The organism is Sporosarcina sp. P34 (assembly GCF_002743375.1).
Lineage (GTDB): Bacteria > Bacillota > Bacilli > Bacillales_A > Planococcaceae > Sporosarcina.
In genome coordinates this window covers 1-57,671 of record NZ_PDZC01000005.1, presented here as the reverse complement: position 1 = coordinate 57,671, position 57,671 = coordinate 1, and the positions used below count along the sequence as shown (strand labels likewise).

Below are 57,671 nucleotides of genomic sequence, written 5' to 3'. Positions count from 1 at the left end.
GAACTTCCATAGACGTAGGGATCAAATAATCCATATAAGAACCTGTCAACACTTGACCGTTTTTATCATGGACAACTTCTTCGTATAAAGCTGAGCCGATTCCTTGTGCAATCCCCCCTTGAACCTGGCCTTCAACAATCATTGGATTAATGACTGTACCACAATCATGGACAACACTATAATCTTGGATATCCACAAACCCGGTTTCCTTATCTACTTCCACTTGGGCTACATGGATTGAGGAAGCAAAGGTCACGGTCGGAGGCACAAAGTAATGAAGCACTTGCAATCCTGGTTCCATCCCTTCAGGCAATTTAGAACTTTTGCTTGGTCTTGCAGCATTTGCTATGTCAACAAACGTCAATTTCATTTCGGGATTATCATGCGCATAAATGGTACCATTTTCAATATTGAGCATTTCAACTTCGTTATCCAGTAACATGCCAGCGATTTCAAGTACTTTCCTTTGCAATTTTTGCGAAGCCTCATGAATTGCGGATCCCGCATTGACAGCACTTCTACTCGCGTATGTTCCTGCGCCTATCGGTAAAACACCCGTGTCCCCCACGACCACTGTCACTTGGTCTGGCGTTACGCCCAGATCATCTGCACAAATTTGTGAAAATACGGTTTCATGTCCTTGTCCTTGGGGAGAAGAGCCCAAATGTGCTGTCACATGTCCTGTAAGGTCAATTTTAACGAGCGCACTCTCAAACGGTCCAGATCCCGTACCTTCAATGAAAGAAGAAATCCCGATCCCGACATATTTACCCGCTTCCTTTAGTTGCTGTTGTTTCTTTCGGAATCCTTTGTAGTTTGTGGCTTCCAAAACTTTGTCCAATGCATCCGGGTAGTTACCGCTATCATAGATGAGCTGGGCACCATCTTTCACTAAGATGCCTTGGTCATAAGGCATTTCCTCTGCTTGGATCATATTCTTTTTCATAACGTCCACTGGATCCATCGCTAAATTTCGCGCGATCATATCGATAACCCGATCCATGACAAACGTAGCTTCGGGTCTTCCAGCGCCGCGAAACGGAACATTCGGTGTTTTATTCGTCAGGATGACACGACATTTGGATTGATAACTCGGAATTTTATACATACCCCGCAAATGATAGGCTGTATTATAGGCACATGTTAGGGCAAAATAGTTCACAGCCCCACTATCCACGATAAAATCATCTTTTATGCCAGTAATTGTCCCATCCTTTTTATAAGAGACTTCAACGTCATGGATTTGATCCCGTGATTGTCGGGCAGCCGCCAAATGTTCAATGCGATCCTCAATCCATCTTACCGGTCGTCCTAGCATTCTGGACAAGTAAGGAATTAGTATTTCTTCGGGATGTACGCCACCTTTCGGACCGAATCCGCCACCGACTTCAGGCGCCGTCACATGGATGCTCTCCTCCGGTATTTCCAGAAGGGAAGCTATCGTGGAACGGACTTCATAGGGCAGTTGTGTGGAAGACCATACACGAAATTTCCCCGTAACTGCATCGTAATTGGCTAGCACACCTCTGGTCTCCATTGGATTGGAGGAAAGGCGTGGCGTTCTTAACCTTTTCTTCAAGACATAGTCCGCTTCTTCAATTGCTTTGTCCACATCGCCTACTTGAACAAGGAAGTGGGATTGGATGTTACTTTCCATATGCTCCTGTATAATTGGCGCATCTCCCTTTTCCGCTTCAAATGGATTTACCAGTGCCTCTAGTGGTTCGTATTCGACTTTTAGTAAAGCTAAGGCGTCTTCTGCAATGTATCGGTTCTTGGCTACAACGACTGCAACGGGTTGTCCGGCATACGTCACTTTTCTCTTCGCGAGAACGTCTTCAAAATTGTAATTGATGACAGGATCAATTTCTTCGATAAGGTTGGGGGGAAGTATGCAATGGGAGTCAAATTGCTTAAGCGGTTTAATTTCCCCTTCAATATCATTGCTCGTGATAACCGCATAGACGCCCTCCAAAGATTTTGCTGCGTCTGTCTCTATGCCTTTTATGCGGGCATGGCCGTAAGTGCTTCTTAAAAATGCAGCTTCCAGCATATTTTCCATACGTAAATCTGCAACGAATTTGCCTGTACCTGTTAGTAGTCGTAAATCTTCTTTCCGCTTCACACTTTGTCCTACAAACTTTGACATTACTCTCATCCTCCCTTAACTTATTTGAACCGTTTCATTCTGCTTATGATCGGTATGACACACCGGCTCCGTCAATGATTTGGAAGTGCGTTGGCTTTGTACAGTTCGTTGGACTGATTTCACTATGTTCGCATAGCCTGTACATCTGCATAAATTGCCTGATATTGCTTCACGGATTTCTTCTTCTGTCGGATCTTCATTTTCTTTTAGAAAGGAAGTTACAGTCATTAAAAAACCAGGTGTGCAAAAACCACATTGCAATCCGTGACAGTCTTTGAAAGATTGCTGGAGCGTGTTTAGAGTACCATTGTCGTTTTGGAGTGATTCGACCGTTTCGATTTCGTATCCATCCGCTTGAACTGCGAGCATCAAACAAGACCGTACAGATTCTCCATTCAACAGAATTGTGCAGGCACCACATACACCATGTTCACAGCCGACATTCGTACCTGTCAGTTTCAACTCATCCCGGATAAAGTCAGTTAACAACATTCGTGACGCTACCTTTCTTTGGACATCTACACCATTTATCGTCAAAGCAACGATTCTTTTATTCATGCCGTCCAGCTCCTTTCTTCACGCGTTCACCTGCTGTTTTCAAAGCCCTTTGAACAAGAACGCCTACAAGTTCCCTGCGGTACTCGGCTGTTCCATGCAAGTCCGATTCCGGATCTACATTGCCTTCTGTCATTCTCCTAACTTCCGTAAGCAATTCATCCGTCAGTTTTTTACCCATGATGTGATCCTCCACTTCCTCAAGAACAGTCGGAGTCGGATTCACACCGCCAACTGCTATTTGTGCTTTTATAACCGTTTCAGTTTCATCCGTCTCAAGAATGACCGCGGCTTCCGCAAGCGCAAAATCTCCGTGTGTCCTAGCGACTTCAACAAAGGAAAAAGCACTCTTTTTACTCATAATTGGAAATCTGATTTCCTTTATCACTTGATCAGGTTGCATAGAGGTTAACATATACGTCAGGAAAAACTCCTCGGGGCTTAAAACATCTTCACCTTCCAAACTAGCAACAACAATTTCACCGCGGAGTGCAGCTAGGACACATGGTAACTCTGCTGAAGGATCACCATGGGCAATACTACCTCCTATTGTCCCCCTATTCCGGATCTGTGTCGTTCCAACCCACCGAATTGCTTCCCCCAATATAGGGCATAATTCTTTTACGAGTGGTGACGATTCTATATCCTTATGCTTCACCAACGCACCGACAGAAAGATGATCTCCTTCTTCACGAATATAGTTCAACCCTTCTAATCTGCCTATGTCGATTAGATATTTTGGCGTTGAAAGTCTCATATTTAGTACAGGAATCAAACTTTGCCCACCCGACAATATTTTTGCATCATCACCATAATCCGACAACAATTGCAACGTTTCTTCAACACTTTCAGGCCGAATATAATTAAAAACAGCTGGTTTCATATGTCGCCCTCCTCAATTTAAAAATGCAAGATTACAAACTGCCATTACAAGTACAGGTGATGGTAAACGATTCCTTTTTTCAAAAAGTGCTTCCTGGCATCCCTCTCACACCAAGCCCTCCGTCACTCTCTATGATGGTTCCTGTTATCGCCTTAGCGTTATCAGATGCCAATAGGACATAGGCGCCGTTGTGATCACTTGCTTCCTGTGCAATTTGCAGTGGATTTCTACTTGCAATATTTTTCTTTCTCGTTTCCTTATCTATCTGTTTTACGCTATCTTGCAGGCATGGGATCGCAGTGATTTCCGTGACCGTTCCACCAGGTGACACGCCATTTACTCTAATCTCAGGAGCCAACTCATAAGCCAACTCTCGGATAAGCCCTACAATCGCATGCTTACTTGCCGTGTAAATAGGGCCTCCGCCATTCGGATAAAACCCGGAATTGGAAACAGTGAAGATGATATTCCCTTTCGTTTTCTTCAGCTCTTCAGCAGCAGCTTTTGCCGCCAATAAGCCCCCTTTTACATTTATATCGAAAATAGTTGAAAACGCTTCGTCCAGATGCTCTTCTGGCAGTCGCTCCAATGTGACAAAGCCATCGAATACGCCTGCATTGGAAACTAATATATCCAGTTTTCCAAACTTCTCCACCGTTTTTCGGACAACTTCTTGATGGCTTGAATATTTTGTTACGTCGCCTTTCACTGTTAAAATATTGTCTTTAAATTCTTCTTGTAACGCATTCAGCTTCTCTTCTGACCTTCCCAAAATACAAACTTTAGCACCTTGATGTATATACTCTCTTGCGACTGCTTCCCCAATGCCGTTCGTTCCACCTGTCACAATTGCAACTTTTCCATCCAATGATTCCATCACTTTTACACTTCCCCACTATAAAGTTAATCCTTTTTATAACAACTGTAGCTACCCTAATTTTAACGGGTAGCTACATATTGAATGACTATTAAACAAAAATCGCCAAGTTTCTTGTTCCTAAAGACGTCTGATCTGCTAAGAACCAGCGTGATACTAACTTCCAATCACCATTTTCTTTGCGGAGTACGTCTTTACGCTCTCCCGAGATTAAGTCAGCAGTCGTATCTGTACTTCTACTTCTATACAACAGCAAATTACTATGGACAGCCACTTCATTTTCCGACACTTCTTTGATCTTCACATTCGAAACATTCCTTCTTGTACGTGATGGTGGCAATTCAGCCCACGCCATATCTGTTTTCATACGATCGATTCGAAGTTTCAAAGTTGTCGAATCATCGTCGAATAGTAAGGTAGCTTCTGAGTAATCAGGTTTTGACTTTTCCATTTGATTGATTCTTAAAGGCATTGTATAACTGATTTCCTCAGACAACAGTTCATACCAACCATCAAAATTCAATTGATCCAAAAGCTCTGATTCTTTATAAAGCCATTGCTCAATTTCATGTTGCAATATAATATTCTCATGCATCCCATTCACCTCTTATTCAGCCGTTATTTGATCAAGCCAGTTTCTGAAAAATGCTCTGGAGTTCGCTTCATTAAATTTATCTTTATAAACAATACCAGGTCCAACGAAGTCTTCTACTGGCTTTTGATGCATACCCATCGTGTAGTTAAAGACAATGTTCTCCTGTAAATGATATGGACTTTTACTGTTTTGTGTGATATCTGTAAAATTTTCTGTATCGTCTTGTTCGAAAATTCCAGAAGCTCCGAACGTTAGTGTAAAAGCTTGTTCTGATAATCTCTTCCATTCTTCTGTTGCATTTTTTTCAACAAGCATCCATGATGATATCTCCATGGAGTCTGGTCCCGTCGGCTTCCAGATACGAAGGGATGTATGAGAGATTTTCTGGCCTTTTAAATCCATCGAAGAAATGAGAATCATAATATTCGGAGAGACACAAACAATCATATTCTTCATCTGCTTCAAAATGTCGTATTGATCTTCATTGAGTCGTTCTTTATATTCATCAATTAAGCTTTCAGGAAAGGCAAAACCGTCAGGGTTCGGCATGCCTAAATTCAATCCATGCCCGTTCCCCGTATAAATCTGGTAACCATATTTTGAATAGTCCCCTGTCGGAACAAGGCCTAATTTTGCAATCGATCCGTGAGAAACCAATGTATGGTAAGAGTCAGAAATTGTATTGTCTGATCCCAGTTTCCAAGTTCCATCTACATTCCATTTTTGTGGAAGACCTACAACCTCCATTTCTGCACGGTTAAATGCCAGGTCGAGATACCATTTAATATCTCCTAAAAAATCTTCGAGGGAAACAGCTTCGGAATTAAGCGTTGCAAAAATCAAGTCTGCATAGACATCATGACGAATTTCCTTCAAGCCCATTTTACTTTTATCCATCGTTTCACCGTAAACGACTTTCTGGAACGGAATCCCGATCAAGTCACCAGTGTTTTTAAAGTTGAACCCATGGTAAGGACACGTAAAGTTTTTTTGATTTCCGTTATCCATCCGGCAAAGTTTCATACCGCGATGTGTACAAACATTTAGCAACACATGAATTTCACCATCTGCACCATGTGTGACGATGACGCTCTGTCCGCCCATTTCCCGTGTCACAAAATCTCCTATGTTCGGTATTTCCGACTTATGGGCGACAAATAGCCAGTCCTTTAAGAAAATTTTCTCCATCTCAAGCTCATAAACTTTTGGGTGTGAGAAAATATAAGATGGAATCAAGCCTTCTTCTGGCTTAACTGTATCTTTTAAGTATTGAATCAATTCACTTCTTGTCATTTCGTCTAGCCGCGGAACTTGTTTAGTGCTCGTAGTAGTCATACAAACGACCTCCTTATTTTTATAAGCCGATCTTTATAGTAGATTGCAACTTTTTCAATGTACCTAGCACACTTAAAGCGGCTAACATACTCGTGTTAGGGTTCGTACGCATCGGCTCGTTTTCAATTTGAAACGTCATAGACCCAAAAGTACCTTCCGCTTGAATTTGATGATGATTTTTCGTCACTGTCGAATCGGCAATAATTTCAACTTTCGTATTTTCCACTCCGATCCCAGCGAGTGATAATACAATCGAAACATTGATATTTTTAGGGAATTTTTCAATCGCTTCTGCAGCTGATCCTTGGAAAATCACTTTTTCCCCTACGATGTCCTCTCCAAATGAATGCGCCGGTTTCCTCGTTGTTAATGAAACCCTTTTCAATTCTCCTAATCCATTTGCATTTTGGATTGCGTCTATTCCTCCTATTGCACCGGATGGTAAATAAATTGAATGTTTGTGTTTTTTTCCCAAAAATTTAACTTCTTCTAAAAATGCCTCATCAGCTAGTGCTCCGATACTAATGATGATCACTTCTTTTTTCTCAAGCACCTTTGGAACGTGCTGATGAGCCGTTGCTACGTTGGCTGCTTCCACTACGATGTCTATATCGGATTCGAGGAATTGATCGATATCATTGAACAACTGGACTCCATAATCAGCAGCTAGCTGTTCATATTTTTTTAAGTTGCGGACAAATAAGCTCTTCACTTTCAATCCGTCCAACTGCATTTGCTGTATTTCTTTTATGATGAATGTCGCAATGGAACCGGCTCCGATAATACCTATGTTCATTCAGACAACTCCTTATTCGGCAAATCCATATGAATCAGTGAAATGTTCAAAGCCGCCAAATTCTGTCACGCTCGATAGACCACTTTCTTTGATTCCTGGAAAATCGAGGCGTAAATCTTTGAAAATCGTATGATTGTTAAAGAATATGGCGCCAGCTTCGATACGATCAGCCAACCGTTTTGCTGCTTCGATGTCAGTTGTCCAAATGGATGCCCTTAATCCATATTCCGAATCATTCGCATATTTGATTACTTGCTCGGTATCATTGAACGACATCACCGGAATGACAGGACCAAATTGCTCCGCTCTCATGATCTCACTCTCCTGATGCACATTTGTAACGATGGCCGGAAGCATGAAATATCCGTCTTCCCATGTATCCTCGTTTAGTTTTCTACCAAAATAATGCACTTTGGCACCTTCTTTTTCTGCACGGTCAATCAAATCTTTCACGAAACGAAATTGTGATTCATTATTCAATGGGCCCATTTTGACATCCGGTTGGATCCCGTTTCCGACAATTGTTTTGTTAAATTCTTCGCTTAGTTTATCCAACAACTCTTCGTATCGAGTTTCGTGGACATAAATGCGCTTAATGGCAGAACATACTTGCCCAGCACCTTTCAAAACTCCATTTCTTAACTTCAGGATTGTTTCCTTGTTCAAATCGGCATCGGCCAATATAATGGCAGGATCATTACCGCCCAGTTCCATATTCAATTTCTTCAAAGTAGACGAAGACTTTTCCATCAATACTTTTCCTGTATTTGTGCCACCTACAAACGCAATTGTCCGGACCCGTTCGTCCTTCGCGATTCGATCTCCAATAAGACCACCCGAACCTGTCACAACGTTCAATACCCCTGGCGGTAGACAGTCAGCAAGCTCTTTCATGAAGACCATAATTGTCAATGGACAATCTGTCGCAGGTTTGAAAACGACTGTGTTTCCTGTCAAAATAGCCGGTATGACCCGCTTGAACGTTAAGATCATCGGGGAATTCCATGGGGTGATGATTGCCGTCACACCTCTTGGACGTCTCCGAATTTCGACCTGTTGGGCCTGTCCGGACAAATCTCTTGGCTCATACCAGTTTTTCAGGTTTTCCGGCAACTCATTTAAAATCTGTACACATCTTTGAATATCTAACTTGCCTTCTTGCAGAGTTTTACCATTTTCTCTGACAAATAAAGTCGTATATTCATCGACACGGTCTTTCACACGCTCCCATACTTGGTGAACACGCTCAATTCGTTCATCCAATGATGTTTGCGACCATGTTGGATACGCATCTGCAGCTGCCGTAATCGCCCGGTCTACATCTTCTTCGGATGCCAGCCCGATAAAACCGACGACTTCACTTGTGACGGCAGGATTGATGACGTCTTTGTGCCTATTTAACGTTTTCCATTCACCGTTCACTAATATCTTTCCTGAAATTTGCAAAGTTGCTTCCGTTTTATAGACCAATTTGTCTCCCTCATTTCCATTGAACGATCTTATTTTATTCTTTTCGGTTGAAATGACGAAGCGACACCCGGGGGCCCCCCGAATGGTTTAGCCATCGGTCCTACTGCTTCCATATCGACGACAATCAAAGTCATCTTATCTGACCCTGTAGCATTCTCCAATGCTTGGTCAAATGCATCGGCAGAACCTACTCTCGTTGACCCTATCCCCATCGAATGTGCCAGCTGTACAAAATCCGGACTGACCAAATCGACACCGACTTGTCGGCCATATGCTGCGTCTTGAATATTTCGAAGTACACCGTAACCGCTATCGTCAAACACAAGTATGATCATCGAAAGGTTCTCTTGGACTGCTGTTGCAAGTTCACCAATATTGACCATGAAGCCGCCATCACCTGCTAATACGACAACCCGTTTATCAGGGTTTGCTTTTTGTGCGCCGATTCCTGTCGGTAAGGCTTGGCCAATTCCGCCTCCCGAGGCATGAATCGAATGGCGTGGTTTATAAATCTCGAACAGTCGGCTTCCCCAAACATTCGCTGGAACGGTAACGTCCCTTACAAAAATTGTTTCTTCGTCCAGTCTGTTTCTCATACTGTCCAAAATGTTTTCATAAGGTCCTAATGTTTTGCGTAACTTGGCTCTGAGCGTTTCACGCAATTCTTGCACATTTTCACTATATTCACCGCTCGGCATTGTGTAACCGCTTGCTTCTAGTTGAGTGGCAAGACTCTCTACGACCGTTTTAATATCTCCGACTAACCCATACTTCGCTTCATAATTTCGGCTGACCGCCAAATAATCAGCATCAATTGTAATATGGTTTTCCGGTACTTCAACTGACCAGCCGGCAGTTTCATTACTCCGGAAACGTACACCAATACTAATGAGTACATCAGCATCCGCCAAAAATTGCTTTGTTTCTGGAGAAGCCCCAAAATGTCCAATACATTGCGGATGATCTTCCGGAATGATTCCTTTAGCTGATTGGCTCGTAATGACAGGCGCGCCCGTCATTTCCGCCAACTGTCTGATTTGTTCGGAAGCACCTGACAAAATCGCTCCGTTTCCGACCCATAATACTGGTCGCTTCGCTTCTTTCATCGCCTGCACAACCGCTTCAGGTACAATGAATTTTTCTTGTATTGAAGAACTATTTACCAATTCATCGTAAATCGGAGTATCTGGAATAATGGCTGATTGATAATCAATTGGTATTTCAACACTTATTGGACCTGATGGTACTTGAAATGCTTCCTTGATCGCTTTTCGGATAAACCCAGTTGCCTGCTCCGGAACCTTTAGTTGGTAAGCTTTTTTACAAGCTCCCTCCATCATTTGAAGCTGATTTTTACATTCGTGGATATAACCTCTACCTGTCCCAATCTGTTCAGAAGAAACTTCACCGGTTATATGTAATAGGGGGACACCGGCACTCCAGGCTTCCACCAAAGCACCTGCTGCATTTCCTGCGCCTGTGCCTGTACTTGTAATTGCCACGCCTAGCTTGCCAGTCGATCTTGCATGTCCGTCAGCCATATTCACTGCGCCACTCTCTCCACGTGCACAAACTAATTCAATACTTCCTTCACGTAAAATCGCGTCGTAAATCGGCATATTATGAATACTCACAATCCCGTAAGCGGTTTCAACACCCGCATTGACTAATTCCTTTACTATTGCATCCGCTACCGTAAACTGCTTTTGTGTACTTTCCACTCCAAGTCCCCCTTGTCCTATAAAACTTTACTTAACCCACCCGATACTTCTATATTTGCACCTGTGACATAGCTGGCACGTTCCGACGCTAAAAATAAAATGACATTTCCGACTTCTTCAGGTAAACCGACCCGAGCCAGTGGGATTTTTCTATTTTCCGCCAACTCTTTATAATACACTTCCGGATCCACATCTGGTGCTCGTTCCAATCTTCGGCGTTCCCATTGGTCCGTTTTGATCAACCCAAGGCTAATTGTATTGATGAGTATATTATCTCTCGCCAACTCATGCGACAAACTTTTCGTCATATTCAACAATCCCGCTCTCGTTGCGGCAGTTGCAACCATGTGTGGTTCCGGCTCTTTGGAAAGTGTCGCATTCATATTGATAATTCGACCTTCCCCTTGTGCTTTCATGAATGGAACAACTGCTTGGACCGCGTAAATGACTGCAAAATATTTCAGATTGATTTGTTCTTGCCATTGTTCATCCGTAATGTCGAAGAAGTGTGACATAATACTCCGCCCTGCATTATTGACAAGTACGTCAATTCGTTTGAAATGTTCGCCCGTCGCATTAATGAATGCTTCTACGTCTTCACGCTTGGAAACATCACATGTTAGGCCGAATAGATTTTCCCGATTTGAATCGTTTGTCAACTTTTCGACTGCTTGGTTTAAGCGATCTTGGCTCCGTCCGCAAATAGCGACTTTCGCCCCCTCTTCCAGTAGCATCTTCGTTGTTTCAAAACCGATACCCGCCGTGCCGCCCATGACGACAACAACTTTGTCTTTTAAATTTAAATCCATACTACTCAGCCACCCCTTTTTTCCATCACTTCGTATTTACTAAAGCCCAACCGGGATCCGGCTCTCCCGCCATCTTCACTCTAGTTTCTGGCGAAGGCGGTCCTGCAATTCCCCATCTATCCGATAAATGCGGTACTCGCTTCCAAACTTGCGCGCGCCATGTTTTTTTATCTTCAATCACATCTACATAGCATGTGTACTCCATGACAAACCCGCCTGGATCTTGGAAATAACAGAAGATGTTATTGCCTGGTCCGTGTCTTCCCGGTCCCCAAATCTCTTTGTATCCTTTCTTCCGGACATTGCCGATTCCACGCATCACTTCATCCACACCTTCCACTTCATAGGCGATATGGTTGAGCGATGCATGTTCAGCCCGGTTAAACGAAATTTCATGATGATTTTTATCGCACCGCAGGAACACCATCTGATCCTCACTCCAATCTGAAACCATAAAGCCGAGCACTTCAGTGAAGAAATCCGTTGACCGTTGGATATCAGTTGTGTTTAAGACGATATGGTTCAAGTAAAGCGGGTTCGAATCGACTTTTCTTTGCCATGGTTCTGTATGGATGTCTACCCATGTTGAAAGTTCATAGCAACGGTTTTCATAGTCTACGAAACGAAGGCCATAACCGCCCCCCACTTCATCTAGATAGCCCGGCTGTTGGATGATCTTCACGCCTTTCTCTTTCAGAAAGACCGCCGCTTTGTCTACTGCTATTTTGTCCACCATTCCAAATGCAATGTGATGGAGACCTCTTCTTTCTCCTCGTTGCAGATGAAGGATATGATGTTCAGGACTTGAACCGCGGAAATAGACATGATTGTCATCTTGTGAGACAACATCCAATCCCCATACATCCCTATAAAATTCGATTTGTTCTTCCAGGTTAGGTGTTATTAAACTTATGTGGCGTAAATGTGTTATTTCAAGCATTGAGTTTCCCACCTCTCCAATCTTTCTTTACTAAATGACATAGAATAGTATTTTTTTACTCAAGCGGTTTTTTTACAATACCCTTCGTTTTGCATAGGAAACATTGTTTCTAATACTAATATTCACATTATCTTACTTGTGCATTTTTGTCAATACAGTTTTCAGACTTATCAAATATTAACTTAAAATCAGTAACTAGGCACAGCTACAATTTGCTGAAAGACGCAAATGATGTCTATGCCTAGTAGAGTGCGACTTCTTTTGTAATACAGATTAGATAGTCAGAACCATAAATGAGGATATTTCTCTAGCTACTTGACAAACTGCCGGGATAATCTTTTCTTCCATCAGCTCTTCGTCGGCCGCATGTTGTGTAATCGCTATGTTTATGGCAGCAATCACTTTATTGTCTTTCCCAAAGATCGGGCAAGCGACAGACCAAACTCCTGTTTCAAACTCCCCTTTATGGAAGACGTAGCCTTTTTCTTTAATGGATTGTAATTCATCACGCAATTTTTTGACTTCCACTATCGGTGCATCCGGTATCTGCAATACTTGCAGCTTTGACAACAACTCTTCTTTATTTTCTTCGGGTAAATGTGCCAATAGACATTTCCCCATCGCTGTAGCATGGACAGGCAGATGTGATCCGACGTTAATTGTAATCGTAGCGACACTTCTAGCCGGATACCTGGCGATATACACTATGTCATTCCCGTCCAATATCCCCATATGTGAAGACATGCCCGTTTCATCTCTTAACTTCTCCAAATAAGGCGCCGCTAGTTCTGGTAGTTCGAGACTGTTCAAATAAGTGTAGCCTAGTTCAAGTACTTTCGGTCTAAGTCCATAGCGCTTCGTATGACTATCTTGATAAATATAACCACACTCTTCCAATGTATACAAGATGCGATAAGGCGTTGTTCGGCTGACACCTAAATTACTTGCAATTTCCGCCAAGGACAAAGTCTGATTTTCTACACTGAACATCTTTAAAACTTCCAATCCACGTAAAATGGAATTTGAAAGATATTTTTCATTATCACTTTTTTGCTTTTCCAATTTCTTTTTTGTGATCTCCACTATCTATTCCTCTTCTCTTAAAAAATCTAATACATATTTATTGAATACTTCCGGTTTTTCCATGTAACTGAGATGGCCCGCATCCGCTATTGTCTTCAAACGTCCGTCTTTCAGCCTTTCGACAATAATTTTCGACTCGCTGACAGGCGTCACCTGGTCCTCTTCTCCACAAATTACCAGTGTCGAAACCATAACTTTTGAATACTCATCCATTTGATTCAGGTGATATAAACTGTTGGCAACTGATTTATAACCCGCCGGTCGGACTTCAGCCATAATGTTTTGCGCATATTCCAAAATTGCAGAATCTACGTTTGCAGCGAGCAGTGCAGACGTTCTTTGTCTTGCTAATTCTTCCGGTGGAGTATTTTCCACGAGATCATGCCGAGCTTTTCTTTTCTTTATATTTTCTTCTTCATTGAGCCCAGCCGCTCCTCGGGTCGGTGCAGCAATCATCAATTTGGTAACCATTTCAGGAAACCTTATCGCAAAATCGATCGCAATCGCCGCCCCCATCGAATGCCCTAACAAATAGACTTCCTCTAATAGAAGATCATCAAGAAATTTCTTTAAACGATCCGCAAACTGGGAAAAATGTTGTAATTCTGGAACAGGGTCCGCACTTTGACCGTAACCGGGAGCATCCCAAGCAATTACCGTATAATCTTTCTTCAGCCCTTCCAATTGATGAATCCATGACTTCGAGTTATTTCCTAAGCCATGCAATAAGACCAGCGGTGGTCCACTTCCTTCTCTGAGATAATGAATAGGCAGATCCACCAACTCCACTTTCGACATAAAACCCCTCCTCAAGCATTTTTATCGTCTTTTCTATGTTTTATCAATAAAACAAAGTTTTCGATATTAAGATTGATTGTACGTACTTATTCTTCATAAAGTCAAGCGACTCCCAAGTCCAAACTGACTATTACCAAGATACGTTATATTCAAACAACTTCTTAAAATAAACAAAAAAGGAAATAAGAAGCGACCTCTTATTCCCCCTGTCTATAATTAAAATTGAGAATCTACATCGTCATTACATTATAAGAAGGGAGACTTCTATCTTAGGATATTATTTTTCAGCTACACGTAGAAACGGTTCGTCTGCTACTTGTATCGAGTCTGTTGGACATCCCTCACAAGCATCCATAAGATCATCTACTAAATCTTCTCCTATTGGCGTAACACCTGTATTATCGTCGAGAATACTATAGGATAGGCCATCATCATCATAATCAAATATATCGGGGGCAGTAGCTCCACACGCACTGCAAGCGATACAAGTCTCTTGTTCTACTAATGTATACTTCTTCATATTGGGATTCCCCTTTCATCTTCTATTATCAATTGCGCCTCCGCACAATTAGATTTATGTCTTTCAATCTTGTGCAAAAAACTAGATGAACTCGTTTACAAGTTCCCTAAAAAGTTCAGGTTGTAAATCGAGATTCATATGGGCCAAGGGTTGCTCAGCATACCCTTTTACTAACTCTTGATAAGAAGGCTTCTCTTCTTGATAAACAATTCCAGTTACTAGGCTATTATGTTTCATTAAAGTGTTCATGGCCATTTCGCGGTTTGAAGCATCGTATCCATCTATATCACTTAATTTAGACAAATTCTCTTTGAACCAGTCATACGTATTTACTTTATTGTAAGTAACACATGGACTATAGACGTTAATAATAGAAAAACCTTTATGTTGTATTCCTGCTTCTATTGTCGCAGTCAATTCTTTAATATCCGCTGAAAAACATTGCGCCACAAAACTAGCTCCACTTGTAATCGCCATCTCCATTGGAGATAATGCTTTTTCAATTGATCCTTCCGGTGTTGACGATGTGATAAACCCATCCTCTGAACGCGGTGATGTCTGACCTTTTGTCAAGCCGTAAATTTGATTATCCATAACAATATAGGTTATATCCATATTGCGCCGCATCGCATGAATTGTATGTCCAATCCCGATCGCAAAACCATCGCCATCTCCCCCAGCCGCAACGACAGTAAGATCACGATTCCCCATCTTTACTCCTTGAGCAATCGGTAGCGCCCTCCCGTGAATTCCATGTAGACCGTAGGATCTAATATAGCCTGAAATACGACCAGAACAGCCAATTCCAGAGATAACCGCCAGATCTTCTGGAGAAAGATTCAGATTAGCTGCACCACGCTGGATCGCTGCTTGTACAGAGAAATCTCCACAGCCTGGACACCAATTTGGTTTCACACCATTTCTAAAATCTTTAATTGTTGATGTAGACATGTTCTAACAACTCCTTGCCCGCGTCGTAAATATGGTGTGGTTGGAATGGATCACCATCATATTTCAATATGCTTTGAATTTTATTGACATGACCAACATTCATTTTTATAATATTGGCAAGTTGCCCCGTCGCATTGCTTTCTGCAACAAGTACATAATCTGCCCCGTCTATATAAGGCTTAATAGCTGCCGCCGGGAATGGGTGAATGAGTCGAATTTGCAAGTGATTTACGTTCAATCCATCTTCTCTCAGACGGTGAACAGCTTCTTCAATAGCACCACGCGTTGCATTAAATCCAATTAGTAAAAGATCTGTTTTTGTTGTTGGAACATTCACTGTGATTGGATTTGGGAATCGTTCTGTCAAGTTGGATAATTTACGCATTCTCTTATCCATTTGTTGTTTACGATTACTTGCAGTTTCATTTGGTCTACCTGCTTCGTCATGCTCGACACCAGTTACATGATGAATGCCACCTTTCACCCCTGGGATCACACGTGGAGAGACACCATCTCCTGTTACTTCGTAGCGTTTAAAATAATCCTTTTCATCCGTTTGTTCAATGTCACTAGTAATTAACTTACCTCGTCGAATGTGTACTTTATCAAAATCAAAAGTTTCTACGGTTTGTTTTGCTAACGAAAGTTGTAAATCGGTTAATAAAATAACAGGGCACTGGTATTCATCTGCAATATTAAATGCTTCTATCGTATCGTAAAAAGCTTCATCAGCTGTACTTGGCGCAATGACAACCTTCGGGATTTCTCCATGATTCCCATAGATTATCGCCATTAAATCCGACTGTTCTTGCTTTGTTGGTAATCCTGTAGATGGCCCACCACGCTGTGTATCAACAACCACAAGAGGGGTTTCCGTCATGCCGGAAAGGCCAATCGCTTCCATCATTAAGGATAATCCAGGACCAGATGATGCAGTGAAAGAACGAGCACCCGCATAGTTAGAACCGATTGCCATCGTCACAGCAGCAATTTCATCTTCTGTTTGAATGACTGTTCCACCCACTCTTGGTAACTTTTTAATTAAATACTCCATAATGTCTGAGGCTGGTGTAATTGGGTAAGCAGGCATAAAACGAACCCCTGCTGTCAAAGCCCCAAGCGCAATCGCATCATTACCAATCAGAAACATCCGTTTATGAGTATTTTCAGCCTTTGCAAGATATAAAGTTGAGGCTTTTTCTCCAAGGCTTTTTTGCATATACATATACCCTTCTTGGATAGCCTTCATATTTTTCTGAACCATATCTCCGCCTTTTCTATTAAATATCTCTTCGATAACAACAGAGAAATCCTCAACCTCCAAATTCATAACGGCACAAGTAGCACCGATCGCTACCATATTTTTCATCAAAGAAGTGCCGAGGTCGGAAGCGATATCAGTAAATGGAACAGGATATATTTCAGCCTTCGAGTCTTCCGGCTTCACTGGTTTAAATTTCGTATCAGCAATGATAACACCTTTTTCATGTAATTCATGATAGTTTAGATCAATCGTTTCTTGATCGAATGCAAGAAGTATGTCTAAATTATCGGCAACTGCCTGGACTTTTTCAGTACTAACGCGAATTTTATTGTTCGTATGACCACCTTTAATTCTAGATGAAAAGTGGCGATATCCATATAAATAAAAACCGAGCCGGTTCAGAGTTTTGGAGAAAATCTCACCCGTACTTTCAATTCCTTCCCCTTGCTGTCCTCCCACTTTCCACGAAAGATCTGTTTTCATGAAATCTGCCCCTTTTAGCACGGTTACTGTTAAAATCATATAAGTTAACATTCAACCGCTGATTTTTGTCGATAAAATTACGATAGATAGCAATTCGGACAGTAAGCCGATAGTTATAGCCAAAATAACTTCAACATATATATTATCGTAAAACTTTATGCAAAGATTGCCGTACTATGTTTCGGTTGTAAACGTACATTCGGGTCAATGTACTGCTTTGCATTACTAACTGCGACCGGTGCCTCACCGAATCCGGTGGCAATCAGTTTTACTTTCCCTTCATACGTTGCAATGTCACCCACAGCATAAATGCCAGGAATGTTCGTTTCCATTTTATTGTTAACGATTATGCAATTTTTCTCAATCTCCAATCCCCAATCTTTAATTGGACCGAGCGCGGAAACGAATCCATAGTTGACGATAAAGTCATCGACATCAATCACTTCACAGTTTTCAGTTTTAGGCTCTTCGATGACGATTTGTTTAATACCACCTTCATCTCCGATCAGTTCAGACGGAACATAAGGGGTTTTGATTTCCACACTGGATTTTTTCAAATTTTCCACGCTATGTTCGTGAGCGCGGAATTTATCGCGTCGATGGATGATGGTAACTTTTTTCGCAATCGGTTCGAGCATCAATGCCCAGTCGACCGCCGAGTCTCCCCCGCCACATACTGCCACTTCTTTATCCGTAAACCTATTTAAGTTGTCAATGAAATAATGAAGGTTTTTCCCTTCGAATTGCTCCGCGCCTTCAATCCCTAAGCGACGAGCTGCAAATGCTCCGTTCCCTGCCGTAATAATGATCGTCTTTGAAAAATGAATTTCTTGATTCGTTTGGAGTTTAAAAATCCCGTCTTCTTGACTTTCCACCGTTTGTACAGCTTGCTCCAAGCAGATTGTCGTTGGGAACATATTCACTTGTTCCTTTAAATTATCGATCAATTCTTGGGCACGGACTTTCGGCAATCCAGCAATATCGTAAATATACTTTTCCGGATAGAGTACTGACAACTGGCCACCTAACTGAGGTAAACTTTCTATAATCTTCACACTAGCTTCCCGCATTCCTCCATAGAATGCAGTAAACAACCCAGCAGGGCCACCTCCAATTATTGTAATGTCGTATACTTTCTCATCGATTTTCATTTTAAATTCCTCACTTTCCTTCGATTGATGTCGATGCACCTCTACCGTTAAGTAAAATATGAAACTATGTAATCAATTACGCCGAGGCGTAATTGCATCCAGATTAAGAACGCAAGTCATCTAGAGTTTGGATGACCTGCTAAACTGGATAATTAAAGCGCTATCATTTTGTCACTTTTAGAGATGAAAGTCTTCTATGGTAGACGCCTCTACATTCTGTGCAAAAATATTTTTTGATTGAAGATCAGTTGATCCATCGATAAATTAGCGGTCTGCCTGCGCAACAATCGCTTCTCTTTCTTTCGCACGCTCAATGCGAATCTTTTCAAGTTCGCTGCCTTCTGGATAAGTCGGTAGTTGTGGTTTTGCCGCACCTAGCATAACAAGCATCATCGCATCTTCTTTTCCATCGTTGCGGATACCACGCTGAATGCCGGGTGGTACGCTGACACAGTCGCGCTTATTCATTTTTATCTCATACTCTTTTCCTTCATACTCCAAAAGGACCGTCATTTCACCTTCCAAAATGAAGAACACTTCTTCTACGTCTGAGTGTAAGTGCAATGGACCAATTGAACCAGCTGGTAAAACCATCGTGCTTAATGTGAAGTTGTTTGCTTCAATTACATTTGAATCTTTGTTTGCTGTTGCACCACGTCCAATATAGCGCATTTGTGCACGGCGATATCTCGGATCTAATTCTTCTTGGAACTTTAAAACGTTCCAGTCCAACTTTCTATCTCCCAATCTCGCAATATATTTCTTTTCAAAATCCTCTACTGTTGTGAACTCCATGTTTTCTTCCTCCCTATTTTAGACCTCTTGACGAAAACGCTTATTCAAAGAAGTCTTCTGTTTTATATAGAAAACAATGTTTCTATATGGTCATATCATACTTCTAAATAAATTCATTGTCAACACAAAATTTCAAATCTTCTAATAATTAACTTGGTGATTAATGAGATGCTATGAAAAGATCGAACATTATCCGAAGATTGTGTGACGGCATTTGTGGCTGGTGAATCCGTTTGAAACCGCAGTTATTCACTTGGATGGAGGATGTACATCTCGTGCTGCTCGATCCGATAAATCAGATGTGGTGAAAGGACTCGACCAAGGTGCGGATGATTATATTACGAAACCATTTGACGAACGCGAACTCACAGCAAGAGTACGTGTGGCATTACGACGTACAGAGGAAGAAAATCAACCAAAGACTATTCAAGAAGGCCCATTTCCTCTTGACTTGGAATCCTATTCCATCCTATATGACACGCATGAAGTACGTCTAACGTTAAAGAAATTCTATATCATAGAAGCGATGATGAACCGGCCAAATCGAACGTTCACACGGGAAGACTTGCTTCAAGTAGCTTGGGAATACGACACGTTTACAGAAGTCCGGACAGTCGATTCTCATATTCGAAATCTACGGGATAAGTTGAGGAAATCCAATTTTCCTATCGAAGAGATTTTGTTGACGGTTTGGGGGATCGGCTATAAGTGGAGATAACGAGAGCTTTTCAATTTATAGTTATCGATCATAACTTTTATGCTGCATATCGCGCAATAAAGATAGAAAAGGCTACTTCCACGAATGGAGAGTAGCCTTTTGTTATTGATCTGTGCCGAGGATAGACCGAGGTGTTTTTCTTAATTACGTAAAATAACATACACTAGATACACGACGTATGTTACAGCTAGCATCAAACCTTCACGCTTACCAATTTTGAAGCCTGTTCTAGCAAATAGCAACAATACTAAGGTCAATACAAGCATAATGACAACGTCACTAAATACTTTATCATTCACCGCGATCGGCGTAATGACAGAGGAAGCCCCGAGAACGAATAGTATATTGAAGATATTGCTTCCGACGATGTTCCCCAAAGCGATTTCACTTTCTTTTTTCAAAGCCGCTGAAATCGACGTAACCAATTCAGGTAGAGATGTACCGATAGCGATGATGGTAAGGCCGACCAATGCTTCACTCATACCAAGAGAATAAGCGATCTTCGTAGCATGATCGACGACCAAATCTCCTCCGAAAATAATCGCTGCGAGCCCGACCAAGGTAATTAGTATATTCTTTCCCCATTTCACATTCTCAGTAGCTTGTGTAAATGTGGAATTTTGACGACTTCGAAGGCCGAGTTCAATCACATAGTACATAAAGATCGAGAGGAATAGCAGGAAAATGATTCCATCGCCGCGCGTAAGGATATTGCTACTGAAGCCTTGCAGTGCCATATCACTCATCAACACCAACATGACAATACCTGCCAGTAAAGTGAACGGAATTTCTTTCCGAATGGTTTCGCTCTGTACTTTCAATGGAAATAGGAATGCTGCTATTCCGACCACGATGGTGATGTTGAAAATATTACTTCCCACTACGTTCCCCACTGCGACGTCTGCATTTCCACCCATCGCCGCAATAATACTGACCGTCGCTTCTGGTGAGCTAGTTCCGAGCGCTACAATGGTTAGCCCGATCAAAATAGGGGGAATTTGCAGTAGCCTTGCAATATTTGAAGAGCCATCTACGAAATAATCGGCTCCTTTTATTAATAATATAAATCCAATGATTAATAAAATATAGGACATTTAGTGATTACCTCCTCCAAGGGAATGAAATTTCTAGTCGATAAAATATTTTGTCCAATTACTGCACATATGATGCGACTGGTTACATTCACAATGACCCATAACACGTTAGGAATTTGATTTTATATACCCATAGGTTTCATTGTTCTCAATCGCTAATATTTTATACGACGTTAGCTCCACTACAACGATCTTTCCTTCTTTGTTTATTCACTTTTGATTATCTCACGTCATCACTGCTAATGCATCCTTCAAGTCATACAAAGATATTCATTTCTCATTAGCATCTACTTTTTTGAGTGTTATGGAAATCAAAAGTATACTCACTCTTTAAAAACAGCTAATTGTATGGTAGACTATTCCTGTTCACACAATTAAATACTATAACTAGGGGTGTCCAACGTTATTGGACTGAGATGGAATGATAGTACACGCATTCCGGACTCTTTGGACCTGATCTGGCTCGTACCAGCGTAGGGAAGTTTTCATTTTATCAGCGACGCGTATTTTTGCGTTTTGAAGACCAGGTCCTATCTACGGAACTGGTCTTTTTTGTTGCCGATTCCCTTTACTTGAATCGAGTCATGGTCAAACCTCAAAAGGAGACGATGACAAAATGCAAGAGAAGAAAGAAGAAATTCAAATTCAGGAATGTTTTCCCGCAAGTCGAAAGATTTATGTACGTGGTAGTCGTCCAGACATACTCGTACCGATGCGCGAAATTGAGCTATCACCGACTGTAACTGACCAAGGTGAAATTCCGAATGAACCTTTTCGTGTTTACGATACAAGCGGTAAATACACGGAAGCTGGTTATACAGTTGATATTAAAAAAGGACTTCCGAATATCAAGAAGAACTGGATAGTAGAACGAAATGACGTGGAAGAATATGAAGGCAGACAAGTGAAGCCGCGGGATAACGGGTATCGTTCCATGGAACAAATGCAAAACGACACAGAATTTCCATTGTTGAAACGCAAACCATTACGAGCAAAAAGTGGCATGAATGTTACACAAATGCATTATGCGCGCAAAGGAATCATTACACCTGAGATGGAGTTCATTGCGATTCGTGAAAATGTAACGCCTGAACTTGTACGGTACGAAGTTGCGCGAGGCCGAGCGATTATCCCGTCGAATATTAACCACCCAGAAGCGGAACCGATGATTATCGGCAGTAAATTCCATGTCAAAATTAATGCGAATATCGGTAATTCTGCTGTCTCCTCATCCATTGCTGAAGAAGTGGAAAAGATGACCTGGGCTACACGTTGGGGTGCAGATAATATCATGGATTTATCCACTGGAAAGAACATTCACACAACGCGTGAATGGATTATCCGCAACTCGCCTGTCCCAGTGGGAACGGTTCCGTTATATCAAGCGTTGGAAAAAGTTAACGGCAAAGTGGAGGATCTCTCATGGGAAGTATTCCGTGACACGTTGATTGAACAGGCAGAGCAAGGTGTCAGTTATTTTACCATTCATGCGGGTGTTCTACTTCGTTATATTCCCATGACGATTAATCGTGTGACGGGCATTGTCTCACGAGGTGGCTCTATTATGGCCCAGTGGTGTATGTTGCATCATACAGAAAGTTTCCTGTACACACACTTTGAAGATATATGTGAAATTATGAAACAATACGATATTGCTTTTTCATTAGGAGATGGATTACGTCCAGGCTCTATCGCGGATGCCAATGACGAGGCCCAATTCGCTGAACTTGAAACACTTGGAGAACTAACGAAAATTGCTTGGTCCCATGATGTACAAGTCATGGTAGAAGGTCCTGGACATGTGCCAATGCATTTAATCAAGGAAAACATGGATAAGCAAATGGAGATTTGTCAAGAAGCTCCTTTCTATACACTTGGTCCTTTGACGACAGATATTGCGCCTGCCTATGACCACATCACTTCTGCTATTGGTGCGGCTATGATCGGTTGGTTCGGAACCGCGATGTTATGTTATGTAACGCCTAAAGAGCATCTCGGTCTCCCGAATAAAGAGGATGTGCGTGAAGGCGTCATCACGTATAAAATTGCAGCACATGCAGCTGATTTGGCAAAAGGTCATCCCGAAGCATACAAACGGGACGATGCATTATCAAAAGCCCGTTTTGAATTCCGTTGGAGAGATCAATTTAATTTAAGTTTAGATCCCGAACGCGCGATGGAATATCATGATGAAACATTGCCGGCCGAAGGAGCAAAGATCGCCCACTTCTGTTCGATGTGTGGGCCGAAGTTTTGCAGTATGCGAATTTCACACGACATTAGAAAATATGCGGATGAAAACAGTTTAGAAGAGAAGCTTGCAATGGAAAATGGCATGAAAGAGAAAGCTAAAGAATTCAAAAAATCCGGTGCTGAAATCTATCTTTAATAAGGAGTGAATGGAGTAATGACAACTGAACAGTTAATTCAGCAGATTACTGTAAAACATCGAAACCTACATCAATTAGAAGAACAATTGGCACTCTTGCAAGCACAGTGTATACACGAATATACCGAAACCTTCACTTATAGGAAATGCTCGAAATGCTTGAAAGTAGAAAGTGTTCATTATTAATAGACGTTCTGCCATTCAAAAAGAGCCATTGTGCTCTTTTTGTTTTCTAGAAAAATCGTTCGTACCATAAAAACAACAAAACCCACCTCGCCACTTTATAATGTGGATCGAGGTGGGTCATTTTTTTTGACGAGACTTAAATTGCTTTCTTTAGAAATTCAAAGTCTGGAACGCTGATTATATAATTGAAGGTATGCGGATTATTGAACTTATAAATAATTAATCGAATTCTTCATAATCATTCGGATGTTGCCCTTCTACTCTCCCCGCTTCGCCTTTATCCAAAGAGTCAATAAGTCTAATATCTTCTTTAGTCAATTCAAAATCGAATACATCAAGATTTGCTTTTTGATGGTCATAAGAAGATGATTTCACGACTGTTAAGACTTCATTCTGTAAGTTCCAGCGAATAATAATTTGCGCAGGTTCTTTATTGTACTTTTTGGCGATCGAAACAATCGTTTCATTTTCTAACACGTCGTTTAATTCGCGCCCTAAAGGACTCCATGCCTCCGTTACAATGCCGCGGCTTTTATTGTATTCCACTAGTTCGTTATTAGTAAAATACGGATGGCGTTCAATTTGATTGGTAGCCGGCGTTACACCAGTTGTGTCAATGATACGCTCCAGATGTTCTGGTAAGAAATTAGATACACCTATTGTCTTAATCAGTCCGAACTTCTGCGCATCGACTAACGCTTGCCACGCTTCTACGTATCGATCTTGTTTTGGAAGTGGCCAATGAATCAAGTACTTATCAAAGTAGTCGATTCCGATACGATACAGTGACTCTTGAATCATCAGAATCGCTCGTTCGTAATCATGTGAAGCACCAGGAAGTTTGGAACTGATCATCAATTCTTCTCTAGGTACAGATGAACGCCGAATAGCTTCCCCTACCATTCCTTCATTATTATAATTCGTTGATGTGTCAATCAGTCTGTATCCCGCTTCGATCGCTGTTAACGTACTGACCACACCTTGCGCACCTTTTACCTTCACGGTTCCGAAACCAATTGAAGGAAGGCTCGTTCCATCATTCAATCGCATCGATTGTACATTCATTTGATCCATTTTTATCTTACTCCTTTTTAAAAATACACTCTTATAGTGGTAGAAACATGATTTCATCGGACATGTCTACTAGCCTTCTCATCCATGTAATTTCCCTTGCTAAAAGTTAACTAAACATTCTTTTCTGTTTGGAATGTAAAAAGCACCCGTGTCTGCAATGAACATGAATGGTTGAACATCCACATTCGTTACTGGCTCAAGTGCACTTTTTATTTTTCCTTAAACAACCGATATAGCATAAAACAGAATAACAAACAAAATATACTTTCGTTTGTTCATGAAATATATAGAGAATGAAAGTAACGTCACTAGAGTTTTAATACCTTCCTCACGCTTCTCTATCTTCTATCTATAGCTCATAACTTAAGTACAAAGCTATGTATTCATTCGTTCAAGGGAAAGCGATCCCTCACAACATACTTATTTATTCAATTTTATCATCCATACGAGCAAATCTTGCAGAACCGTTGTGTGGAGAGTGTAGTAAATATATTGACCTTTTTTCTCTGAACTGACAAGACCCGCGTTACGCAGGATGTTTAAATGGTTGGAAATGCTCGGCTTACTCATCTCGAATTCTTCATGTATTTCACTAGCAGTTAAAGAACCTTTTTCACTGAGTAGCGTTAGTATTTGTCTTCTTGTTTCATCATTTAGGGCTTTAAAAACTTCATTCAAATCGGGCCTCTCCTTTCACTTAAAGTATTTAGTCTTTTGTCTAATTAGATATTTATCTAATTATATACTATTTGAAGTGATTAAAAAAGCACCTGTTTTGAAAACAACTATGAATGGTTAAACACTCATGTTTGTTTTCACAAAGGCACTTCTTATTGAAATATTCACTTCACGTTTAACGTTTGATGGTCTCATGTGCACTATTAATTTGTCATGGTATTTCACCGGAATTCATACGATCCTGTCTCACTAAGTGTTCAGCAATGTTTGCCCCAATAAAGAAAGCTGGCGCCGACGTATTGCCATCCGAAACAAACGGTGCAATGGAATCATCCGCAACGATCAAATCTTTTACACCGTATACTTCACCGGCAGCATTCACCACACCATTTTCTTCATTTGGTGCCATTCGTAGCGTGCCTTGTATATGATGTGTTGGACCTACGTTTTCCTGAATGAACTTTTCCAGTTTGTTTTCGTCATGAATGGTTTCCAGTGATGGTGTAACGAGTTGATAGTGCGAATCTATTTTTGATAGTTCTGTTGCAATATTTTTAATGTAAACTCTGTAAATGTTTTTTATAGTTTCTAGGTCGGAGCGTTTATTCAAAAAGTCCGCATCGGCAAGTACAATCTTTAATGGATCCCCATTTTGGATTTTGACAGATCCTTGGCTCTTTGGTTCCAATAAAATAATGACGATGCTTAACATTCCACCAGTACCGATTTGACCAATTAGCTGCACCCCACGACGGTTGGGGTCTGCACCGGGTGTTGGATCTGGTAAGAAGGCTCCACCCGTGTACAGCGCAAAGGGATCAGCGTCCGGAAGTGCTTTGTCATTAGAATTTGTTGTAAAGGTGGTCGTGTTAACTGGATGGGTAGTCATGTTCTTTCCAACATTCGCGTTATGATGAACGACGGGAATACCGGCTTTATTCAGTGTATCGGACGGACCGATTCCAGAAAGCATTAATAGTTGAGGACTATTTATTCCTGCCGATACAATGACTTTTTTACGAGCATATGCGTAATAACAGTTTCCTTCCTTAAGAAATTCAACACCTATTGCCCGCCTTTCATTATCAAAAATCACACGCTGAACCGTTGAATTAACAGATACTAATAATCTTCTTCCATTTACTCCTTCACCGTTTTCATTCACTGCATCCGATGAAAGAAACGCTGTATCCGCGCTTTCTCGTTGACCATAGGGGGTCTGGTAAAGCTGCCACCTCGTAAAAGGGCCAAGTGGTGTGTTGGGATCGTTATAATCTAAAATTCTTGCGAAACCAGTGGCTCTTTCCATCGCTGTAACTAATTTTTCAGCCATGGCGGTTGGATTAGCAGGAGCCTGCCTGATATCCAACTGCCCGTTATATCCTCTCGCATTCGGATTTTGGGTTTGGCCATTGTAATTTTCTAATTTTGCAAATTGATAGGTCTGCTGTTCAGGTGACCAAAGTGGACCTAGAAGGTTTTCCCACTGTTTCATATTCGCCTGTGATGGCCTTACATATTGGTTATTGTTAATGGAGGATCCGCCACCCAATGTTCGCCCTCCCGTCCAATCAAATGACCTGCCTTTCACGTTTTTCTGTGGGACACTCTTTCCTTGCCAGAAGTATTGCGGGAAAAAGTCATCAGTGAGAATAAATGGCGGCGCAAACAACGAATCTCTAATCGGCTGCTCTTGACTGTTATTATCTCCCGCCTCTAAAACTAGCACGGAATTTTGTTTAGTATCCGTTAGTTTTCTGGCAATAGTAGCACCCGCCGGACCCGTTCCAACTACGATATAGTCAAACGTTGATTGATTATTGGCGTCTCTATTCATTTCAATCCCCCTAATTGATTTTCATGCAGTATATCTTATGGCATGGAAAGTTGTATTATGAAGTTCATAGAGACTAACGTATGGATCGCAGTGGAAGTCCTAAATATAGTTTGGTTCGTTGGTATAGTTGATTTGAGCGAGCTGATAAAATCTTGTCATTAAAAAAAGCACCGCGATATGCGATGCTTTGAATGCTTTGCTAATATGTTAATCAAGTTAATATTACTAAACAACTTTAAAACGTACCGGAACTTCATTGTACTTATTTCAGCTCACTCAACAGCTCGCCTAATTTTTTCACACTGGCTGTTTCATCCGTTACGGTTTGTTCCAATAGCTTCTTCTGTCTGTCGAGCGCATTTGTCAACGTGGTGATTTCCACTGATAAATCCGGCTTCGTTTGTTCTTTTTTTGTTTTTAATGACTGGATTGTATCGAACAGATCTTCATGGTCGACAATTCGGCCAGCTCCCCACATGAGTTGTTCTTTTGGTGCTTTTATGACGTAGTCTGTAAAGTAGTTAAATACTTCCTGATCAAAGTCATAAGCGTACCAATTGTTGTCAATTGCATATAAGTATTCATCCAGTGGAGTGGCGATATCGCCTGTAGATAACGCCTCAATGGAAGCGGCTAAGTTTTTCACGTTATTTTGCGCATGTTCATGAGGGAAAATCGGTTCGTCTTCCCATGTCAATCGCACAAATTGATCTTCGGCATATTTATAAGCCGCCAACAAGCCGCTGTTCAACTCACGACTTTCATCGTACAATTTCTTCGCTTGGTCTGCATCCTCTTTTTCAAGTGCTGCCGCATATTCATTATTCATATCCGCAACTTTTTTGTTCACGTCTTGCGCACTAGCTATCGCTTGATCGATCTCTTTCGTCAAGTGATCCGACGCCACAGAAGCCTGTTCAAATACATCCGCGTCGATCAAGTCTTTCATCGCTTGCAAACGAGTCGTGAAATCCAATGGCACGATAGCTGTTTGATCATAGTGTATCGTCAATAATCCATAGAGATTTAAGTGAAATTCTAGCGCATCGGCATTGTACGTATCTTCATTATCGAATTGAGAATGATAGTGGGTCTTCATGAATTCACTATCTTGGAAATCATTGCGAAGTGCTGGCACGCCTGCGATACCGAATGAGAAATCATCTGACCACGTACGCAATGGAGAAACGACTGAAATTCCGTCTTTATACACACCGGCAACTGTAGGTACTTCTTTTGCAAACTCCGTCAAATAGTTATTCAACTCGTAGACGGATCGAATTTCATCTTCTGTCGTATGTTCATATGCGGGTAGTTCGAAGTTCAAATTCGCAAATGTCTTACCGACCCACTCGGGATGAATATTGAAGATTTGATTGTAAGCGCCCGTCGACCAGTCGTATCGAGTATTCGACTTACCCCATTCTTCCGCGGCAAGCGCGTTGAAGACCAACGTCTTTTCGGGTTGATAGCCACTGTCGACCATCCCTTTAGCAATTCCGAGCATTAATGCAATTGCTGCATTGTCATCTTGGAACCCAGCAAAATATGAATCATAATGGGCTGACAATAAAATGTAGGAATCAGGATCTTTCCCGACGATTTTCCCATAATAATTATACGTTTCTTGATCTTTTTTCACAGTCGATTTAGCATCAAACTTCACAGTCAGCGTCTCTTGTTCGCTTGCCTCTAATGCTTTCTTCAACTCGACCGCGTCGGTTTGGGACATCGAAAAAGCAGGTGCATCGTCTGGACCGCAAATGTCTTGCGCATTCAACGCATCGGGATCGACTTCTCCGTAGCCCGCTTCTTGCACCGCAATTACTGCAGCTGCCCCTTTAACATGTGCTTGATAGGCAGGATAATTAATCCACCATTCTTCCCTTTGATTAATATCGATTAATACGAGTTTCCCTTTTATGTCCAATCCTTCCAAATCTGCCGCGGTTCCTTTTCCAGCGTAGACTACTTCAAGTTCCTTGACGCCGTTCGTATCAAAGTTCGCTTGATAACCGCCTAGCACCGCAAGATACTCTTTCCCAGCAGTATCTGTAAAGGACAAATCAGCCTTCTCGAACTCCCAACTATCTACGGTAAATGCATCTTTCGTCACTTCAGTCAGTCCGATTTTCTTCATTTCTTCTTCAATTTTCTCCCCAGTCTTTCGTTCCGCTTCCGATCCAGCAGTTCGATAGCCAAGCTTCTCATTGGTTTTATATTCTTCCATTCCTTTAGCGAATTCAAAAGCATATTCCACATCTACTTCTGACAAGTACTTGTCTTTCTCGTCTGACAACGGAATGGTCTTCACGTCCTCGACAGGTTCTTTCTTGTCCTTAGAGGAATCTTCTTTTGGTGTACACGCAACGAGCGATGTGGCAACGAGCATGGACAACGTTAAGTAACTTACCATCTTTTTCATTTATCACAGTTCCTTTCATTATAGCAATCAATTTATTAAACAATATAGAGTGAGTTTACGCAATAGAAATGTTCGAATTTTGTCGCGAATTCTTTTAATAATTTTCGCTGTACTAGATGTTTAATAACTATGAGCAAACAAAATGAGTATTTGTTTGCTTATTCACTTCGGTTAGTAAGTATACACTCCTATTCAGCTACTTTGAAAGAACATCTCGCGTAAGTTTCTGTGTAGTATAAATGAAAATATGTATTCTAGATTACGTGGTCACACATATTAATTTTGATCTAATAGCACTACGCACTTAGTTGCGTATCGCTTTCTGACAAACTATGATAACCTCACTCTTGGAAGTACGTGTTAAGCAATTAAAGTGAATTGAGAGTGATAGTATGTTTGTATTTTTTGCGTTATTTGGTTTACTATTTATAGTGATAGGTATCGTTGGCTTACTTTTTAAAGTAATCGTTAAAAAGCCGAAGAGAAAGTTTGGCATCCTCGCTTTAGTAGGCGTTGCGATGTTCATAGTAGCTGCAGTAATTGTGCCAGACGATATAGAGCCAGAGGTAGAAAAAGATGAATTGGTGAAGCAGACGCCTATAGATGAACCTTCTGAAACACTGAAGGAAGCACCTGAAAAAGAGTCTGTAGAAGGTATAGAAAAGCCGGAAGAGGAAAGTTCTAAAGAGACTGAAGAAAAACCGGTTCCAGTCGTGGTACCACCGAAAAATGATTCTTCAAACGTAACTCCTGAAAAACTAAAAGACTCCACAGAGACAAGCGGTACTACTGCGAGAATCCCTGTAGAGTTAGTGAAAGTTATAGACGGCGATACAATTAAAATAGTATATAACGGCAAAGAGCAAAACGTCCGATACTTGTTAATCGACACACCTGAAACCAATCATCCTAGGCTAGGGAAGCAACCGTTCGGGGATGAAGCCAAAGCTAAAAATAAAGAACTGATTGAGAACGGTACACTAGAAATCGAATTCGATGTTGGTGAACGCTTTGATAAATACGACCGTTTACTTGCCTATGTATATGTAGATGGAAAAAGTATTCAAAAAATTTTGTTGAGTGAAGGTTTAGCTCGTGTAGCGTACGTCTACCCACCAAATACTCGCTACGTTGATCCTTACGAGAAAGCACAAGCGATCGCTAAAGAAGAGAAGTTGGGTATTTGGTCAGTTGAAGATTATGCTACGGACGCAGGCTTTAACGCGCAAGTAGTAAAAGAGAAACCTGTAGAACCGGCATCTGAAAAACCTGCACCTGCACCCACCAAACAGCCAGTCGCTCCAGCACCTGCAGCCAAGCCAACACCACCTGTCCAAAAGACGGAATGGTTTCAAAATTGTACAGAACTAAGGAAAACGTATCCTAATGGTGTGCCGAGCAGTCATCCCGCTTATCAACCTAAGATGGATCGTGATAAAGATGGATTTGCTTGCGAACGATAAGTTAAGGGTTATTTAGTAAAAGAGATTCAAAAACCGCGTGAAGCCAAGTTTTCTAACTTGATTTCACGCGGTTTTAATTTTGCTAAATTATTTTTTGATCCATTTCGACTCTACTGGTATTCCTGCATCGGCGAATAGATTATATACGGGACATCTTCTTTCCACTTCCGCTTTCAGTTGCTCGATCGCTGCATCTGATTCATTCGTAGTAATTTCGCAAACAAAACGGACTTTTTGGAAATGTGTTTTTACACCTTCTTCTCCCATCAAACCTCTAGCATCCACGATACCTGTTGTATCAAAATGAATGGCTGAAAAAGCAAAGTCTTGTTCGTTCGCAATTAATGGAATCATAACTGCCTTACAGCCATTCAATGCCGCTGCGATAAATTCAAGTGGATTCGCTCCGGTATCGGTCCCGCCTAAATGAACAGGCTCATCCATCGGAAATCCTTCAAATTCACGGATCGTATGTGTAGAACGAACCCCTTCCTCCCATTTCGCAGTAGCAGCAATCTTTACTAACGCATTGTTTGTCGTTGACATACGTAACAACCCCTTTTCAATTCTTAGTATTATAATATGTATTGTATCATATAAACTGCTCGAATATAATGGGGCATGGAAATTATTATGCGAATTCATAGAAAGCTTCAAGTAATAAAATTATCATACACGCTCAATTGGTCACTTGTCATGCCAATTTTATTCGCTTAATAAATTATGAACACACAAAACTAAGAATGGATATTATTGAATCCTTCATGTATTGAACCTTACTCCAAACCTTTTACTGACCATAAAAAACAAGATAACATTTAGCCACTACGATAGCTAGATATTACCCCGGAAATATACTTATTATAGAAGGAGTGGATAGTTAAATGTCTTAAGAATTTTTCATTACGTACACATTGATTTCTAGATAGTTTACATAATATGATTATTTTGCTTTTATATCATGGAAAATACTTGTTATGATTACGACGAGGAAAAGAAACTTATTGAAGACGGTCCGCTAAGGATTCAATTGCCAGTTTGAGCGCGGTTACACGACGCTCATTCACTGTTTTTTGAGGGCTACCATCCTTCGCCTTTGCTAATTGCTTTTCAATAGATGGAATGATGCTTTGTAATATCTCTTTAGATTGTAAGATATCTTCTTTATTATAGAAGGACTCTTCACCATTCCAAACATCTTTCAAACTCTCCAATCCCACTTTTATCGCATCTCGTCTTTTTTCAACAAGTGTTGTATTGGAGCCTTTTTCCATCATACTCTTATACGCATTTGAAAGTTTAGTATAAGTGGATTCTAAGGATCTGAGGGTCAATTCTTGAACTTCTGGGCTAACCGTTCGCATACATGCTCCTCACCTTTCAAATTATGACATCCAAACAGAAACAGCTATTCTACACATCAAAAAAGCACCTATGCATGAAACTTTTACGAATGTTAACACTTTCTCGTTCATTTCATACATACGCACTTTTAAAATCAGTACGGCCTTATTTACGCCAAAACGTTGTACAATTTATTTTATCTTGCATATTAAATTCGATCAATTTCTCCATCAAACTATAATCAACTGGCTCACTCCATTTGATTCTAAACAAGCCACTTGTAGCGCTATAGCCCGCTTCCGCAATTTCATCCGCAAAACGTGTAATTCCCGCTGGTTCAGGCGAAATACTCATATGATGCTTTGCGGTAGAAATACCAATAATAAATGTGCCATGGTCGGAAAACATCGGTGTATTCCATTTCATTTGCGGTTCCAAATTCGGGAATGTTGTAGTCACCCACGCCAACACTTCCTCTACACGTTGACGATGATCCGGGGAATCGATACCCGCTATGTATTGCTTGAATAGTTCCATGAGGTGACCTCCTAAAATTGATTTATTACTCATTAGATTATCTATAGATGTAGTATACCATGGTGAAGGTACCAGGTCCCGACATAATTCAGAATAGTGTCGGGACCTGGTACCTTAAACGATTCACTTCTTAAATGTATATTTCTTTCCATCTTGTCCAGTTACGATCAGCTGTGTGTCAGTAACCGACATGTGTTTCCCTTGAATGCTCGATAATTTACTCACCTTCTTATCAAGCAAACTATACTTATACACACCAGTTTTATTAAAGTAATACATCGTCGAATGATCAAACAACACAGATGCATTGTTTTGGTTTTCTTTCAGGATAAATGTTTTTTCTGTTGGATCTTGATAGAAAAGGATTCTTCCGTCAAAATCACGTTCTTTTTTTCTATCTGATCCATCCATAGCTACGGAGTTTAATGTCAATTTACTATCTTTCGGTATGTTAGGCGTTAGGTAATAGTCTCTCTTTGTTGCTTCGTTTGTATAAAAAATGCGGTCATTCCAAATAAATAAATTTCGCATAGTTTCACCGGAAAGAGACGCCATAATGAGAGAATCTCCCGCTCCCGTAATACGTTGAGTTTGTGTTCGAATGACACCATACTTACTTGGCAAATCTGAAGCCTGGCTAATTGCACTTAAATATGGGATAAACACTTCATCATTGTAGACAATCAAATCAAACCAGTCTTCCATGTAACTAATCCATAACCCATCATTAGATTCGAAATCTTGCTTACTCAAGATCATTTCATCTTTACCCGTTTTCAAATCTTTTTTCATCAATCCATTATTTATACTGTAAGAAAAACCATTCTGCTCAACCGTTTTTCCTTTCTGGCTGACATATGAATGATATTTTCCAAGTTTCATCGAATCATCAAGCGCCCTTGCCAAAAAAGCAGAGAACTGCGCACGAGTCACCGATTGAGATGGCATATACTTGCCTTCCGATCCGCCTGCAATGCGTTGTTTGGCAATCCCGTTAATGTCCGCATACGCCCAGTGCGCTGGAACCACATCGACAAATGTAGGCTGCTTATCAAACGGTATATCGAATGAACGACGCAAAATTGCTGCCATTTGCGCTCGTGATGTCTTTTCACCCGGTCGTATTAATCCATTATCCCCGCGAAGAATTCCTTTTTCATTCACCGTCGCAAGAATTTTATAATACGATGACTTCTTTGAAACGTCTTTAAACACCACTTTAGGATTTTCCACGAGTGGAATCTTCAAAGCTTTAATGAGCATGGCAGATGCTTGTGCACGGGTAATCGGTTCATTTGGTTTAAATGTTCCGCCTGGGTATCCACCAATAATGTTGCGTTCATATAAATACTTGATCTCCTTTTGCGCCCAATGCCCATTCATGTCCGTAAACTCAGTCGCATGTGCTTGAAACGGCATCGCTGCAACTATTAATAGTAATGCGATGAACGAAGCTGTAATTTTTCTCTTCAATTGTTTCTCTCCTTTATTCGTAATACGCGCTGTGTACTTGTATCACGTACGCACCGTACAGACGGTAATATTTAGAAAAAGTTTCAAAAAAATGTTTGTGAAATTCATTACTCGTAAGCGCCACGGTGGCAGGACATCCTTTGTTACTTAGGAGCGCTGAAAATACCGTGTTCTCTCCATTGATTGGCATGCTATTCATCCAATTCGTCTACTTTAAAATGGGTGTAAATGAAAAACACCTACAACCAACTTTCACTCAAGTTGGCTGTAGGTATGTTAAGTTGCTTTTTCAGTTTCTCGTCTCACTATTTAATAGAACCTATTTTTAAAAATCAAGTTCAGTTGGTGTCTAACATCTTTGACGTCTTCACTTTATAATACAACATATGTGCATCCGGAACTTTCACTTCCACCGCGTAACGCGCTTCTTTTCCGTTCGTAAAGCGGACTGTCGCGATGAAGTTGCCTGGCTTGTTGACACGAATAAACACATCCGGCGAATCAGAATACCCTTCAAACGGCATGTTGTTGGATAAGACTTCTCCGTCCGTCCGCACGAAACGAATGTTTTCAACCTTTTCATCCGCCGCCAGTTTCAGTCGCGCTCGTGTCTTCAATATATCGCTCGCGTATACTAACTTAGCCTTCAATTTGCCGTCGACTTTCTTCACATCTACATAGTATTTATGATAGTAGCGTTTGATATTTTGATTTTCCATACCATAATTACCGCCTAGCTGCAACGTTCCTCTTCCTTCTTTCAATGGTGTCACTTGCACGCGATCACCGGTATATCCTGACGGTGTCTGTCTGCCTTTAATAATGGCTGCATAATACACCTCCGAGTTATTCGCAAATTCATCCGTGTCCTCATCAGTCATTATTTCCGAGAAACGCAGCATCGGACCCCATGTTTCTAAGGAATACGTCTCAGGTTGGACACGCTCCGTTAGTTGCATCAACTTCGCTGCTTGTCCTCTCGTCACCCATTCATTGATACCAAATCTATCGGACGTTACGCCTGTCGTAATGCCGAGTTTGTGCAGAATTAAGACATTCGCGCCATGCGATGTGTTGGGCTTGACGTCAAGGAATGGATTTTCTTCCGCGTTAAAAGCAAAGCGTGGCAAATCGAATGCTTTCACGAGAATGGAAGCCAATTGTCCTCGTTTGACGGGATCATTTGGCCCGAAACGTCCGTCTTCATACCCCCCAATCACTTCGAGCTCCGCAAGCTTGGCTATGGCATTATGGTAGCCATTCGCTTTCGAAACGTCTTTAAATCCTGGATCTTTTACATAGTAATCAGGGTTTTCCTTCAGCAACTTCACTATAATCGCCGCAACTTGTCCGCGGGTGATCGGATTGCCGGGTTTGAACAATCCGTCCGCATATCCCGTAATAATATGGCGTTCAGCCAATTCATTGACCGCCTCCGCAAAGTGCTTTGTTTCGGGAACATCCGTAAACTTCTGGTTGCTTGCAGCCATACTCGATAATGGCAGGCTGAGGGCAAGAGCCACCGTGCCAAATGTCATCCAAATCTTTTTCATTGTGTTCCTTCCTTTCTATTATATAATCATAGATCAACGTACAGACGGGGAAATCCATAAATAGTTTCATTATATGTATAATATATTTATAGCCAAAAGCAAGTTTATTCGCAATCATAGAAAAGTGCCATACTTTTATCACCTCAAGAAAGTTTGCTATGATGGAGTTATCACTACTGAAGAAAGGACGGATAACATATGCTGCAATGGATTTCGGACCAATTGACACTTAACGGCACACCGCTTGAGCAAATCAGCCAAGTTCAGAAGCTTTTTGCCGAGCAGTTCGAATTTGAAAACTTGGATGTTTTGCTTGCGAATGAAGAACCGATTACGGAGCACTACCTGGAAGATAAAATGATGAAACAAGGACGTGGCGGCCTTTGCTATGAACTTAATGGTCTGCTGTATATCGTTCTCAGAGATCTAGGTTTTCCCGTACAACTCGCAGCAGCCACTATCTGGGCACCGCCACCACGCGATCACTATGTTCTCGATCGTACACATGTCGTGAATTTGTTCCATTACGAGGATACACTGTATCTAATTGACAGTGGTTTCGGCAGCAACCTTGTCATGCAACCCGTCGCATTGGATGGCGATCCCGTCACTTCTCCTGCTGGTACATTCCGGTTGCGGAGCGAAACGACCGAAAAAGGCACATTGGTATTTGAACAACTGACGGACAATGGCTGGGAACGTCGCTATGGCCTCTACCCCGACATAATCGACTGGACACACTTGGACCATGTCAAGCAGCAGATCCACCACAGTCCCGAATCTTCATTCAACAAAGCATTGCTCATCGCCAAAGTAACAAACGACGGCACCTACTCGATTAATGAAGATCGTTACCGTCGCAAGTGTAATGACAACGAAGAAACACTGCCGTTCCAAGATCACGATGAATTACTCGAACAAGTCAGACTGCATGCCGCTCCGGCTGTTTATGAAGCGACTGTGAATTATATAAAACAGCAAAAACCTTCCTGCGACTGATTTTGGTCGTGGAAGGTTTTTGTATGTAAAATGGTGCCAAGTCTCCACACTAGTCTGAAATGTGGAGGGATTTGGCACTTCATATGCTAGTATTTGCTCGGCGATGAATTCATTGCGCCCTGAACGTGTACTATCCTCCTCGTAATGATCTTTTTCTCTTATGTAATAATCTTAATGGTATTCTTCTTCCCGATAGAACGTTTCTGTTCGGTGGATTGGTGTCACAATAAGTTTTGTGAAAATGCCACTTGCGGCAAGAGTAGCTTTCGATTTTTCGGCAGCTTCCCGTTGCGCGTCTGTGTAATAAAAATTAGCAGTTGTTTAGGATAACCAAGGTCTTGGAATTGACCTCCTGCATCTGTTGGATCAATTTGTTGCCAGTATACTTTAAAGAACATCACAGATTCTGTCGTCGTAGACATAGCAGATGGTCCCATTCATTTCATTTAAAAAGTAGAAAGGATAGTGAACGCTCGGACTCTTACCCATGTCTTGTACATATTGCCTTCAGATTTTCATATATTTTGCAAAGATCTTTAATTTCCGTTACTAGATAGGTTCTTCTTCATAGTCGTGGACGTTTACTACAAGATATAGCTCATCGGTAAACCGCTGTTAGATATAAAGGATCTTCGTGAATGCTGAGAGTACATTCGTTCACGCCGAGTTCAAATTGGATGCTTGGATTCCATGAGTAGAGTAATGGGTGCAAGTTCTAGGTTAGGGAAGTTATTTTCCGGGAAATTTGTTGGTGTTATGTGGATTCTTCTTTCTAAAATAATAGGGTTTTTGGCGGAAAAAACCTGCGTGAGAAATATTCAAGATAGTTTCTCGTAAAGATGCCTTACTTCATGAATCTAATGGAACTAGAAAACCAACGACACAAATAGTATCATTGGCTTTTTCAATTTGAAATACCTAGAATAACCGTGGTCTACGTTATAGCCGACCTTGACCGCCTGGCCGAAATGGAAGACCCGAACCCGGCCAACCTTGACCTGGAGAACCTGAACCTGGCCAACCTTGACCTGGAAAACCTGAACCCGGCCAACCTTGACCTGGAGAACCTGAACCTGGCCAACCCTGACCTGGAGAACCTGAACCTGGCCAACCCTGACCCGGAGAACCGGAACCCGGCCATCCTTGACCTGGAGAACCTGAACCTGGCCAACCCTGACCCGGAGAACCGGAACCCGGCCATCCTTGACCTGGAGATCCTGAACCCGGCCAGCCTTGACCTGGAGATCCTGAACCTGGCCAGCCTTGACCTTGTTGCATTGGGGGCGCGCCAGTCCCAGCAACACTAATCTTATTGACATCTACTGTAATCATAGAACCAGAATCCAATTGTATCTCGGCAGAATTCCCAAATGTCCTGATGAGAGTACCCGAAAAAGTACCGTTAGGAAGTGATACCCATATTCTCATACCAGGTCTATACTGCTGACTGAAATCTCCCGGATCCATATATCTTGTCATCAACCACACTCCTCACATTATTCTTTCATAGTAAGATATGTAAGAAAAAGATATATTTCTGTGCTGTTGACATAATTCCTCTGAATTTTAATAAAAGTGTACCAGGTCCCTACTCAATTCACAATAGTGTCGGAACCTGGTACCCAAATTCAGTGTTTCTCCGAAATTCAAGGATTCTTTGATAATCTTCTATGACGTCTATTTCTGACCAAAACATACCGCTAACGTCTACGACATTTATAGTTATCTCATTTATAAATGAATATAAAACGTTTTCCCACCAAAAATTGTGATTTTGCTCATTTATTAGTTCATCCAGTCTCTCTACAAACTTCCCCAAAAATATTTTCTTGATTTTTGCTATGCCGACATATTCTCCACTATATTCTTTTAATTCTTTACCGTGCCTGATTAGCTGATTATCATTACAATAGAAAAGATAATCTAGTTTACTAGTTGAATCCATTAGTAAAGTTTGTTCATGTCTAGAGCTTAGTAGTTTGTCTAACATATTCTGCTCAAAGTATACATCTGCATTCGCTATGATAATATCTTCGTCATGAAATTCGTTTCTCGAAAACCATAAAGAGGCTACACTGTTTGTAACACTATAAAATGGATTGAAATAATATGTAACATCGAGATCGCATAGAAGATCCTTAATAATATCCGCTTTATATCCAACAACAATTATAACTTCAATATTATTTCGTTGGAATAATTCAACAGTATGACGGATTAATGAACTCCCTCCTATATCAAGTGAACATTTGGGTACGTCGCCAATATATTCGCTTATTCTCGTTCCTCTTCCAGCAGCCAATAATATAGCTTTCAAATATAACCCTCTCCTTATGAAATAGATTTTAAATTTTTCTTTATTTCATCTAGTAGATATTGGTTATTTTCGATAGTAATAGCACCGAGATGTCCGACTCTGAATATCTTACTACTTAATTCTCCTCCGTTAGGCATTACATATATATCACTATTCATCTTAAGCGATTGAACAACTGATTCAGGACTTATTGATCCAAGTGGACGTAAAGCTGTTAATGCGTTTGAAGGACTTTTCGTTGGAATTTCAAAAGGCAACTTGATAATTTCATTTCTAAAATGAACTGCTAGTTCTCTAGTTTCTTGAATGATTTTTGTAACACTCTTTTTATCAACATACTTCAATTTTTTATTCAATTGTAACAAATTACTTACGGCTGGAGTATAGGGAGTCTGCCCTCTTTCACCGTCAGACAAGTATTTGTTGAAGTTAAAGTATACGCTTTTAAAGGAAATTTCTCTCACACGATCTTGTGATTTTTTGTCGAGAACCACATAGGACATACCCGGCGGGAGCCCCAATGCTTTCTGGGAGCTAATAATAACTGCATTAGCATTACTTCCTTCCATGTCAAAAGGATCGGCTAAATATGAACTAATTGCGTCTATCAATAGGAGTAAATGATTTTTTTCACAAAACTCCTTAACCAAGTTTATATCATAAAGTACACCTGTAGAAGTTTCATGTAAATTAATAAGAAGGCCGGTAAAACCTTTTTTATCGTAAGGAATTAAATCTCCATGAGTTAAATCTTCAAAGAAGTTTAATTTAATCTCTTTATAATTTAGACTATGGACTTGGCAAATCTCTGAGAACCTAGAACCAAAAACTCCTCCATTGACAACAAGCAACTTATCCTCTTTATCAAACAAATTTAAAACGGTTGCTTCCATTGCAGCTGTTCCTGAGGCAGTTAAAAAAACAACTTTAGAATCTAAAGGAGAGTTCATACTTCGCTTTAACAGCTCTTCACTTTCTAATGTCATAGTAGAGAATTCTGCATTCCTAAAGTAAGGCATTTGTTTTGACCCTATTTTCAGCACTTCTTTATCAAGTGTGACAGGACCGACTGTGAAATTTAACAATGTAATTCCTCCCTCTATACATGTGATGTATAACTGCTGGACCCGTTGGCAGAAAGGTATCTATTCCTAGTAGAACAGAAACAGCCCACAATCCATTAGGCTTTCATATCGTACTCACTATTAATATATGCTGGTTCGTGAGGTGATTGGTCATAAAGTAAATTCAGCTTGCCAATTTTAGTATACTTCACACCATACATATTCCATTTGCCGCTTTCCTTTTTAATTATATATCAACAAAAGCGTAGCCTGATACTGGTCCAAGTGAATCGTCCAAAATCGCGTGAATATACAGTGTGTCTTTGGTGTCGGACCTGGTACCAAAAATTGTATTCAATTGCTAGTTCAAGTGCAGTTAAACGACGTGCATTCAATGTCTTTTGCAATCTACCACCCTTTGTTTTGGCTACTTATTTTTCAATGGATGGAATTAATACTTTGTAGAATGTCTTTAGATTGCAATATCACTTCTTCGGCACAAGAAAAATCTCCATCTCACCAAACGTCTTGTAAGCTCTCCAAGCCCACTTTTATAGCATCGCGCCTTTTTTCTACACGAGTAGTATTGGAGCCTTTTTCCGTCATACATTTATAAGCATTCGAAAGTTTAGCAAACGTAGACTCTAAAGATGCTATGGACAATTCTTCAACTGCTTGGCTAACAGTTTTCATCTAGACCCTCATGTTTCATATTCTTTTTAGTAAAAAGATACCAGATCTCGACACGATGATAAATAGTGTCGGGACCTGGTATCTAAAAATTACTTTTTCAATGAATGCTTTTTGCCATCGAGATCGACCACTTCCACAGTACGCAAAGATACTTCCATCTCTTTTGCAAGTACAGTAGACAGTCTTTTCGTCTGTCCAGTCAATAGACCGTATGAATACACGCCATTCTTATTGAAATAGTACATCGTATTCGTATCAAATTTGACGGATTTATTATTCTGCGTCACTTTTGATTTGTGTGGCGAAGAAGCGGCCAACGGTTCAAATAAGACACGTGCATCAAATTCCATTACTTTTTTCGGTTTAAAAACATCTACATCTTTATGATACAAAATGAGTGTTTGATCTTCGCCCACGATATTTGTAAACGACGAATCAAATTCCCTCTTTTTCTTCTCCACCGTGTAATAATAGTCAAACCCATGCAGACTGACATTTCGCATCGTATCCGTATGGCTTTCATCAGCAAAGTATTCTTCCAAATAGATGCCATTCCACCCCGGCCCTGCGTTGCCGACCATCCACACTCCATAACGAGTCGGCATACCCGCTTGGTCGACTTCTGCCCAATACGGAACATAAAGCGATCCGCCCTTTATACTTATCGGAAAACCTTCTGCAACATGAACTTGCTTTACCCCTTCTTTTTTCAAGAAATCCTTGTCAGCAAGTACAACCTCTTCTTTCTTCGTCTTCAAATCCGTCCTAATGAGTTGATCTCCTTTAATCGTATACGAAAAGCCCTTGTATTCGACCACGGTTCCTTTCTGGCTTACATGCGTCGCATAACCAGACAACTTCATCTTGTCATCCAAAGCGCGTGTTAGGAATGAAGAAAACTGACCACGCGTTACCGGATTGCCCGGTCTGAACGTACCATTACGGTAACCGCCCGCAATACCATTCTTCGTCACGCTACTAATATCGCCATACGCCCAGTGCAACGGCGTTACATCAATGAAAATCGCTTCCTCTTCTAGCTTCAGTTTATACGCACGGCGCAACACTGCTGCCATCTGTGCGCGAGTCATCGCTTCACCTGCACGCATATAGCCATCATCTCCACGAAGAATTCCTTTCTCATTGACCGTCGCCAGCGCTTTATAATGAATCGATTGTTTCGACACATCTTTAAAAGTAACAGTCGGATGATCAAGCAACGGAATATCCAGTGCTTTTAAAAGCATGGACGCCACCTGCGCCCGAGTCACGGCTTCATTCGGCCTAAACGTACCGTCTGGATAACCGCCAATAATATTCTTTTTATATAGAAACGTAATATCATTGCCGGCACCTACACCGTGTCTAGTGTCTTTGAATGGTGAATCGTAATAGTATGGCGGATATTCAGTTTCGGCTAACGCAACAGGAATCAATGAAAATGCCAGTGCTATCGTTAGCAAGGAAGTGTGAATTTTTCTCATGACGGAAAACCTCTTTTCAATTTTCCGTATAGACGGAGAATCTTTGAAAAGGTTTCAAGGTTTTTAGGGGAATTTGTAATGGTTAGAAATGTATACCTTTATGAAGATTTCAAGATTGTATTAATAAACGTGATTGATTAAACATTCACGTTTGTTTCTTATACAGGTGCTTTACACAATTTTAGAAGTTTCTCGTTCAACACCTAGCGGTTTTGTGAAAGCACTCAAAAAAAAGGTATTCACGCCAAATTCTTCTTCCGCCAAAATGATAGAACGCTGAAACCGGTAGAGTATATAGTGAAATATCCTATCCTACGATCGCTTGTAATCCAACGAATAATAGAGGTATTGCTTATCTGCAAGTTTATCCCAATCCTTTAATATTCGATGTCGGTGAAACGACAACGGATGTTGCAGTCGCAATGGGAGTTGCTGCCTTTTATAATGGAGAGTTACTCGCCCATTTGTGCCAATCTATGATTAAGAAATATTTATCCGCATAATTGAAACAGCCAAAGCAACTGCTGATAAAATGAAAACAAATGCAGATCCTGTTCCCGGTATCTTAATAGGTGGTGGAAGAATCCCATTCCCTACACAATTACAAGGAACTTCTGAAGTGATCAAACCTAAGAATCTAGGAGTAGTAAACGCCATCTGTTATGCTATTTCACAAGTAAGCGGACTGATTGAAATGTTTTCAAGTCGGATGAACTTGAATCTGAACAAACGATCGCACTTGCTAACGAACTAGCTTACCAGGAAACTGTAGATGCGGGAGCAGATCCAGACAAGATAGGTATTGTAGACATACAATACCTATCTTACTTCCTCGGTAACGCAATCAAAATTCGCGTAAAAGGGAGTGGTAAGTTCTTAGGTTTCAAACTCATTTCAAATTCATAAATCAAAATCTAGATGAAGTCCATTAATACCTTTCATCCAGATTTACTCGTTTTTTGACGACTACCATCTCTTGCTTTGTCAATTTAATAAAAATATATAAGCCGGAAATATATATGTCACTTTATTTTAAGGCTCTTTCAAAGCCCTAGCTAATAGGTTAGCGGATCCCGGTACAATTTTAAGTTGTAACGGAATCTGCTAAATTAAATCACTTGAATTGCTGTAAAGACTCTACAGTTCTAAACTTTTTCACTAACTTGTTTCTCAGAGCTAATTCTAGAAACTTTTCTGCATCCCCGTATAATCCTTCTGTATGATTTTCTTTTGTTAAATCATTATAATACTGAATGCCAATTTGACAGTCAGAACTTACCTGTTCTGAATTCCTAGTTATCTCAGTGAATATTCGAATTGTTTCAAGTAAAGCTTGATTAATATTTAAGTCTACAGTGTTTTTCTTATTAACTCTTTCAGCAATCTCTTGAAATGTTTTTTCTTTTTCTACTAGATCTTTAGGGTAGATAACCCTTATTTGACCTTTATCTATTATAAAACCATTACTTCCTTCATTTTCTTTATTTATATAACTATTTGACAAAAACATAGAGTAATATTCCAGATTATTATCTAGTTCATACAAAACATGAATTACAATATAGCTATTGTCAACCAATTCTCTTTCATGCTCATTAACGTTATTTTTAACTTTTTTTACAGTGGCATCAAACATCTCAGAGAATTCTACTATACTACTTATTTTTCTTTTATTAATCACTTCTTCTTTTACCATATCCAAAAAATCAACAAGACCTGCCCCAGATATAAAACCTATTCTGGGAATATAACGAAGCTTGTAGACTCCGTCTTTATATGATGAACCGTCTTCAGAATTCTCTCTAGTGTCAGAAATAATAATTGAGAATTTTTCCGATCTCGTCGCAATAATGGCAGTCATGAATATCACCCTTACCCTAATATTAGTTAATTCGCTTAATTATAGTTAGAAATTCATTATAAAAGTCTTCAAATTCAATATCTTCAATAGTTTGATCTATTTTCGTTTCAAGTATATTCCAAATCCTTTGTTTGTGTATTTTATTTTGTAAAAATCCCCGCAAGTTATCTCCAACCTCCTCTACAATAGCTGAGTCTCTAAATAAGGTTAAAAGAACTTTATGGGTTTGTTTTAATATAGACTTGTTCAATTTTTGGTTCGAAAAAAGAACTTTGTAAAACTTAATATCTATGTCCGTTGGATTTTCATAATTCTTATTTGATATTTGATTATAGAATTTCATGATAAATAAATAATAAGTTGTAACAAATAAGAATCCGGCATTCTTTCTGAAGTCGGTAGACCCATTTTTATAGTTTAATTCACTTTTAGCAAAATTTAATACTAAATAAGGAAACAGGAAATGCTCTATTGGTAATTCTTTAGTTTGTTCATTAATTATTTTTTCCCACTTGTCCCCTAGGGGTGTCAAATCATTGGCTCTTCCATAAGCAATGTTAGGCATAAGTTTTAATCCAGCAGTAAAAGATTGAATTATTTCCTTTGCAGGTAGAACAAATTTTTTTGATCCTTTAACTGAGTCTAGTAAATAATTGTAACACTCATGTCCCTTATATGATTTTTGCGAAGAAATTGTTTCCGTTATAAAAGAGCCCCGTTGAATTTCATAATAGTAGCCAAGCTGACTAAAAAAATTCTTTAGTTCTCTTTGAAATGCATCTAAAGCATAAAAGTCTAAACCTCTAACAGCATTTTGACTATTTGTATATCTAGTAATATTATCTCTTAATTCTTTTTTTGCACTTTCTTCTGCACTTCTTTTAGATCTGATAATTTTCACCAACAAATAACCTTCTTGATCAAGGGCTCTAATTTCATTTGGGGTCATTTTCTTGAAATGATCAGCTAAGGTCTTGGCTGTTTGGCAACCATTGACTATTTGTGGAGCTGTAATACTGGCTAAACCTTTCATAACACTATATTCATCACAAACGATAGTTACTCCGTTATTATAAAACCAGAAATTATTTAACTCTTCTTTTAACGTTCTTTTAATACCTTTATTAATTTTAGTCCCTTTTAGATAATTTCTAATATTAGAGTGAAATAATGTATTTCCACCTTTGTTCACAAATTCAGCAAAGTTTTTTATTTTAACCATTGTAACTATTGTTCCAAAGTCCTCAAAGTTTTTTTCAATGGGAAGAGTAAATACTTTATCCCTAAATTCCTTAGGTAAAAGTCCTTTCTTAATTTCAATTTGATTCTGTATTTCCTTATGATCAAAAAAGTTAAAGTTTAAATTTTTATATGAATCATTAATACGTTTAATAGCTGTCCTTAGCTGAGTATATTCCCAATCGGAAAATTCATTGTTAGTAATATAAAAACAATTTATAGGTTCACTATTTTCATGAGCTTGCCTAATTTTCATACACATTTCTTTAACAATACTTCGATCTGTGATTGGGGGTTCAGTGGATAATCTTTGACAATCTTCCAAAAAGCGAATCATAGCATCAATCTGGTGTGAATTATTATATTTTCCTTGCATTACACATATTTCATTATTATATTCAAAAACAGCATCAATTCCATTATCAAATCTTCCAGACACCTCAATAGCTTCCAAAACTTCATCTTCTCTTAATTCAAATATGTTATATAATATCCATTCACAAAAACTATTGCCTATTTCCACATTGCTATTATTCTTATTATTTTCCTTTATATATTCATCTAAAGAAATTTTAATTTGATCAGACAAAATTTTACTTTTAATAAAAGATTTTTGATTTTGTTTTATTGTATTCATGAAATTCCCGCCCTTCATTTATATTAATCTATAAATCACATTAATTTTTTATCGTAAAACATTTTTTGTCTACTTGTACAATCAAGTTAGCTACCTTAATTCAATAAAAAAATGCCTCTATAAAATTCATGTATCATTGGAGTTGCGAAAAAAGCAATGAGCAGAAGTTTTATAGTGGCACAACATGAAATCACCATACAAAACCGTAAAAATAAACACTTATCACCATGGGAAACTATTATGCCATCCTCCTTGATGATCATTATCACGATTTGGCGGATTTTGCGATGGACCAACTACGACAGGATTTTGATGAGCTGTCTTCTTAAGTATTCAAAACGATTACGTTGGATAACGTCAGCAAGTTTTCCAAACTGACGAAGGATCTACAAGGTGTCATGGACACAGTCTATTTGCTCCGTGTGAAAGAGGGCGACATAACGGTCTTCTCAGACGATACATTCCTAAAGGTAAAGCGATTTCCGATTGCTCTACAGAGTCTATTCAACATACCTATCATTTACTTAATCGTTTGCCCAGGAAGATTCTCAACTACAGACAGTCATCCACTTTGTTTGAAGAAGAGTCAGCTAGGTTAATTTAGTATTTTTATAAAGAGATTATCGATTTAGGGAAAACATCCTCTTCATACATACACCGGATTTTATCCAAGTGGCTAACTTAATATTGCAATTTAGTTTAAAAAGATTGAAATAAAAATTTCATGTTTGTCTATCGCTTAGGTACCCAACATATGGCCAAGTTTATTTACAGAATTAAACACATTTCATTCTCTTAATTCTCACGGCTGAAGATTGACATCAAACATAAACGGCTCAATAGAATGTTCGTAATTTTCGCTAGAGCCTTCCGCATAAACTTGAATTTCGCTTATTTCCTCGCCCAATGGAGGATATAATACCACTCCTGATGTGGAAGTTCCCGGCAGGATATCACTTTGTGGCTCTTTTAGGTCAGATTCGTAATCGTCTTCGGTTTCAAGTTGTTTTCCACCAGCAACTAACTTAGAGTTGAAGCTGTAAAAACTGATTTTCTCACTTGAGTTGTTTTTAATCGTGAAGAATATTCGTGTCTGCTTTTCTGAAAGCTCTATCTTTTCTACCGTCATTTCATAGCCGTGCTGTTCTTTTGTTTCATTGACTTCTATAGTCCGCAACGTCGGCGCCATAGCGTCTGTATAGCTTATAACTTCCAATTCAGTTGCTTCAATCATCGGCATCGTGAGCTCTGCTCCCATCATGTTTTCGCCTTTGAATTGATCTCTTACTACGCCTGTTATTTTCACATAGTCTTCATCGGATACTGAGAGAGACGCATCAGGATAGAATACTACGGTATTTTGCTCATAATTTTCCGGTTTTGCGTATACTTGCAAGTAAATGCCATCGTCATCTTTTTCAGGCATATTCATCACTTTTCCTATATAGTTTACTCCGTAGTTTTTGTAATTCTTTGGATTGGAATACATCTTATCAAAATCTTCGGCTGCCAACATTTTTCCCTTTTCTTCCGCAGAGCTTTCTTCACCTGATTGTGCCGTATCACTCTTCTCTTCCTTCACTTCGTCATTTCCGCATCCAGCCAACAATAAGATCGCTAGAGCACTTCCTACATAGAATCTTTTCTTAAACATTTATATCTCCTCCATATTTCAAGTTATTTATTAATCAGCAATACTAAAAGAACCACTACCTTCTCATTAATCATGATTGAACATAGTTTTTCGCAAAAGATGCGCGCGATTGTCTAAAGCCTCTATCCTACGTATTAAACCCAGTACAACAATTGTTTTTATTATTCTATTTAATTCACTACCTTTTGTTTAAACTGTGGATTTAGGAATTACAGGTGTTATCTTTAAATATTGCTGTGTGCATATTCTGCATGTAGACAACGTACAGACGTCATATTGCGAAAAAAGTTTCAAGATATATATTGCAATCGTACTACTCAAATCCTTATCTACTCTATATCTTCATTTTACATGAATCGGCTTATTATACTAGTCTATTACTACTAGTTAACAAATTAATGCTAATTTTCTTTAAATAAATCTGCAATTTGATAATAAACGTCATTATTATGCATTTGACAGTAAAAATGACCTAGCTTTGATTTAGCATGTATGAAGTACACCGTTAATAGAGAGGAAGCCAAGATTTCAATGAAGGTTATAGCAATCTTATTCATAATCATAGGTGTTAGCGAATTGTTGTTATCTACTATGATATTTGGGGATACCGGAATAGTAGTTGCCTTGGGTTCGGTCAGTGCTCTTCTGTTTGGAATAGGTTTTACACTTGTAGATAAAAGTTTAAAATATTTTAAATAGTAGGTGTCTACTGCATGCCTAATGATAAAATTACATTAGAGAAGTGTGAAGTTCTAAACGCTTGGCGTTTTCTTAGTTTCGGGGCCTGGTACCACAAATCAAGCAACGGTATATTTAACGCTTTCAGGAGCATTACCGGCACCTCCCCCCTTGTCACGGCTTCATTCGGCTTAAACGTGCCGTCTGGATAACTGCCGATATTAATATTCTTGTAAAGAAACATAATATCATTGCCACCACCCAGACCGTGTTTAGTGTCTAAGAATGATGAATCGTATGGATATGGCGGATATTAACTTTCCACAAACGCAAAAGAATTCAGTAAAAATGACTGTACTATCGTTAGCAAAGACATGTATATTTTTCTCGTGACTTAACGCCTCTTTTCATTTTTTCTGTATAGATGAATATTCTGAAAAGGCTTCAGTTTTTTTAAAGAAATGTGTAACGGCTTGAAATTTGTCCCTTCATAATAATTTCAAGATTATATTAATAAACGTGATTGGCTAAACATTCATGTTTGTTTCTTATACAAGCACTTTAACAATTTTAGATATTTCCCGTTCAACAGCCGCTAATGCGTTATAGGACAACAAACTCACTTCAAATGTATAAAAAAATCTAGATGAAGGCTATTAACAGCTTTCATCTAGATTTTTGTTTTTTATAAAAGCATGGGGTTCAGGCACAATGCTGCAAAGTGTCGGGCTCTAGTCCCCATAACTTTAGAATGTCGGTATCCCGCTGGCACTTCCATCATTCTCAATATTCGTAATAACCACTGTCTGAACGAACGTCGACTGTTTGACGACCGTCATTCGTCTGAACAGTGAATCGGTATTTTTTGTACGTATACATTTCACCGCTCTTCCCATCTCGATCTCTTGCCTCTGACTGGGAGATGAACTGTATGGAGACAGGTTTTTGATAAGAATAATCATAACGCAAAATCTGCTCCACTTCATCCTTCGTTAGCTCAAAATTCCGCTTACCAATCCGGGTGTACTTCAAATCATGAATTTTCCATTTACCGCTTTCCTTTTTAAACATATAATCCACGAATAATCCGCCAGATACCGGTCCGTCCGAATCCAGCAAAATCGTGTGAATAGCCAGTGTGTCGTTGCTTGGCTGAGAATAATGCAGGCGGAACGACAACTCTGACATATAGTACGGGAAGAAAGAGGTATCGCACGCGAAACAAACATATGGATAATCGGGCTTCATTTGAACATCTATGAATCTCACAGTTGCATAAGGTAGTAGCTGGGAACGAATTTCACTGAACTTTTTCTTCGCTAGCATTCCTCTGATCATAACACCTTCTACTTCAGCCGGTGTGCGGTGTAGTAGATCCAGCACTTGCTCTTTGCTCACTGTTCCTGTTTCCACAGGTGTGACGCCCACTTTTAACGCACGATTCAAAAACTCCGCGTAATGCGCACGGGTTACCGGGCGGTTCGGATAAAAATGATCTTGATCGCCTTTTGCTACGCCATTCGCCAACAGTGCATTGCCATGCACAAAGCCCCAATGATCTTGATATAAGTCATGGAAGCCACCAGGCCGTTCATTAAAACGAAAACGAAATGCCAAATCTAAAATTTTCGCCATCTGAATCCGCGTTACCGGTGCATTCGGATTAAATTTCTGATTTAATCCCCCACTTACGATTCCAGCCTGTGTCAAATTCATGATGGGCTGATAGTACGGGTGACTCAGTGGCACATCTTTATAAATCAGCTTTTTACTTGCTTTTGGTAGCTTCAGTGCTTGGTCGAGCAGTGTCGCTACATGTTTTCGGCTTATCGGCTCATTCGGCCGGAATTTGCCATCTGGATAGCCGCTAATAAATCCTTTCTTCTCCATCTCTTGGATCGCCGTGTAGTTCGGATGCTTCTTCGGTACGTCTGTAAATTCTTTTGCGGATGCCTGTCCTGTGTTCATGAAGGTAATGGATATGATGAACAGTAATGCAGTCCACCGAACGGTTTGCAGTAATTTACTCATGTCTTCACTCCTTGTATGTTAGTAGTAAATGCTCTTCCGGATAATTTGTTCGTGACTGTGATGCCCTGATTTCACATCAATACAGTGTCAATTCGGTGCTGTAAAATCTTCAATCCATAATTTCGTTGAGGTCTAGAGTCTTCATCTTTATCCTTTTGTGCTATCTCTAGTAACCAAGTATTCCCTCCCACCATTGTGCTAGTAGAAGTCGTGGTAGCAAATTGAAAATGCGTTACATCATTCAATCTCCTCCTTTATATAGTACTATAGTACAGGGTTAATAGAATCAATTCAATATCCAAATAGAATGTATATTTAGAAAACTAGTCGAACCCTAAAAAATTGTATCTATTATATAAGTCACCAGTAGACACCCCCGCGCACCCGCTCCCAACAAAAAGTCCCTTTCATTCCACAATCCCACCCAAAACACCACTCAACTCGCATAAAAAAAGAAAAATAAGGACAAGATGAATAAAACAGCAAAGAATCATCAAAAATCATGCATAACTTTTCAACATACCAAACAGTAAAAGAGGTAGTGTATGGGCTTTTTTAAAAAGAAAACTAATACGAAAGAACAATCCACTTCCCCTAGCCAAACGAAGGAAACCAGTTCACCAAACGATTTAAAGACGAGTCTTCAAGACAATATACAATTCGTAAAAGATAGCTTGGGCGAAAGCTCGGATATTGTCATTCGAGAAATCCGAATTGGTCAAGGCGGATCGGTGAAAGCGGGTATTTTCTATACTGATGGATTGACCGATACACCTTCATTGCAAAATTTCATAATGGAATCATTGATGTTAGATATAAAAGGTACCGGATTAGAAAAGAAGTTGACACCAGGGCATAATATTTTAACCGCCTTAAAAGACTTTGCTATGACGGTTGGAGAGATTAAAGATCTAACCAATTTTGACGATCTTTTTACTTCTCTTTTATCAGGCGATACGATTTTATTGATCGATGGATATTCTGAAGGTCTGGTGATCGGTAATAAGCATTGGGTTGAGCGTGGGATAACAGAACCTGCGTCCCAAACAGTAGTTAGAGGACCACGCGAAGGGTTTTCCGAAAATCTGCGTGTGAATACGGCATTAATTCGTCGGAAAATTAAAGACCCGAACCTTTGGATGGAGTCAAAGGTTATTGGTACACGAACGAAAACGAATGTTTCCCTCATGTATATTCACGGTGTTGCAAATGACAAAATTGTGAATGAAGTTCGTTTACGATTGGATCGAATAGATATTGATGGGATTCTTGAAAGTGGGAATATTGAGGGATTCATTGAAGATTCGACGTATTCCCCTTTCCCTACTGTTTTCAATACAGAACGACCGGACATTGTAGCCGCGGCACTTCTTGAAGGTCGCATAGCCATTTTAGTAGATGGAACACCATTTGTGCTGATTGTTCCGGCACTATTCGTCCAATTTTTTCAATCACCTGAAGATTACTATGTGCATACGGGGATTGGGAGTCTAATTCGACTCCTTCGCTTTTTCTCATTTGTGATTGCGTTGCTTGCACCCGCATTATTTGTTGCCATCACTACTTTTCATCAAGTCATGTTACCACCTGCATTGCTCATTAGCCTGACAGCCCAACGAGAAGGTGTACCATTTCCAGCATTTGTTGAAGCCATCATTATGGAAGTAACTTTTGAAATATTAAGGGAAGCAGGCATACGAATGCCCCGCTCAATCGGTTCAGCTATGTCGATTGTAGGCGCATTTGTAATTGGGACCGCAGCAGTTGAAGCCGGTATTATTTCTGCCGCCATGGTAATCGTCGTTTCCATAACCGCCATATCTAGTTTCGTTTCGCCTACTTACAACATGGCGATTTCGGTACGCATACTACGTTTTGTATTTATGGGGTTGGCTGCATCGTTTGGTTTATACGGTCTTGCTATAGGTTTAGTCGCTATGATTCTCCATTTATGCAGTTTACGTTCATTTGGTATACCTTATATGGCACCATTTGCGCCATTTAATGTTTCCGATCAAAAAGATACGTTGATTGTTGTCCCTATATGGAAAATGTTTACTAGGCCTCGCCTAATTAATCAAACCAATGTTGTGAGGCAACAAGATCCAGCTTCTGCAAAACCGCAACCACCAAAAAATGAGGAAACGAGGGAGTAAGTGATGAAAAAAAGTCTAGTAGTACTCTTGATTCTCACCCTGTTTCTCTCGGGTTGTTGGGATCGAAGGGAGTTAAATGAGCTCGGCATCGCAATGGCATTGGGAATCGACAAGTCAGAAGGCAAATACTTAGTCAGCGCTCAAGTGGTCGTACCTTCAGAGGTATCTATGAAAACAAATAGTCAGGGGCGTTCGGCAGTCACACTTTTTCAAGCAAGTGGAGAATCGATATATGAAGCTTTTCGGAAAATGACAAAGAATTCTCCTCGAAAAATTTATCCCGGACATCTTCTAATACTGGTCATCAGTGAGGATCTAGCTAAAGAAGGAATAGCTGAATCATTAGATCTACTCTCAAGGGATTGGGAGCTTCGACCGGATTTCTATGTAGTAGTGGCGAAGAATACTACCGCTTCTGAAGTATTAAATGTGAACACACCAATAGAAAGTATTCCAGCTAACAAAATGTATAACACTCTTCAAGTATCGGAAAGAAACTGGGCTGGAACAAAAGGCATGATATTAGATGAGCTAATAAAAGATCTTTTAGCTGACGGAAAGGAAGCGGTGTTAACAGGGATTGAAGTAATAGGAGACAAAGAATCCGGATCAAGCAAACAGAATGTAGAGACGATCACTTCGGCCGCCGAAATAAAGTATGATCATTTAGCTGTCTTTAAAGGAGATCGGCTTGTCGGCTGGTTAAATGAAGAGGAAAGCAGAGGATACGCTGATATCACCAACTCCGTAAAATCAACCGTAACAGCTATTCCTTGTCCGCAAAAGGGGAAGATCACTTTAAATATTCTTCACTACAATTCCAAAGTTACAGGCGCTATCAAAAAAGGAAAACCCGAGGTGAATATCAAAATTCAAGCAGAAGGCGATGTAGGAGAAGTACAATGTCCAATTGACCTAACGAAACCTAAGACCATTGACGAATTAGAGAAAATTTATGAAAAAGAAGTGGAAGAAATTATTCATCGGACAGTAGATACACTACGCAATCAATTTAATTCGGATATTTTCGGGTTTGGTGATGCCATTTCTCGATCCAATCCGAAAGTGTGGGATAAGATGAAAGAACATTGGGATGAAAAGTTTTCTGAAGTAACCGTCAATACGCAGATTGATGTGAAAATTCGTCGGATCGGTACAGTAAATAATTCCTTCTTAGAAAAGATAAAGGACTAGCTCATCATGTTAAAAAGTATAGGAATCCTTTTGATAGCTGCTGCCATTGCATGGTTTGAAGTCCCTTCTCTCTTGGAGAAAAAGCACAAAAAAGAATTGCTTGCGTTTTCTATTTTTCTTACGATTGGAGTAGCGCTAAGCATCGTGCTCGCATTCGGAAAAACCCTTCCATCCCCAATGGAATTACTCACTTTTTTGTTTACACTGCTTACTGATCTAATGGCTCCTTTACTATAGTAAATCACCACACAGAGAGAAAGGTAGGATATGAAATGATAGAAAATGTTAAAATTAATCCGTACCAATTTCTAGTGTTGGTTATTTTCTTTACAATAGGTACAGGCATTTTAATTGTCCCGTCCGTTTTAGCTGCCGAAGTGAAGCACGATGCATGGATTGCCGCAATATTTGGTACAGGAATCGGCTTATTGATCATATGGCTATTCACGACTATAGGCCAGTGGTTCCCTCACCTGACCTATATTCAAATCAATGAAAAGATTTTTGGTAAATGGATAGGGAAAGCGGTTTCCGTATTATTTGTATCCATGGCAGCACTTTACACGTCTAGCCTTTTGTATTATTCCGCGACATTTATCTCAACCAATATGTTGCCCACTACTCCCATGGCAGCCCTGAATATTCTCATGATGGGCATCGTAGTAATGGCAGTCCGGCTCGGGCTGGAAACGATCGCTCGCTCTGCAGAAATTTTCATTGTCTTTTTCTTTGTCCTTTTCCTCATTTTAGGGATGTGTATTTCATCTCAAATCAAATTTGAAAATTTACAACCAGTTTTTGCGGAAGGAACCATAACGCTCGTTCAATCCAGTCTTTATTTTGTCGCTTCGTCATCTGTCAATGCGATTGTGTTATTAATGATTTTCCCCGCCCTTATGAACAAAATGAAACAAGCTAGAAAGTCTTTTTTCATTGGAAATTTAATAGGTGGAATCATGATCATCCTCCTTTCATTTTTGAGCGTTTCCGTATTAGGGGCTGAGGATACCGCGAGAGAGATTTATCCAGGCTATGAATTGGCCAAACGAATCAATATTGGAGATTTTGTACAGCGTATTGAAGGATTAATGGGTTTACTGTGGTTCATCGCCCTTTATTTTAAGACGGTACTTTATTTTTACGCTACCGTTTTAGGGATCGCGCAAATTTTACATTTGAAAGACTACCGGCCCTTAACCTTGCCGTTGGGAATGATTGCTGTAATCGTCTCCCTTGTGATCTATCCGAACGTCGTTTACCAAAAAGAAATACAACAATCGACTGAAGTATTCTTTTCCCTTTTCGTTGGACTGTTCTTGCCTCTTTTACTAGTTATCGTCTATGCTTTTCGAAAGAATACGTTAAAAAAGAGTCCTGAACCTGAAAGCCCTTAAATTGGATTCGCTAAGTACTTGGCAATACATTATGTAGTGATCCAGCTCATCTTCTCCTTTGCAGATAGCTGGATCAACATTTCTTGGGAAATACAGAATATTCTTACGTGCCACGGATACTCTAAAACCACTCTCGAACCGCTTTGCATCTACCTTTTTCTCGCTTCTAACACACGATGCACTAACCGCTTCCCTGCCTCTACATGCCCGACATACACCGGAAACTGCACCATGCGCTTTCGATACTCGTACAAACTTTCTTCTCTTCCCGATTCCGCAAATGTTAATAAATTCGGCATCAACCGATCAGCGTGCGTGACTTTCACACCGGTCTCACGAAACGTTTCGCTATGCAATCGATACGCGTCTGCCTCTTTCTTACCAAGGTAAAATGCATACCAATTTGGTTGTGTACTTTTCACCACAAAGAGCTTGATTTCACCAATGCGTAACGTGTTCTCTTTCATCGACTGCTGGATGGCTTCCTGGTCGAACTCGATCTCTTTTAGTTTCTCGCAATCTTCGTCCATCCGGATTTTATGATTTGTGATCGCCCAGAAAATACTGTGAGCGGTTAATGACATGTCGGTATCTACTGCGTAATCAAATAATTCTTCAACTGTAATCATTAATACACTCTCCTTTTTGAGGCAAAATATGTAGAATGGTTTAAGACATTGAAGCGAGTCGGCCGTTGTCTTTGTTGTAGTAGACAGTGAAGCCACCGACTGGACCGTTACGGTGCTTGGCGACCGTGATTTCGAGATGATTTTGGAGTTCCGATTCTTGATTGTAGTAATCGTCTCTGTACAGGAAGCACACGACATCGGCGTCTTGTTCGATGTTGCCGGAGTCTCTTAGGTCGCTCATCATCGGTTGTTTGTCCTGTCGTTGTTCGACTGCTCTAGAAAGCTGAGACAGGACGACCACGGGGCAGTTGAATTCTTTTGCCATCGCTTTTAAATCTGCGCTAATTTGGCCAATTGCCTGGTTTTGGTTAGTCGTTCTTTCTTCCGGTCGAATGATTTGCAAGTAATCAATGAAAATAATCGGTCGCTTGTCCGGTTGTGCTTTAATGACTCTGCGAGCAGTTGCCTTTATTTGACTCACCTTTATTCCGCTTCTGTCGTCGATACGGATTTTAGCGCTTTGCAAATGATCGAGTGCTTTCATCCATGTATTCTTCTGTGTGTCATCAAAATGTTTATATGGATCACGCATCTTTAATCGACTGTATCCACCCGCTATAGAGATCAGACGGTCGGTCATCGTGTTACGGCTCATTTCGAGAGAAAAGACGATCGGTACATGATCGTTTAATCCGGCAGTTAGCGCGAGATGATTGAGTGTATCCGTCTTTCCCATGGAAGGTCTAGCAGCGATGACAATGAATTCACTGTCTTGGAATCCGTTCAACAAATAATCCATCGGCTGTAGGCCTGTGCTAATCCCTGTCATGTCCGGTCCTTTGATGAATGGGCGTTCGTACTGACTCACTAGGTAATCGTCAAGTAACAGTAATTCATCTGATCTATGATCGGTATCTACCTCTTCTAACGCTTTGACAATATCATGGTTCTCCCACTGTTCGTTCTGTGCTAACTGTATGATTCTCGCTGTCTCAAGTTTCTTCCACTTGGAAATGAGGATGTCTACATACTCGTCAAAGCGGGCAGGATTGGCAAAGCGGCGTAGTTCCGATACGTAATTGGCCCCACCAAGTTCTGCCGGCTCACGTGTCGTCAACAATGTGATGAAGTCGATTGGGCGTCCGTTGTTGGCTAATTCTTTCATGGTCAGATAAATATTTTTGTGCAGCTGTGTCTCAAAGAATTCGGTTTGAATCCCGCTGTCCAGAACCAAATAATTTTCCTCCATCATTGTACCGAGCAGACTTTTTTCAAGTAGTTCACTATTCATACGTGTTCATCCCCTTTAGTGAAATCCAGCACTGGCAGAGCAAGCATACGCTTTTTCGGCTTCTGCACTATAGCTAGTTCATTGACATAGTTTTCGAAGTTGGTTGCGTTAAATAACGTCGATGGCCGCAAGAAGCGGCTGAATTCAGTATGATTGATCCACTGAGATACTTTGAGATCGATGACTTTCATGAAGTCCTCTTGTGTATAACCTTCTTTCACTCTGCCAGCGATGAACTTCTTCGTTGCTGTAGACTGGGCTTTGAATTGCTTGCCGGTTTTCTCATTCAAATAATTAATGACCACATGTGCGACGTCGAGATTTATCTCGACTTGGTCTTTATTCTTTATTTTTAAAGATTCTTTAAGTTCTTTAGTTATTGGCTTGCCCAATTCCGCCACGTG

The 57,671-nt window shown here is 40.2% G+C and carries 52 protein-coding genes, 1 pseudogene and 1 riboswitch (1 of these 54 running past the window's edge); of the genes and pseudogenes, 8 read left to right on the top strand and 45 right to left on the bottom strand.

Going from position 1 to position 57,671, the window contains the following annotated elements; all coding sequences use genetic code 11:
- The 18 genes from CSV63_RS09415 to CSV63_RS09330 all read right to left on the bottom strand — a co-directional run.
- Positions 1–2,149: the 5' portion of a xanthine dehydrogenase family protein molybdopterin-binding subunit gene (locus tag CSV63_RS09415; RefSeq protein WP_158233160.1), read on the bottom strand. 209 nt of this gene lie to the left of the window's left edge; the window shows 2,149 of its 2,358 coding nt (coding positions 1–2,149); its start codon is at positions 2,147–2,149; its stop codon lies beyond the left edge, outside the window.
- Positions 2,150–2,164: 15 nt separating this feature from the next.
- Positions 2,165–2,707, bottom strand: coding sequence for a (2Fe-2S)-binding protein (locus tag CSV63_RS09410; RefSeq protein WP_099636365.1), 543 nt, complete (start codon positions 2,705–2,707; stop codon positions 2,165–2,167).
- Positions 2,700–3,587, bottom strand: a complete 888-nt coding sequence (locus CSV63_RS09405; RefSeq protein ID WP_099636366.1) for an FAD binding domain-containing protein — start codon at positions 3,585–3,587, stop codon at positions 2,700–2,702. The genes CSV63_RS09410 and CSV63_RS09405 overlap by 8 nt, the downstream gene beginning before the upstream one ends.
- Before the next feature lie 79 nt (positions 3,588–3,666).
- Entirely contained in the window at positions 3,667–4,464 is a 798-nt protein-coding gene (hcaB, locus tag CSV63_RS09400) for a 3-(cis-5,6-dihydroxycyclohexa-1,3-dien-1-yl)propanoate dehydrogenase (protein ID WP_099636367.1), read from the bottom strand.
- A 91-nt stretch (positions 4,465–4,555) separates the two neighbouring features.
- Positions 4,556–5,059, bottom strand: a complete 504-nt coding sequence (locus CSV63_RS09395) for an aromatic-ring-hydroxylating dioxygenase subunit beta (RefSeq protein ID WP_099636368.1) — start codon at positions 5,057–5,059, stop codon at positions 4,556–4,558.
- A gap of 12 nt (positions 5,060–5,071) precedes the next feature.
- Positions 5,072–6,394 carry an aromatic ring-hydroxylating oxygenase subunit alpha gene (locus CSV63_RS09390; RefSeq protein ID WP_099636369.1) on the bottom strand — a complete coding sequence of 441 codons (1,323 nt, stop codon included), beginning with the start codon at positions 6,392–6,394 and terminating at the stop codon, positions 5,072–5,074.
- A 19-nt stretch (positions 6,395–6,413) separates the two neighbouring features.
- The gene (nadX, locus tag CSV63_RS09385) at positions 6,414–7,190 is read right to left on the bottom strand and encodes an aspartate dehydrogenase (RefSeq protein ID WP_099636370.1); all 777 of its coding nucleotides are present in this window, start codon (positions 7,188–7,190) and stop codon (positions 6,414–6,416) included.
- 12 nt (positions 7,191–7,202) lie between these two features.
- Positions 7,203–8,660 carry an aldehyde dehydrogenase family protein gene (locus CSV63_RS09380; RefSeq protein ID WP_233189551.1) on the bottom strand — a complete coding sequence of 486 codons (1,458 nt, stop codon included), beginning with the start codon at positions 8,658–8,660 and terminating at the stop codon, positions 7,203–7,205.
- A 29-nt stretch (positions 8,661–8,689) separates the two neighbouring features.
- Positions 8,690–10,381, bottom strand: a complete 1,692-nt coding sequence (locus CSV63_RS09375; protein ID WP_233189552.1) for a thiamine pyrophosphate-binding protein — start codon at positions 10,379–10,381, stop codon at positions 8,690–8,692.
- A gap of 17 nt (positions 10,382–10,398) precedes the next feature.
- Positions 10,399–11,190, bottom strand: coding sequence for an SDR family oxidoreductase (locus tag CSV63_RS09370; RefSeq protein ID WP_085130864.1), 792 nt, complete (start codon positions 11,188–11,190; stop codon positions 10,399–10,401).
- A gap of 25 nt (positions 11,191–11,215) precedes the next feature.
- Positions 11,216–12,130 (bottom strand): VOC family protein, encoded by a 915-nt coding sequence (locus tag CSV63_RS09365; RefSeq protein ID WP_099636372.1) that lies wholly within the window; start codon positions 12,128–12,130, stop codon positions 11,216–11,218.
- 273 nt (positions 12,131–12,403) lie between these two features.
- Positions 12,404–13,213 (bottom strand): IclR family transcriptional regulator, encoded by an 810-nt coding sequence (locus CSV63_RS09360; RefSeq protein WP_232319183.1) that lies wholly within the window; start codon positions 13,211–13,213, stop codon positions 12,404–12,406.
- Between the two features lie 3 nt (positions 13,214–13,216).
- On the bottom strand, positions 13,217–14,011 hold the full coding sequence (locus CSV63_RS09355; protein ID WP_099695604.1) for an alpha/beta fold hydrolase: 795 nt from the start codon (positions 14,009–14,011) through the stop codon (positions 13,217–13,219).
- Between the two features lie 277 nt (positions 14,012–14,288).
- Positions 14,289–14,531: a ferredoxin gene (locus CSV63_RS09350; protein WP_099636374.1), complete on the bottom strand. Its 243-nt coding sequence runs from the start codon at positions 14,529–14,531 to the stop codon at positions 14,289–14,291.
- An 81-nt stretch (positions 14,532–14,612) separates the two neighbouring features.
- Positions 14,613–15,482, bottom strand: a complete 870-nt coding sequence (locus CSV63_RS09345; protein ID WP_099636375.1) for a 2-oxoacid:ferredoxin oxidoreductase subunit beta — start codon at positions 15,480–15,482, stop codon at positions 14,613–14,615.
- The gene (locus tag CSV63_RS09340) at positions 15,463–17,229 is read right to left on the bottom strand and encodes a 2-oxoacid:acceptor oxidoreductase subunit alpha (RefSeq protein WP_099636376.1); all 1,767 of its coding nucleotides are present in this window, start codon (positions 17,227–17,229) and stop codon (positions 15,463–15,465) included. Before CSV63_RS09340 ends, CSV63_RS09345 begins: the two co-directional genes overlap by 20 nt.
- A gap of 155 nt (positions 17,230–17,384) precedes the next feature.
- Positions 17,385–18,380, bottom strand: a complete 996-nt coding sequence (locus tag CSV63_RS09335; RefSeq protein ID WP_099636377.1) for an NAD(P)/FAD-dependent oxidoreductase — start codon at positions 18,378–18,380, stop codon at positions 17,385–17,387.
- A 264-nt stretch (positions 18,381–18,644) separates the two neighbouring features.
- Positions 18,645–19,175, bottom strand: coding sequence for a cupin domain-containing protein (locus CSV63_RS09330; protein ID WP_085130871.1), 531 nt, complete (start codon positions 19,173–19,175; stop codon positions 18,645–18,647).
- A gap of 223 nt (positions 19,176–19,398) precedes the next feature.
- On the opposite strand from CSV63_RS09330, the gene CSV63_RS09325 reads away from it, so the two are divergent.
- Entirely contained in the window at positions 19,399–19,893 is a 495-nt protein-coding gene (locus CSV63_RS09325) for a response regulator transcription factor (protein ID WP_233189553.1), read from the top strand.
- Between the two features lie 140 nt (positions 19,894–20,033).
- Here the strand turns inward: CSV63_RS09325 and CSV63_RS09320 are convergent, their stop codons facing one another.
- On the bottom strand, positions 20,034–20,987 hold the full coding sequence (locus CSV63_RS09320; protein WP_099695603.1) for a calcium/sodium antiporter: 954 nt from the start codon (positions 20,985–20,987) through the stop codon (positions 20,034–20,036).
- A gap of 379 nt (positions 20,988–21,366) precedes the next feature.
- Positions 21,367–21,484: riboswitch (TPP riboswitch) on the top strand.
- A 119-nt stretch (positions 21,485–21,603) separates the two neighbouring features.
- On the opposite strand from CSV63_RS09320, the gene thiC reads away from it, so the two are divergent.
- Positions 21,604–23,376 (top strand): phosphomethylpyrimidine synthase ThiC, encoded by a 1,773-nt coding sequence (gene thiC / locus CSV63_RS09315; protein ID WP_099695602.1) that lies wholly within the window; start codon positions 21,604–21,606, stop codon positions 23,374–23,376.
- A 405-nt stretch (positions 23,377–23,781) separates the two neighbouring features.
- Here the strand turns inward: thiC and CSV63_RS09310 are convergent, their stop codons facing one another.
- The 4 genes from CSV63_RS09310 to CSV63_RS09295 all read right to left on the bottom strand — a co-directional run bounded on the left by CSV63_RS09310 (position 23,782) and on the right by CSV63_RS09295 (position 29,576).
- The gene (locus CSV63_RS09310) at positions 23,782–24,636 is read right to left on the bottom strand and encodes an aldo/keto reductase (protein WP_369823826.1); all 855 of its coding nucleotides are present in this window, start codon (positions 24,634–24,636) and stop codon (positions 23,782–23,784) included.
- A gap of 420 nt (positions 24,637–25,056) precedes the next feature.
- The gene (locus CSV63_RS09305; RefSeq protein ID WP_099636381.1) at positions 25,057–25,314 is read right to left on the bottom strand and encodes an autorepressor SdpR family transcription factor; all 258 of its coding nucleotides are present in this window, start codon (positions 25,312–25,314) and stop codon (positions 25,057–25,059) included.
- 211 nt (positions 25,315–25,525) lie between these two features.
- On the bottom strand, positions 25,526–27,151 hold the full coding sequence (locus CSV63_RS09300) for a GMC family oxidoreductase (protein ID WP_099695601.1): 1,626 nt from the start codon (positions 27,149–27,151) through the stop codon (positions 25,526–25,528).
- 262 nt (positions 27,152–27,413) lie between these two features.
- On the bottom strand, positions 27,414–29,576 hold the full coding sequence (locus CSV63_RS09295; protein WP_199203638.1) for a M28 family peptidase: 2,163 nt from the start codon (positions 29,574–29,576) through the stop codon (positions 27,414–27,416).
- 392 nt (positions 29,577–29,968) lie between these two features.
- On the opposite strand from CSV63_RS09295, the gene CSV63_RS09290 reads away from it, so the two are divergent.
- Complete coding sequence (locus CSV63_RS09290) at positions 29,969–31,039, top strand: thermonuclease family protein (protein WP_233192025.1); 1,071 nt, start codon at positions 29,969–29,971, stop codon at positions 31,037–31,039.
- 87 nt (positions 31,040–31,126) lie between these two features.
- On the opposite strand, the gene CSV63_RS09285 is transcribed toward CSV63_RS09290, so the two are convergent.
- From CSV63_RS09285 to CSV63_RS09265, 5 genes are all read right to left on the bottom strand, one after another.
- Positions 31,127–31,585 (bottom strand): OsmC family protein, encoded by a 459-nt coding sequence (locus tag CSV63_RS09285; protein ID WP_099695600.1) that lies wholly within the window; start codon positions 31,583–31,585, stop codon positions 31,127–31,129.
- A gap of 455 nt (positions 31,586–32,040) precedes the next feature.
- On the bottom strand, positions 32,041–32,403 hold the full coding sequence (locus CSV63_RS09280) for a hypothetical protein (RefSeq protein ID WP_099695599.1): 363 nt from the start codon (positions 32,401–32,403) through the stop codon (positions 32,041–32,043).
- A 145-nt stretch (positions 32,404–32,548) separates the two neighbouring features.
- On the bottom strand, positions 32,549–32,920 hold the full coding sequence (locus CSV63_RS09275; RefSeq protein ID WP_099695598.1) for an iron chaperone: 372 nt from the start codon (positions 32,918–32,920) through the stop codon (positions 32,549–32,551).
- A 123-nt stretch (positions 32,921–33,043) separates the two neighbouring features.
- Positions 33,044–34,393 carry an S-layer homology domain-containing protein gene (locus CSV63_RS09270; protein ID WP_099695597.1) on the bottom strand — a complete coding sequence of 450 codons (1,350 nt, stop codon included), beginning with the start codon at positions 34,391–34,393 and terminating at the stop codon, positions 33,044–33,046.
- Positions 34,394–34,731: 338 nt separating this feature from the next.
- A complete protein-coding gene (locus CSV63_RS09265; protein ID WP_099695596.1) occupies positions 34,732–35,946 on the bottom strand; it encodes an S-layer homology domain-containing protein in 1,215 nt (404 codons plus the stop codon).
- 198 nt (positions 35,947–36,144) lie between these two features.
- On the opposite strand from CSV63_RS09265, the gene CSV63_RS09260 reads away from it, so the two are divergent.
- Entirely contained in the window at positions 36,145–36,945 is an 801-nt protein-coding gene (locus CSV63_RS09260) for an arylamine N-acetyltransferase family protein (RefSeq protein ID WP_099695595.1), read from the top strand.
- A 171-nt stretch (positions 36,946–37,116) separates the two neighbouring features.
- On the opposite strand, the pseudogene CSV63_RS16770 reads toward CSV63_RS09260, so the two are convergent.
- The 14 genes and pseudogenes from CSV63_RS16770 to CSV63_RS16500 form a co-directional block, all read right to left on the bottom strand.
- Positions 37,117–37,203, bottom strand: a pseudogene (locus tag CSV63_RS16770) (peptide-methionine (S)-S-oxide reductase MsrA); the annotation flags it as partial.
- The gene (locus CSV63_RS09255) at positions 37,167–37,367 is read right to left on the bottom strand and encodes a hypothetical protein (protein ID WP_233192024.1); all 201 of its coding nucleotides are present in this window, start codon (positions 37,365–37,367) and stop codon (positions 37,167–37,169) included. The gene CSV63_RS09255 and the pseudogene CSV63_RS16770, both read right to left, overlap by 37 nt.
- Positions 37,333–37,434: a DUF3885 domain-containing protein gene (locus CSV63_RS17060; RefSeq protein ID WP_483315656.1), complete on the bottom strand. Its 102-nt coding sequence runs from the start codon at positions 37,432–37,434 to the stop codon at positions 37,333–37,335. Before CSV63_RS17060 ends, CSV63_RS09255 begins: the two co-directional genes overlap by 35 nt.
- A 450-nt stretch (positions 37,435–37,884) precedes the next feature.
- Complete coding sequence (locus CSV63_RS09250) at positions 37,885–38,424, bottom strand: hypothetical protein (protein ID WP_099695594.1); 540 nt, start codon at positions 38,422–38,424, stop codon at positions 37,885–37,887.
- Positions 38,425–38,542: 118 nt separating this feature from the next.
- On the bottom strand, positions 38,543–39,262 hold the full coding sequence (locus CSV63_RS09245; RefSeq protein WP_099695593.1) for a phosphocholine cytidylyltransferase family protein: 720 nt from the start codon (positions 39,260–39,262) through the stop codon (positions 38,543–38,545).
- A 14-nt stretch (positions 39,263–39,276) separates the two neighbouring features.
- On the bottom strand, positions 39,277–40,347 hold the full coding sequence (locus CSV63_RS09240; RefSeq protein WP_099695592.1) for a pyridoxal-phosphate-dependent aminotransferase family protein: 1,071 nt from the start codon (positions 40,345–40,347) through the stop codon (positions 39,277–39,279).
- 495 nt (positions 40,348–40,842) lie between these two features.
- Positions 40,843–41,019: a hypothetical protein gene (locus tag CSV63_RS16765; protein ID WP_233192022.1), complete on the bottom strand. Its 177-nt coding sequence runs from the start codon at positions 41,017–41,019 to the stop codon at positions 40,843–40,845.
- 89 nt (positions 41,020–41,108) lie between these two features.
- Positions 41,109–42,503, bottom strand: coding sequence for an S-layer homology domain-containing protein (locus CSV63_RS09230; RefSeq protein ID WP_099695591.1), 1,395 nt, complete (start codon positions 42,501–42,503; stop codon positions 41,109–41,111).
- 1,114 nt (positions 42,504–43,617) lie between these two features.
- Positions 43,618–44,364 carry a hypothetical protein gene (locus CSV63_RS09225; RefSeq protein WP_099695590.1) on the bottom strand — a complete coding sequence of 249 codons (747 nt, stop codon included), beginning with the start codon at positions 44,362–44,364 and terminating at the stop codon, positions 43,618–43,620.
- A gap of 22 nt (positions 44,365–44,386) precedes the next feature.
- Positions 44,387–46,240 carry an AIPR family protein gene (locus tag CSV63_RS09220; RefSeq protein WP_158233942.1) on the bottom strand — a complete coding sequence of 618 codons (1,854 nt, stop codon included), beginning with the start codon at positions 46,238–46,240 and terminating at the stop codon, positions 44,387–44,389.
- 802 nt (positions 46,241–47,042) lie between these two features.
- Positions 47,043–47,894 carry a DUF4352 domain-containing protein gene (locus CSV63_RS09215; protein WP_099695588.1) on the bottom strand — a complete coding sequence of 284 codons (852 nt, stop codon included), beginning with the start codon at positions 47,892–47,894 and terminating at the stop codon, positions 47,043–47,045.
- Positions 47,895–48,600: 706 nt separating this feature from the next.
- Positions 48,601–48,816, bottom strand: a complete 216-nt coding sequence (locus tag CSV63_RS17005) for an S-layer homology domain-containing protein (protein ID WP_099695587.1) — start codon at positions 48,814–48,816, stop codon at positions 48,601–48,603.
- A gap of 539 nt (positions 48,817–49,355) precedes the next feature.
- A complete protein-coding gene (locus CSV63_RS09205; RefSeq protein ID WP_099695586.1) occupies positions 49,356–50,603 on the bottom strand; it encodes an S-layer homology domain-containing protein in 1,248 nt (415 codons plus the stop codon).
- A gap of 71 nt (positions 50,604–50,674) precedes the next feature.
- A complete protein-coding gene (locus tag CSV63_RS16500; protein ID WP_158233941.1) occupies positions 50,675–50,848 on the bottom strand; it encodes a hypothetical protein in 174 nt (57 codons plus the stop codon).
- A gap of 300 nt (positions 50,849–51,148) precedes the next feature.
- Between CSV63_RS16500 and CSV63_RS09200 the strand changes: the two genes are divergently transcribed.
- The 4 genes from CSV63_RS09200 to CSV63_RS09185 are packed head-to-tail and all read left to right on the top strand — an operon-like array spanning position 51,149 to position 55,347.
- The gene (locus CSV63_RS09200; RefSeq protein WP_099695585.1) at positions 51,149–52,759 is read left to right on the top strand and encodes a spore germination protein; all 1,611 of its coding nucleotides are present in this window, start codon (positions 51,149–51,151) and stop codon (positions 52,757–52,759) included.
- 3 nt (positions 52,760–52,762) lie between these two features.
- Entirely contained in the window at positions 52,763–53,953 is a 1,191-nt protein-coding gene (locus CSV63_RS09195) for a Ger(x)C family spore germination protein (RefSeq protein WP_099695694.1), read from the top strand.
- A gap of 6 nt (positions 53,954–53,959) precedes the next feature.
- Positions 53,960–54,190, top strand: coding sequence for a hypothetical protein (locus CSV63_RS09190; RefSeq protein ID WP_099695584.1), 231 nt, complete (start codon positions 53,960–53,962; stop codon positions 54,188–54,190).
- Positions 54,191–54,225: 35 nt separating this feature from the next.
- Positions 54,226–55,347, top strand: a complete 1,122-nt coding sequence (locus CSV63_RS09185; protein ID WP_099695583.1) for a GerAB/ArcD/ProY family transporter — start codon at positions 54,226–54,228, stop codon at positions 55,345–55,347.
- A 149-nt stretch (positions 55,348–55,496) separates the two neighbouring features.
- On the opposite strand, the gene CSV63_RS09180 is transcribed toward CSV63_RS09185, so the two are convergent.
- The 3 genes from CSV63_RS09180 to CSV63_RS09170 all read right to left on the bottom strand — a co-directional run.
- A complete protein-coding gene (locus CSV63_RS09180; RefSeq protein WP_099695582.1) occupies positions 55,497–55,976 on the bottom strand; it encodes a hypothetical protein in 480 nt (159 codons plus the stop codon).
- Positions 55,977–56,016: 40 nt separating this feature from the next.
- Positions 56,017–57,267 (bottom strand): replicative DNA helicase, encoded by a 1,251-nt coding sequence (locus CSV63_RS09175; RefSeq protein WP_099695581.1) that lies wholly within the window; start codon positions 57,265–57,267, stop codon positions 56,017–56,019.
- On the bottom strand, positions 57,264–57,671 hold a 408-nt coding region (locus CSV63_RS09170), incomplete at its 5' end, for a conserved phage C-terminal domain-containing protein (RefSeq protein ID WP_199203637.1). The genes CSV63_RS09175 and CSV63_RS09170, both read right to left, overlap by 4 nt.

Bases quoted from the DNA above. Each gene is read 5' to 3' on its own strand.
- CSV63_RS09410 (WP_099636365.1), bottom strand. From the start codon at position 2,707: ATGAATAAAAGAATCGTTGCTTTGACGATAAATGGTGTAGATGTCCAA.
- CSV63_RS09405 (WP_099636366.1), bottom strand. From the start codon at position 3,587: ATGAAACCAGCTGTTTTTAATTATATTCGGCCTGAAAGTGTTGAAGAA.
- hcaB (WP_099636367.1), bottom strand. From the start codon at position 4,464: ATGGAATCATTGGATGGAAAAGTTGCAATTGTGACAGGTGGAACGAAC.
- CSV63_RS09395 (WP_099636368.1), bottom strand. From the start codon at position 5,059: ATGCATGAGAATATTATATTGCAACATGAAATTGAGCAATGGCTTTAT.
- CSV63_RS09390 (WP_099636369.1), bottom strand. From the start codon at position 6,394: ATGACTACTACGAGCACTAAACAAGTTCCGCGGCTAGACGAAATGACA.
- nadX (WP_099636370.1), bottom strand. From the start codon at position 7,190: ATGAACATAGGTATTATCGGAGCCGGTTCCATTGCGACATTCATCATA.
- CSV63_RS09370 (WP_085130864.1), bottom strand. From the start codon at position 11,190: ATGGATTTAAATTTAAAAGACAAAGTTGTTGTCGTCATGGGCGGCACG.
- CSV63_RS09365 (WP_099636372.1), bottom strand. From the start codon at position 12,130: ATGCTTGAAATAACACATTTACGCCACATAAGTTTAATAACACCTAAC.
- CSV63_RS09355 (WP_099695604.1), bottom strand. From the start codon at position 14,011: ATGTCGAAAGTGGAGTTGGTGGATCTGCCTATTCATTATCTCAGAGAA.
- CSV63_RS09350 (WP_099636374.1), bottom strand. From the start codon at position 14,531: ATGAAGAAGTATACATTAGTAGAACAAGAGACTTGTATCGCTTGCAGT.
- CSV63_RS09345 (WP_099636375.1), bottom strand. From the start codon at position 15,482: ATGTCTACATCAACAATTAAAGATTTTAGAAATGGTGTGAAACCAAAT.
- CSV63_RS09340 (WP_099636376.1), bottom strand. From the start codon at position 17,229: ATGAAAACAGATCTTTCGTGGAAAGTGGGAGGACAGCAAGGGGAAGGA.
- CSV63_RS09335 (WP_099636377.1), bottom strand. From the start codon at position 18,380: ATGAAAATCGATGAGAAAGTATACGACATTACAATAATTGGAGGTGGC.
- CSV63_RS09330 (WP_085130871.1), bottom strand. From the start codon at position 19,175: ATGGAGTTCACAACAGTAGAGGATTTTGAAAAGAAATATATTGCGAGA.
- CSV63_RS09320 (WP_099695603.1), bottom strand. From the start codon at position 20,987: ATGTCCTATATTTTATTAATCATTGGATTTATATTATTAATAAAAGGA.
- thiC (WP_099695602.1), top strand. From the start codon at position 21,604: ATGCAAGAGAAGAAAGAAGAAATTCAAATTCAGGAATGTTTTCCCGCA.
- CSV63_RS09310 (WP_369823826.1), bottom strand. From the start codon at position 24,636: ATGGATCAAATGAATGTACAATCGATGCGATTGAATGATGGAACGAGC.
- CSV63_RS09300 (WP_099695601.1), bottom strand. From the start codon at position 27,151: ATGAATAGAGACGCCAATAATCAATCAACGTTTGACTATATCGTAGTT.
- CSV63_RS09295 (WP_199203638.1), bottom strand. From the start codon at position 29,576: ATGAAAAAGATGGTAAGTTACTTAACGTTGTCCATGCTCGTTGCCACA.
- CSV63_RS09290 (WP_233192025.1), top strand. From the start codon at position 29,969: ATGTTTGTATTTTTTGCGTTATTTGGTTTACTATTTATAGTGATAGGT.
- CSV63_RS09285 (WP_099695600.1), bottom strand. From the start codon at position 31,585: ATGTCAACGACAAACAATGCGTTAGTAAAGATTGCTGCTACTGCGAAA.
- CSV63_RS09280 (WP_099695599.1), bottom strand. From the start codon at position 32,403: ATGCGAACGGTTAGCCCAGAAGTTCAAGAATTGACCCTCAGATCCTTA.
- CSV63_RS09275 (WP_099695598.1), bottom strand. From the start codon at position 32,920: ATGGAACTATTCAAGCAATACATAGCGGGTATCGATTCCCCGGATCAT.
- CSV63_RS09265 (WP_099695596.1), bottom strand. From the start codon at position 35,946: ATGAAAAAGATTTGGATGACATTTGGCACGGTGGCTCTTGCCCTCAGC.
- CSV63_RS09260 (WP_099695595.1), top strand. From the start codon at position 36,145: ATGCTGCAATGGATTTCGGACCAATTGACACTTAACGGCACACCGCTT.
- CSV63_RS09255 (WP_233192024.1), bottom strand. From the start codon at position 37,367: ATGTCTACGACGACAGAATCTGTGATGTTCTTTAAAGTATACTGGCAA.
- CSV63_RS17060 (WP_483315656.1), bottom strand. From the start codon at position 37,434: ATGGGTAAGAGTCCGAGCGTTCACTATCCTTTCTACTTTTTAAATGAA.
- CSV63_RS09250 (WP_099695594.1), bottom strand. From the start codon at position 38,424: ATGACAAGATATATGGATCCGGGAGATTTCAGTCAGCAGTATAGACCT.
- CSV63_RS16765 (WP_233192022.1), bottom strand. From the start codon at position 41,019: ATGAAAACTGTTAGCCAAGCAGTTGAAGAATTGTCCATAGCATCTTTA.
- CSV63_RS09230 (WP_099695591.1), bottom strand. From the start codon at position 42,503: ATGAGAAAAATTCACACTTCCTTGCTAACGATAGCACTGGCATTTTCA.
- CSV63_RS09225 (WP_099695590.1), bottom strand. From the start codon at position 44,364: ATGACTGCCATTATTGCGACGAGATCGGAAAAATTCTCAATTATTATT.
- CSV63_RS09220 (WP_158233942.1), bottom strand. From the start codon at position 46,240: ATGAATACAATAAAACAAAATCAAAAATCTTTTATTAAAAGTAAAATT.
- CSV63_RS09215 (WP_099695588.1), bottom strand. From the start codon at position 47,894: ATGTTTAAGAAAAGATTCTATGTAGGAAGTGCTCTAGCGATCTTATTG.
- CSV63_RS17005 (WP_099695587.1), bottom strand. From the start codon at position 48,816: ATGTTTCTTTACAAGAATATTAATATCGGCAGTTATCCAGACGGCACG.
- CSV63_RS09205 (WP_099695586.1), bottom strand. From the start codon at position 50,603: ATGAGTAAATTACTGCAAACCGTTCGGTGGACTGCATTACTGTTCATC.
- CSV63_RS09200 (WP_099695585.1), top strand. From the start codon at position 51,149: ATGGGCTTTTTTAAAAAGAAAACTAATACGAAAGAACAATCCACTTCC.
- CSV63_RS09195 (WP_099695694.1), top strand. From the start codon at position 52,763: ATGAAAAAAAGTCTAGTAGTACTCTTGATTCTCACCCTGTTTCTCTCG.
- CSV63_RS09190 (WP_099695584.1), top strand. From the start codon at position 53,960: ATGTTAAAAAGTATAGGAATCCTTTTGATAGCTGCTGCCATTGCATGG.
- CSV63_RS09185 (WP_099695583.1), top strand. From the start codon at position 54,226: ATGATAGAAAATGTTAAAATTAATCCGTACCAATTTCTAGTGTTGGTT.
- CSV63_RS09180 (WP_099695582.1), bottom strand. From the start codon at position 55,976: ATGATTACAGTTGAAGAATTATTTGATTACGCAGTAGATACCGACATG.
- CSV63_RS09175 (WP_099695581.1), bottom strand. From the start codon at position 57,267: ATGAATAGTGAACTACTTGAAAAAAGTCTGCTCGGTACAATGATGGAG.